This is a genomic window from Phytohabitans sp. LZ39, assembly GCF_059359075.1.
In genome coordinates this window covers 1-43,008 of sequence record NZ_JCADBM010000043.1, presented here as the reverse complement: position 1 = coordinate 43,008, position 43,008 = coordinate 1, and the positions used below count along the sequence as shown (strand labels likewise).

43 protein-coding genes and 1 pseudogene are annotated in these 43,008 nt (G+C 72.5%); 28 read left to right on the top strand and 16 right to left on the bottom strand.

From position 1 onward, the window contains the following. Positions 1-83: 83 nt before the first annotated feature. Together AC5L36_RS44340 and AC5L36_RS44335 are read left to right on the top strand one after the other, a co-directional pair. On the top strand, positions 84-1,526 hold the full coding sequence (locus AC5L36_RS44340) for a hypothetical protein (protein ID WP_441224972.1): 1,443 nt from the start codon (positions 84-86) through the stop codon (positions 1,524-1,526). Between the two features lie 106 nt (positions 1,527-1,632). Beyond that, positions 1,633-1,737: pseudogene (locus AC5L36_RS44335) on the top strand (AbfB domain-containing protein); the annotation flags it as partial. An 84-nt stretch (positions 1,738-1,821) separates the two neighbouring features. Here AC5L36_RS44335 and AC5L36_RS44330 read toward each other — a convergent pair. Next, positions 1,822-2,301 carry an SRPBCC domain-containing protein gene (locus AC5L36_RS44330; RefSeq protein WP_441224970.1) on the bottom strand — a complete coding sequence of 160 codons (480 nt, stop codon included), beginning with the start codon at positions 2,299-2,301 and terminating at the stop codon, positions 1,822-1,824. Next, entirely contained in the window at positions 2,298-2,621 is a 324-nt protein-coding gene (locus AC5L36_RS44325; protein ID WP_441224968.1) for an ArsR/SmtB family transcription factor, read from the bottom strand. Before AC5L36_RS44325 ends, AC5L36_RS44330 begins: the two co-directional genes overlap by 4 nt. 56 nt (positions 2,622-2,677) lie before the next feature. On the opposite strand from AC5L36_RS44325, the gene AC5L36_RS44320 reads away from it, so the two are divergent. The 10 genes from AC5L36_RS44320 (at position 2,678) to AC5L36_RS44275 (ending at position 12,277) form a co-directional block, all read left to right on the top strand. Beyond that, positions 2,678-3,304, top strand: a complete 627-nt coding sequence (locus AC5L36_RS44320; protein ID WP_441224966.1) for a phosphatase PAP2 family protein — start codon at positions 2,678-2,680, stop codon at positions 3,302-3,304. Positions 3,305-3,387: 83 nt separating this feature from the next. Beyond that, a complete protein-coding gene (gene argC, locus AC5L36_RS44315) occupies positions 3,388-4,389 on the top strand; it encodes an N-acetyl-gamma-glutamyl-phosphate reductase (protein ID WP_441224964.1) in 1,002 nt (333 codons plus the stop codon). Between the two features lie 43 nt (positions 4,390-4,432). After that, positions 4,433-5,584, top strand: coding sequence for a bifunctional glutamate N-acetyltransferase/amino-acid acetyltransferase ArgJ (argJ, locus tag AC5L36_RS44310; protein WP_441224963.1), 1,152 nt, complete (start codon positions 4,433-4,435; stop codon positions 5,582-5,584). Further along, the gene (argB, locus tag AC5L36_RS44305) at positions 5,581-6,462 is read left to right on the top strand and encodes an acetylglutamate kinase (RefSeq protein WP_441224961.1); all 882 of its coding nucleotides are present in this window, start codon (positions 5,581-5,583) and stop codon (positions 6,460-6,462) included. The genes argJ and argB overlap by 4 nt, the downstream gene beginning before the upstream one ends. Beyond that, positions 6,459-7,625 carry an acetylornithine transaminase gene (locus tag AC5L36_RS44300; RefSeq protein WP_441224960.1) on the top strand — a complete coding sequence of 389 codons (1,167 nt, stop codon included), beginning with the start codon at positions 6,459-6,461 and terminating at the stop codon, positions 7,623-7,625. The genes argB and AC5L36_RS44300 overlap by 4 nt, the downstream gene beginning before the upstream one ends. After that, entirely contained in the window at positions 7,622-8,542 is a 921-nt protein-coding gene (gene argF / locus AC5L36_RS44295) for an ornithine carbamoyltransferase (RefSeq protein WP_441224958.1), read from the top strand. Before AC5L36_RS44300 ends, argF begins: the two co-directional genes overlap by 4 nt. Beyond that, positions 8,539-9,054 carry an arginine repressor gene (locus AC5L36_RS44290; protein WP_441224956.1) on the top strand — a complete coding sequence of 172 codons (516 nt, stop codon included), beginning with the start codon at positions 8,539-8,541 and terminating at the stop codon, positions 9,052-9,054. The genes argF and AC5L36_RS44290 overlap by 4 nt, the downstream gene beginning before the upstream one ends. After that, positions 9,051-10,250 (top strand): argininosuccinate synthase, encoded by a 1,200-nt coding sequence (locus AC5L36_RS44285; RefSeq protein WP_441224955.1) that lies wholly within the window; start codon positions 9,051-9,053, stop codon positions 10,248-10,250. The genes AC5L36_RS44290 and AC5L36_RS44285 overlap by 4 nt, the downstream gene beginning before the upstream one ends. Before the next feature lie 6 nt (positions 10,251-10,256). Beyond that, a complete protein-coding gene (gene argH, locus AC5L36_RS44280; protein WP_441224954.1) occupies positions 10,257-11,678 on the top strand; it encodes an argininosuccinate lyase in 1,422 nt (473 codons plus the stop codon). Then, on the top strand, positions 11,648-12,277 hold the full coding sequence (locus tag AC5L36_RS44275; RefSeq protein ID WP_441224953.1) for a DNA-3-methyladenine glycosylase: 630 nt from the start codon (positions 11,648-11,650) through the stop codon (positions 12,275-12,277). The genes argH and AC5L36_RS44275 overlap by 31 nt, the downstream gene beginning before the upstream one ends. Before the next feature lie 3 nt (positions 12,278-12,280). On the opposite strand, the gene AC5L36_RS44270 is transcribed toward AC5L36_RS44275, so the two are convergent. After that, complete coding sequence (locus AC5L36_RS44270) at positions 12,281-12,835, bottom strand: hypothetical protein (protein WP_441224951.1); 555 nt, start codon at positions 12,833-12,835, stop codon at positions 12,281-12,283. Positions 12,836-12,884: 49 nt separating this feature from the next. Next, positions 12,885-14,270, bottom strand: a complete 1,386-nt coding sequence (locus AC5L36_RS44265) for an aminotransferase-like domain-containing protein (RefSeq protein ID WP_441224950.1) — start codon at positions 14,268-14,270, stop codon at positions 12,885-12,887. Here AC5L36_RS44265 and AC5L36_RS44260 point away from each other — a divergent pair. Further along, a complete protein-coding gene (locus AC5L36_RS44260) occupies positions 14,269-15,183 on the top strand; it encodes a DMT family transporter (protein WP_441224949.1) in 915 nt (304 codons plus the stop codon). The genes AC5L36_RS44265 and AC5L36_RS44260 overlap by 2 nt on opposite strands. A 513-nt stretch (positions 15,184-15,696) precedes the next feature. On the opposite strand, the gene AC5L36_RS44255 is transcribed toward AC5L36_RS44260, so the two are convergent. From AC5L36_RS44255 to AC5L36_RS44225, 7 genes are read right to left on the bottom strand one after another with little or no spacing between them, the layout of a single operon-like run. After that, entirely contained in the window at positions 15,697-16,179 is a 483-nt protein-coding gene (locus AC5L36_RS44255; RefSeq protein WP_441224948.1) for a cupin domain-containing protein, read from the bottom strand. Beyond that, the gene (locus AC5L36_RS44250; RefSeq protein ID WP_441224947.1) at positions 16,176-16,937 is read right to left on the bottom strand and encodes a class I SAM-dependent methyltransferase; all 762 of its coding nucleotides are present in this window, start codon (positions 16,935-16,937) and stop codon (positions 16,176-16,178) included. Before AC5L36_RS44250 ends, AC5L36_RS44255 begins: the two co-directional genes overlap by 4 nt. Further along, positions 16,909-17,655 (bottom strand): hypothetical protein, encoded by a 747-nt coding sequence (locus tag AC5L36_RS44245; RefSeq protein WP_441224946.1) that lies wholly within the window; start codon positions 17,653-17,655, stop codon positions 16,909-16,911. Before AC5L36_RS44245 ends, AC5L36_RS44250 begins: the two co-directional genes overlap by 29 nt. A gap of 3 nt (positions 17,656-17,658) precedes the next feature. Then, on the bottom strand, positions 17,659-17,934 hold the full coding sequence (locus AC5L36_RS44240; RefSeq protein WP_441224945.1) for a phosphopantetheine-binding protein: 276 nt from the start codon (positions 17,932-17,934) through the stop codon (positions 17,659-17,661). 20 nt (positions 17,935-17,954) lie between these two features. Then, positions 17,955-18,881, bottom strand: coding sequence for a 3-oxoacyl-[acyl-carrier-protein] synthase III C-terminal domain-containing protein (locus tag AC5L36_RS44235; protein WP_441224943.1), 927 nt, complete (start codon positions 18,879-18,881; stop codon positions 17,955-17,957). Continuing rightward, complete coding sequence (locus AC5L36_RS44230) at positions 18,878-20,212, bottom strand: condensation domain-containing protein (RefSeq protein ID WP_441224942.1); 1,335 nt, start codon at positions 20,210-20,212, stop codon at positions 18,878-18,880. Before AC5L36_RS44230 ends, AC5L36_RS44235 begins: the two co-directional genes overlap by 4 nt. Beyond that, positions 20,209-21,552 (bottom strand): condensation domain-containing protein, encoded by a 1,344-nt coding sequence (locus tag AC5L36_RS44225; protein ID WP_441224940.1) that lies wholly within the window; start codon positions 21,550-21,552, stop codon positions 20,209-20,211. The genes AC5L36_RS44230 and AC5L36_RS44225 overlap by 4 nt, the downstream gene beginning before the upstream one ends. Before the next feature lie 137 nt (positions 21,553-21,689). Here AC5L36_RS44225 and AC5L36_RS44220 point away from each other — a divergent pair, with 137 nt between their 5' ends. The 11 genes from AC5L36_RS44220 (at position 21,690) to AC5L36_RS44170 (ending at position 33,408) form a co-directional block, all read left to right on the top strand. Continuing rightward, positions 21,690-22,445 carry an ABC transporter permease gene (locus AC5L36_RS44220; protein ID WP_441224938.1) on the top strand — a complete coding sequence of 252 codons (756 nt, stop codon included), beginning with the start codon at positions 21,690-21,692 and terminating at the stop codon, positions 22,443-22,445. A gap of 140 nt (positions 22,446-22,585) precedes the next feature. Further along, positions 22,586-24,154, top strand: coding sequence for a class I adenylate-forming enzyme family protein (locus tag AC5L36_RS44215; RefSeq protein ID WP_441224936.1), 1,569 nt, complete (start codon positions 22,586-22,588; stop codon positions 24,152-24,154). 331 nt (positions 24,155-24,485) lie between these two features. Further along, entirely contained in the window at positions 24,486-25,286 is an 801-nt protein-coding gene (locus AC5L36_RS44210; RefSeq protein WP_441224935.1) for an AfsR/SARP family transcriptional regulator, read from the top strand. Positions 25,287-25,602: 316 nt separating this feature from the next. After that, entirely contained in the window at positions 25,603-27,036 is a 1,434-nt protein-coding gene (locus AC5L36_RS44205) for a class I adenylate-forming enzyme family protein (protein ID WP_441224933.1), read from the top strand. Positions 27,037-27,051: 15 nt separating this feature from the next. Beyond that, the gene (locus tag AC5L36_RS44200) at positions 27,052-27,318 is read left to right on the top strand and encodes a phosphopantetheine-binding protein (protein WP_441224931.1); all 267 of its coding nucleotides are present in this window, start codon (positions 27,052-27,054) and stop codon (positions 27,316-27,318) included. A gap of 64 nt (positions 27,319-27,382) precedes the next feature. Beyond that, complete coding sequence (locus tag AC5L36_RS44195; RefSeq protein ID WP_441224929.1) at positions 27,383-28,624, top strand: beta-ketoacyl-[acyl-carrier-protein] synthase family protein; 1,242 nt, start codon at positions 27,383-27,385, stop codon at positions 28,622-28,624. Continuing rightward, entirely contained in the window at positions 28,624-29,679 is a 1,056-nt protein-coding gene (gene hppD / locus AC5L36_RS44190; protein WP_441224927.1) for a 4-hydroxyphenylpyruvate dioxygenase, read from the top strand. Before AC5L36_RS44195 ends, hppD begins: the two co-directional genes overlap by 1 nt. A 19-nt stretch (positions 29,680-29,698) precedes the next feature. Beyond that, positions 29,699-30,598 (top strand): phytanoyl-CoA dioxygenase family protein, encoded by a 900-nt coding sequence (locus AC5L36_RS44185; protein ID WP_441224925.1) that lies wholly within the window; start codon positions 29,699-29,701, stop codon positions 30,596-30,598. 10 nt (positions 30,599-30,608) lie between these two features. Beyond that, positions 30,609-31,397 (top strand): DUF3050 domain-containing protein, encoded by a 789-nt coding sequence (locus AC5L36_RS44180; RefSeq protein ID WP_441224923.1) that lies wholly within the window; start codon positions 30,609-30,611, stop codon positions 31,395-31,397. Between the two features lie 111 nt (positions 31,398-31,508). Further along, complete coding sequence (locus tag AC5L36_RS44175; protein ID WP_441224921.1) at positions 31,509-32,447, top strand: thiamine pyrophosphate-dependent dehydrogenase E1 component subunit alpha; 939 nt, start codon at positions 31,509-31,511, stop codon at positions 32,445-32,447. Continuing rightward, a complete protein-coding gene (locus AC5L36_RS44170; protein ID WP_441224920.1) occupies positions 32,440-33,408 on the top strand; it encodes an alpha-ketoacid dehydrogenase subunit beta in 969 nt (322 codons plus the stop codon). The genes AC5L36_RS44175 and AC5L36_RS44170 overlap by 8 nt, the downstream gene beginning before the upstream one ends. Positions 33,409-33,498: 90 nt before the next feature. On the opposite strand, the gene AC5L36_RS44165 is transcribed toward AC5L36_RS44170, so the two are convergent. Together AC5L36_RS44165 and AC5L36_RS44160 are read right to left on the bottom strand one after the other, a co-directional pair. Then, positions 33,499-34,638, bottom strand: coding sequence for a glycosyltransferase (locus tag AC5L36_RS44165; protein WP_441224918.1), 1,140 nt, complete (start codon positions 34,636-34,638; stop codon positions 33,499-33,501). After that, complete coding sequence (locus AC5L36_RS44160; protein WP_441224916.1) at positions 34,635-34,886, bottom strand: hypothetical protein; 252 nt, start codon at positions 34,884-34,886, stop codon at positions 34,635-34,637. The genes AC5L36_RS44165 and AC5L36_RS44160 overlap by 4 nt, the downstream gene beginning before the upstream one ends. 94 nt (positions 34,887-34,980) lie before the next feature. Between AC5L36_RS44160 and AC5L36_RS44155 the strand changes: the two genes are divergently transcribed. Beyond that, positions 34,981-35,931: an ATP-binding cassette domain-containing protein gene (locus AC5L36_RS44155; RefSeq protein WP_441224915.1), complete on the top strand. Its 951-nt coding sequence runs from the start codon at positions 34,981-34,983 to the stop codon at positions 35,929-35,931. On the opposite strand, the gene AC5L36_RS44150 is transcribed toward AC5L36_RS44155, so the two are convergent. Next, positions 35,917-36,540 carry a 4'-phosphopantetheinyl transferase family protein gene (locus AC5L36_RS44150; RefSeq protein WP_441224913.1) on the bottom strand — a complete coding sequence of 208 codons (624 nt, stop codon included), beginning with the start codon at positions 36,538-36,540 and terminating at the stop codon, positions 35,917-35,919. The two genes, AC5L36_RS44155 and AC5L36_RS44150, sit on opposite strands and share 15 nt — an antisense overlap. A 46-nt stretch (positions 36,541-36,586) precedes the next feature. On the opposite strand from AC5L36_RS44150, the gene AC5L36_RS44145 reads away from it, so the two are divergent. Further along, entirely contained in the window at positions 36,587-37,666 is a 1,080-nt protein-coding gene (locus tag AC5L36_RS44145) for an alpha-hydroxy acid oxidase (RefSeq protein ID WP_441224912.1), read from the top strand. Here the strand turns inward: AC5L36_RS44145 and AC5L36_RS44140 are convergent. Then, entirely contained in the window at positions 37,654-38,814 is a 1,161-nt protein-coding gene (locus AC5L36_RS44140; protein WP_441224910.1) for a hypothetical protein, read from the bottom strand. The genes AC5L36_RS44145 and AC5L36_RS44140 overlap by 13 nt on opposite strands. A 77-nt stretch (positions 38,815-38,891) precedes the next feature. Next, positions 38,892-40,115 (bottom strand): aminotransferase-like domain-containing protein, encoded by a 1,224-nt coding sequence (locus AC5L36_RS44135; RefSeq protein ID WP_441224973.1) that lies wholly within the window; start codon positions 40,113-40,115, stop codon positions 38,892-38,894. A 156-nt stretch (positions 40,116-40,271) separates the two neighbouring features. Between AC5L36_RS44135 and lipP1 the strand changes: the two genes are divergently transcribed. Both lipP1 and tyrS read left to right on the top strand, forming a co-directional pair. Next, positions 40,272-41,216, top strand: a complete 945-nt coding sequence (lipP1, locus tag AC5L36_RS44130; RefSeq protein ID WP_441224908.1) for a LipP1 family hormone-sensitive lipase — start codon at positions 40,272-40,274, stop codon at positions 41,214-41,216. A 45-nt stretch (positions 41,217-41,261) separates the two neighbouring features. Beyond that, a complete protein-coding gene (gene tyrS, locus AC5L36_RS44125; protein ID WP_441224906.1) occupies positions 41,262-42,521 on the top strand; it encodes a tyrosine--tRNA ligase in 1,260 nt (419 codons plus the stop codon). Positions 42,522-43,008: the final 487 nt, after the last annotated feature.

The following is a 43,008-nucleotide window of genomic DNA, read 5'->3' as shown; positions in this document are numbered from 1 at the left end:
GGCTTCGAAGCGACCACCAGCCTGGACACGATGCTCGACGAGGTCGTCCCATGGGTGACCCAGGCCGTACACGACGGCCGGTTGTGACCACGGCCGTCGGCGCCGCGGTGCCCCAGCGGCCGGACGTGGACGGTGCACCCGTCCCCTCCGGCGAGCAGGCACCGCGGCCGCCGGCGGGCTGGCCCGGTCGGCTGCGCGACGCGCTGTTTCCCGAAGCGTCCCCCACCCCGGTAACCCCTCGCCGGATCCTCGTCACCGCCGCGCTCGTCAGCTTCGGCGTCATCTACTCCCTCGGCCGGGTACGCGGTCCGGGCGCCGGCGCGCTCGACACCGTGTGGGCCGAAGACGGCGCCAACTTCCTGCACGACGCGGCCAACATGACGCCGTACGACGCGTTCACCACGCCGCTCAACGGCTACTACCACTTCTTCCCGCGCGTCCTCGCCGAGATCACGACGCTCCTGCCGGTCTCCGCGTGGGCGGCGGCCAACGCCACGCTCGCCGCGCTCTCCACGGTCGGCCTGGCCCTGATCGTGTACGCGGCCAGCGGCGCCCACCTGCGCCACCCAGTGCTCCGCCTGCTCGTCGCCGCGCCGGTCGTGGCGCAGTGGGCCTCCAACGGCGAGATCGTCGACAACGTGGCGACGCTCCAGTTTCCCGCCCTGTACGCGCTCTTCTGGGTGCTGCTCTCCGTGCAGGTGCGCCCGCTCGGGAAGATCGCCGCGCCCGTCTTCGCGCTCGTCGTGGCGTTCTCCACCACCCTGGCGCTGACCCTGCTGCCACTGGCCCTGGTCCGCGCCGTGGTCCGCCGCGACCGCGCGGGCATCCTCATGGTGGTCGCGATGGCGCTCGGCGTCGGTGTGCAGCTGTGGACCTACGTGAGCGGTGAGGCCGAACGCGAGATCATCGGCGTGGTGCCCAACTACGATCCACTGTGGAACCTCCAGCAGTTCGCCGAGATCCAGGTGCCGGTGACCTACCTCGGTGAGGCGTGGATACGCGGCAAGGTCGTGCACACCACCGAGCACAAGGCGCTGATCCTGCTCGCCTGGGGCGTCCTCCTGGCGGCGGTCGCCCTGGCCGTGTGGCGCCGCACCCGCCCGGCGTGGCTGCTGGCCGCGGTCGCCGGGGTGCACGCGCTCGGCCTCTTCGCCGTGCAGGTCGCCCTCCGCGGCGGCGTGCCCGGCCGCTACGTGCTCCCGTCGCTGCTCCTGCTGGTCACCGCCACGGTGGCGCTGCTGATCCCCCGATCCTGGGCCGGCGGCACGTCCTGGCGCGGCCCCGAGGGCTTCGCCTACGTGCCGATCGTCGTGCTGGCCACGCTGCTCACGGTGGTCGCGATCGGCAACTACCGCCACGACCACATCTGGCGCACGACGAGCGTGCCGAGCTGGAGCAAGCAGGTGACCGCCAACACGGCCGCCTGCAAGGCCGACCCGGCGCTCAAGGCCGTGACCTTCCGCTCCGGCCCCGCGAACAAGCGCGCGTGGGGCGCCTTCGCCGTCCCTTGCAGCCGCCTGCGCTGACCGACTCCCGCATAGACAGAGACCAGAGCTACCGCGACGTCCGTCGTGGTCCCGACCGCTGCTCCCGCGGCCTCACCCGTCCGCTGTTGGTCGCGGTCTTTGCCCCGTGCGGGCCGGCCTCGCCGACGGGAGCTGCTACTCGTTCGAGTCGGTCAACTTCCCCGGACAGTTCCTGCGGCACGCCGACTCGCGGGTGCGAAACTCGGTCGACGACGGCAGCGCGCTGCCGCCGGGACGGCACGGTGGTGGGTGGGCGGCGGCCGGGGTCGCGCGGACCCGGAAGAGTGCCAGTCGGTCAGGCGTGCATGGAGTTGCCGGTTTCGAGGAGGGTCTTGAGGTCGCTGAGGACCTCGGCCCAGCCGCCGCCGGCGCCCTCGATGTCGCCGGCCGTCTGCGCCGCCGTCTGGGGCGCGCCGTCCAGCTCGTGTGTCACGGTCAGTGACGAGACGCCGGCGCTGCTCTCGCGGATCTCGTAGGTCAGGCGGGTGGGTGGCTCGTCGAGCCAGGTGGCGCGCCATGTCTGGACGAGCTTGTGTGGCGGGTCGACCTCGATCACCTCGCCCTCGACCGGGATCTCGGGCATGCCGGCCGCCTGGAGCTCCTCGCTCGCCCGTGCGCGGTAGGCGCCGCCGGGGCGCAGGTCGAACTCGGCGAAGCCCTGGTAGCCGTACTTGTTGGTCCACTCGGGCTGGGTGATCGCGTCCCAGATCGCCTGCGGCGTGGCCTTGATGTAGACGCGGTAGACCTGGGTGGTGGTGCTCGTCGTGGTGCTCATGGGGAGTCCCCCTCCAGCTCGCGTTTGAGGTCGAGTAGCGCCGCGGTGCGGTGCTCCGTGTACTTGTCGATCCAGCGGTCGTGGATCTGGCGGATCGGCACCGGGTTGAGGAAGTGCAGCTTTTCCCGGCCCTGGCGGCGCGTGATCACGAGGCCGGCGTCCGCGAGCACCCGCAGGTGCTTCATGACGCCGAAGCGGGTCATCGCCAGCTCCGACTCCAGCTCGGTGAGCGTCCGGCCGTCTCGCGTGAAGAGCAGGTCGAGCAGGAAGCGCCGGGTCGGGTCGGCGAGCGCCTTGAAGACCAGGTCGTCGTCGATCACCACCCAAAGTTACGTGACCAAAAGGTCACATGTCAAGCCGTGCCAGACTTCGATGGATGGAACGCCGCGGGGGATACGGCGAGGTCGTCTGTGCCGCCGCCTTCGCGCTGCTGACCGGGGCGCTCGCCGCCGGCGCGCTGCTCGACCTCGACCTCGCCGTGCGCAACTGGGTCGACGCCCACCGCCCCGAGCCGCTGCGGCTGGCGGCCAAGGCGCTCTACTTCCTCGGCTCGGCCAACCTCATCGCGTCCATCCTGCTCGTCGCGGCCGTGCTGCTCGGCGCCCGCGACCGCACCGTGCGGCCGGTACTCCTCGTGCTGGTCACGGCCGCGGCCAGCTACGTCGTGGTGGTGCCGCTCAAGATCCTGACCGACCGCTCCGCCCCGCACGCGCCCTGGCCCGACGCGGTCCAGCTCTTCACCCACGACGCCGGCTGGTCGTACCCCTCGGGGCACGTGGTGAACACGCTGATCTGGTACCCCGTCCTGGTGGCCCTCGCGCAGCGGGCGCTGCGCCGCCCCCTGCCGGGGCGGCTCCGTCGCGCGCTGCTCGTCGTGCCCGTGGTGACCGTCTTCGTCGCCGTGACCTACCTGGGCTACCACTGGATCACCGACTGCGCCGCGGGCGTGCTGCTGGGCCTCGCCCTGCGCCTGGGTCTGCGCCGCCTGCCGCTGGAGAGCTGACTCACTATTCACTCCGCTGCATGACCTTGCAGGCGTCGACGGCAAGCTGATACCGTGCTCTGCATAGACATGCGGAGGTTGTCATGGGGATCCGGGTTGCGGTGGCGGGGGCGAGTGGCTACGCCGGTGGCGAGCTGCTGCGCCTGATCGCCGGCCATCCGGAGCTCGACCTCGTCGCCGCGACCGCGCACAGCCAGGCGGGCTCGCCGCTCGCCGTGGTGCACCCGCACCTGACCGGCCTCGACATCACGCTCGGTGCCACCGGTCCGGAGGCGCTCGCGGACGCCGACCTGGTCTTCCTCGCGCTCCCGCATGGCGAGTCGGGCGCGCTCGCCGCCGCCCTCCCCAGTGGCGTCAAGGTGGTCGACCTCGGGGCCGACCACCGCCTGCGCGATCCTGACGCGTGGGTGCGCTACTACGGTGGCGAGCACGCCGGCGCCTGGACCTACGGGCTGCCCGAGCTGCCCGGGCAAAGGGGCGAGATCTCGACCGCCACCCGGGTGGCCGCGCCCGGCTGCTACGCCACGACGATCTCGCTGGCGCTCGCCCCGCTGATCACGGCGGGCGCGGTCTCGGCCGACGACGTCGTGGTGGTGGCCGCCTCGGGCACCTCCGGTGCGGGGCGGGGCGCCAAGGCCCACCTGCTCGGCAGCGAGGTGATGGGCGACCTGACGCCCTACAAGGTGGGCCGGCACCAGCACGTTCCGGAGATCAAGCAGGCGACCGGGGCGCGGAGCCTGTCGTTCACGCCGGTGCTCGCGCCGATGCCGCGCGGGATCCTCGCCACCGTAACCGCGACGCCGGCGTCGAAAGGCGACGCGCGCCAGGTGCTCGCCGAGGCGTACGCGGACGCGCCCTTCGTGCACGTGCTGCCCGAGGGGGCCTGGCCGCACACGGCCGCGACGCTCGGGTCCAACGCGTGCCACCTCCAGGCCACGACCGACGTCGACTCCGGCCGGGTGATCGTCAGCAGCGCGCTCGACAACCTCGGCAAGGGCGCCGCCGCCCAGGGCGTGCAGTGCGCCAACCTGATGCTCGGCCTACCCGAGACGATGGGCCTGCCGATGCACGGGGTCGCACCGTGACCGCCCGCGCGACCGACCCGGCCGTGACGAAGCGGGTCGCGCCGTGAGCGTCACCGCGCCCAAGGGCTTCCGGGCCGCGGGTGTCGCCGCCGGGCTCAAGTCGAGCGGGCTCGACGTCGCCCTCGTGGTCAACGACGGGCCGGGGTCGGCCGCCGCCGGCGTCTTCACGGCCAACCGGGTCAAGGCGGCACCGGTGCTTTGGAGCCAGCAGGTGCTCCGCGCCGGCGTGGTCCGGGCCGTCGTGCTCAACTCCGGCGGGGCCAACGCCTGCACCGGGCCGCAGGGCTTCCAGGACACCCACACCACGGCCGAGCACGCCGCCGCGGCCCTCGGCGGCATCGGCGCGGGCGACGTCGCGGTCTGCTCCACCGGGCTGATCGGCGAGCTGCTGCCGATGGACAAGCTGCTCCTCGGTGTCGACGCCGCCGCCGGCGCGCTGGCCTTCGACGGCGGGCCGGCCGCGGCGGAGGCGATCATGACGACCGACACCCGGCCGAAGACGGTCGTGGTGGAGAAGGGCGGCTGGAGCGTCGGCGGCATGGCCAAGGGCGCCGGCATGCTCGCCCCCGGCATGGCCACCATGCTGTGCGTGCTCACCACCGACGCGGTCGCCGGCCCGGAGGTGCTCGACGCGGCGCTGCGGGCGGCCACCCGGGTCTCGTTCGACCGGGTCGACTCCGACGGCTGCATGTCGACGAACGACACCGTGCTGCTCCTGGCCAGCGGCGCCTCCGGCGTCGAGCCGGCGCCGGGGGAGCTGGCCGCCGCGGTCGCCGCGGCCTGCCACGACCTGGCCCAGCAGCTGCTCTCCGACGCCGAGGGCGCCACCAAGGACGTCGCCATCGAGGTGGTCGGCGCGGCCAGCGAGGACGACGCGGTCGAGGTGGGCCGCTCGGTCGCCCGCAACAACCTTGTCAAGACCGCCCTCTTCGGCAACGACCCCAACTGGGGCCGCATCCTCGCCGCGGTCGGCACCACCGCCGCCGCCTTCGAGCCGGACGCGCTCGACGTCGCGGTCAACGGCGTGTGGGTGTGCAAGGGCGGCGCGGCGGCCGATGACCGCTCCACTGTGGACCTCTCCGGCCGGGCGGTGACGATCCGGATCGACCTGCACGCCGGCGCCGACGAGGCCACCATTTGGACCAACGACCTCTCCCACGCGTACGTGCACGAGAACTCGGCCTACTCCACATGACCGACACACTCATCACCGCGCAGGAGAAGGCCGCCACTCTCATCGAGGCGCTGCCGTGGCTGGCCCGCTTCCACGGCGCCACGGTCGTGGTCAAGTACGGCGGCAACGCGATGATCGACCCCGAGCTCAAGAAGGCGTTCGCGGCCGACATGGTCTTCCTGCGGTACGCGGGGCTCAAGCCGGTCGTCGTGCACGGCGGCGGCCCGCAGATCTCGGCGATGCTGGGGCGGCTGGGCATCGCGAGCGAGTTCCGCGGCGGCCTGCGGGTCACCACGCCGGAGGCGATGGACGTCGTGCGGATGGTGCTCGTCGGCCAGGTCGGGCGCGAGCTTGTCGGGCTCGTCAACGAGTACGGCCCGTTCGCCGTCGGACTGTCCGGTGAGGACGCCCGCCTCTTCACCGCCGTGCGGCGTCCGGCCTATGTGGACGGCCAGGCGGTCGACGTGGGGCAGGTGGGCGACGTCGAGCACGTCAACGTCTCCTCGGTCACCGACCTCATCGCCGCCGGCCGCATCCCGGTCATCTCCTCCGTCGCGCCGGACGCCGACGGCGTGCTGCACAACCTCAACGCCGACACCGCCGCCTCCGCCCTCGCCGTGGCGCTCGGCGCGCGCAAGCTGGTCGTGCTCACCGACGTGGCCGGCCTCTACACCGACTGGCCGGACACGACGAGCCTGGTCCGACAGATCACCACGACCGACCTCGCCGCGCTGCTGCCGCGGCTGGAGTCCGGCATGGTGCCGAAGATGGAGGCCTGCCTGCGGGCGGTGCGGGGTGGCGTGCCGGCCGCCCACGTCGTCGACGGGCGGATGGCCCACTCCATCCTGCTGGAAGTCTTCACCTCGGAAGGTTTCGGAACGATGGTGATCCCCTCATGACGAGTCTCGTCGACCGCTGGTCACAGTCCATGATGGACAACTACGGCACGCCGCCGCTGGCGCTGGTGCGCGGCGAGGGCGCCGTGGTGTGGGACGAGACAGGTCGCTCCTACGTGGACCTGCTCGGCGGCATCGCGGTCAACGTGCTCGGCCACGCCCACCCGGCCGTCGTGGCCGCCGTCTCCAAGCAGATCGGCACGCTCGGCCACGTCTCCAACCTCTTCGTCGCCGAGCCGCCGGTGGCCCTGGCCGAGCTGCTGCTGGCCCTCGCCGGGCGGCAGGGCCGGGTGTTCTTCGGCAACTCCGGCGCGGAGGCGGTCGAGGCGGCGTTCAAGCTCTCCCGGCTGACCGGGCGCACCGGCGCGGTCGCCACCAAGGGCGGCTTCCACGGCCGCACGATGGGCAGCCTCGCGCTGACCGGGCAGCCGGCCAAGGCCGACCCGTTCCGCCCGCTGCCCGGCGACGTCACCCACGTGCCGTACGGCGACGTGGCCGCCCTCGACGCCGCCGTCACCACCGACACCGCGCTGGTGATCCTCGAGCCGATCCAGGGCGAGGGCGGCGTCGTGGTGCCCCCGGCCGGCTACCTCGCCGCGGCCCGCGAGATCACCGCGGCCCGGGGCGCGCTGCTGGCGCTCGACGAGGTGCAGACCGGCGTCGGGCGCACCGGGCACTGGTTCGCCCACCAGGCCGAGGGCATCGAGCCCGACGTCGTCACGCTCGCCAAGGGGCTCGGGGGAGGGCTGCCGATCGGCGCCTGCCTGGCGTTCGGCGGCGCGGCAGACCTGTTCGGGCCGGGCAGCCACGGCAGTACGTTCGGCGGCAACCCGATCAGCTGCGCCGCCGCGCTCGCGGTCATCTCGACGATCGCCAACGAGGGCCTGCTCGACCACGTCAAGCGGGTGGGGGAGCGGATCCGGCGGGGTGTGGAGGCGCTCGGCCACCCACTGGTGCGCGAGGTGCGCGGTGCCGGCCTGCTCCTCGGCGTGGTGCTCAACGCGCCCGCCTCCGGCGCCGTCGCCGGCGTGCTGCGCGACCACGGCTTCCTGACCAACCCGGTGCAGGCCGACGTCATCCGGCTCGCGCCGCCGCTGATCCTCACCGCCGACCAGGTCGACGCGTTCCTCGCCGCCCTGCCGACCGCACTGGACGCGGCGTCATGACGCGCCATTTCCTTCGGGATGACGACCTCACGCCGGCCGAGCAGTCCACCGTGCTCGACCTGGCCGCCGCGATGAAGGCGGACCGCTTCGCCTACACCCCGCTCGCCGGTCCGAAGTCGGTGGCGGTGCTCTTCGACAAGCAGAGCCTGCGCACCCGCTTCTCGTTCGACGTCGGCATCGCGGACCTGGGCGGCAACCCGATCGTCGTCGACACGCAGGGCACGCACTTCGGCCGGGGCGAGACGCTCGGCGACGCCGCGAAGGTGCTCTCCCGGTACGTCTCCGCGATCGTCATGCGCACGTTCGGCGACGACCGGATCGCCGAGGTCGCGGCCGGCGCCACCGTGCCCGTGGTCAACGCGCTCACCGACGGCTTCCACCCTTGCCAGCTCCTCGCCGACCTGCTCACCGTCCGGGAGCGGTGCGGTGGCACGGCCGGCCGCACGCTCGCGTACGTCGGCGACGCCGCTAACAACATGGCCCACTCGTACCTGCTCGCCGGGGCCACCGCCGGCATGCACGTGCGGGTCGCCGGCCCACCAGGGCACGACCCGTCACCCGTGGTCGTCGCGCGGGCCGACGAGATCGCCGCGTGGACCGGCGGCTCGACCCAGGTGCTGCGCGACCCGCGGGAGGCGGTCGACGGCGCTGACGTGGTGGCCACCGACACGTGGACCTCGATGGGGCAGGAGGCGGACGGCCGCGACCGGCGTACCCCCTTCTGGCCGTACCAGATCAACAAGGACCTCCTCGCGGCGGCCGCGCCCGGCGCGGTCGTGCTGCACTGCCTGCCCGCGCACCGCGGCGAGGAGATCACCGACGACGTGCTCGACGGCGCGCAGAGCGCCGTCTTCGACCAGGCCGAAAACCGCCTGCACGCCCAGAAAGCGCTCCTGACATGGTTGCTGGACCAATGACCGGCCCGGGCACACGCACCGCGCGCCACGCGCGGATCGTCGACCTCATCCGGGAACGCGGCGTGCGCTCGCAGACCGAGCTTGCCGAGCTGCTCGGCGCGGACGGCGTGCAGGTCACCCAGGCCACGCTCTCCCGCGACCTGGAGGAGCTGGGCGCGTACAAGGTGCGCGGCGGCGACGGCGGCCCCGGCGTCTACGTGATCCCGGAGGACGGGCTGCCCCGTCCCCGCCCGGCCGAGCAGGCGCCGGCCCGCCTCGTGCGGCTGCTGCGCGAGCTGCTCACCGGCACCGACGCGAGCGGCAACCTGGCCGTGCTGCGCACCCCGCCGGGTGCCGCGCAGTTTCTGGCCAGCGCGCTCGACCGGGCCGGCCTGCCGGAGGTCGTCGGCACGATCGCCGGTGACGACACCATCTTCGTGGTGGCCCGCGAGCCACTGACCGGCGCTGACCTCGCCGAAAAGCTGAGCGCCTGGGCTGGGCGCGACGAGAACAACCAAGGAGATCACTCATGACTGAGCGCGTCGTTCTGGCGTACTCCGGCGGCCTGGACACGTCGGTCGCCATCCCGTACTTGGCGGACAAGGTGGGCGCCGAGGTGATCGCGGTGGCGGTCGACCTCGGGCAGGGCGGCGAGGACATGGCCGTCATCCGCCAGCGCGCGCTCGACTGCGGCGCCGTCGAGTCCGAGGTCATCGACGCGAAGGACGAGTTCGCCGCCGAGTACTGCCTGCCGGCGGTGAAGTCCAACGCGCTCTACATGGACCGCTACCCGCTGCTCTCGTCGCTCAGCCGCCCGCTGATCGTCAAGCACCTCGTCGAGGCCGCGAAGCGGCACGGCGGCACGGTCGTCTCGCACGGCTGCACCGGCAAGGGCAACGACCAGGTGCGGTTCGAGGTCGGCATCGGCGCGCTCGCGCCCGACCTGAAGATCGTCGCGCCGGCCCGCGACTTCGCGTGGACGCGGGACAAGGCCATCGCCCTCGCCGAGGAGAAGGGCCTGCCGATCGACGTCAGCCACAAGTCGCCGTACTCGATCGACCAGAACCTGTGGGGCCGCGCGGTCGAGACCGGCTTCCTCGAGGACATCTGGAACGCGCCGATCGAGGACCTGTACGAGTACACCGCCGACCCGGCCGAGCCGCGCGACGCCGACGAGGTCGTGATCACGTTCGAGGCGGGCGTGCCGGTGGCGATCGACGGCGAGACCGTCACGCCGTTCCAGGCCATCGCCGAGCTCAACCGGCGGGCCGGGGCACAGGGCGTCGGCCGGCTCGACATGGTCGAGGACCGGCTCGTCGGCATCAAGAGCCGCGAGGTGTACGAGGCGCCCGGCGCGATCGCGCTGATCACCGCCCACCAGGAGCTGGAGGCGGTGACCGTCGAGCGCGACGTGGCCCGGTTCAAGAAGGGCGTCGACCAGCGGTGGGCCGAGCTCGTCTACGACGGCCTGTGGTTCTCGCCGCTCAAGTACGCGCTCGACGCGTTCGTGGCCGACACCCAGAAGTACGTCTCCGGCGACATCCGGCTGACGCTGCACGGCGGCCGCGCGGTGGTCACCGGCCGGCGCTCCGAGGCCAGCCTGTACGACTTCAACCTCGCCACCTACGACACGGGCGACACGTTCGACCAGTCGCTGGCCAAGGGCTTCGTGCAGCTGTGGGGCCTGCCAAGCCGGATCGCGGCGGCTCGGGACGCCCGGCTACGGTAGCTGGTTGTGTCTTCTCGTACCTCTCTCTGGGGCGGCCGCTTCGCCGGCGGCCCCGCCGAGGCTCTGGCCCGGCTCTCCGTCAGCGTCCAGTTCGACTGGCGCCTCGCGCCGTACGACATAGCCGCCTCCCGCGCGCACGCCCGCGTGCTGTCCGGGGCGGGGCTGCTCGACGCCGACGAGCTGGGCCAGATGCTCGCCGCCCTCGACGACCTGGAGGCCGCCTGCGCCTCCGGGGCGTTCCGTCCGACGGTCGACGACGAGGACGTGCACACCGCGCTCGAACGCGGCCTGCTCGAACGGCTCGGCACCCTCGGCGGCAAGCTGCGCGCCGGCCGTTCCCGCAACGACCAGGTCGCCACCGACCTGCGGCTCTACCTGCGCGACCACGCGCGCGGCGTGGCCACCAACCTGGTGCAGCTCGCCGACGCGCTGGTCGAGCAGGCCGAGCGGCACGTCGACACGCCCGCCCCGGGCATGACGCACGTGCAGCACGCGCAGCCGGTGACGTTCGGGCACTGGCTGCTCGCGCACGTACAGCCGCTGTTGCGCGACCTAGAGCGGCTGCGCGACTGGGACGCCCGCGCGGCGATCAGCCCGCTCGGCGCCGGCGCGCTGGCCGGCTCGTCGCTGCCGCTCGACCCGGCCGGCGTGGCCAAGGAGCTCGGCTTTACCGCCCCCGCCGCCAACTCGATGGACGCGGTCGCCGACCGCGACTTCGTGGCCGAGTTCCTCTTCGTCACCGCGCTGGTCGGCGTGCACCTCTCCCGGCTGGGCGAGGAGGTGGTGCTGTGGACGTCGCAGGAGTTCGGCTGGGTCGAGCTCGACGACGGCTTCGCCACCGGGTCGTCCATCATGCCGCAGAAGAAGAACGCGGACATCGCCGAGCTGGCCCGCGGCAAGGCCGGCCGTCTGATCGGCGGCCTCGTCACGGTGCTCACCATGCTCAAGGGCCTGCCGCTCACCTACGACCGCGACATGCAGGAGGACAAAGAGCCCGTCTTCGACGCGGTGGACACCCTGGAGCTGGTGCTGCCGGCCCTCGCCGGCATGATCTCCACGATGACGGTACGGGTCGACCGCCTCGTCGCCGCCGCACCCGTGGGGTACACGCTGGCCACCGAGGTCGCCGACTGGCTGGTGCGCAAGGGCGTGCCGTTCCGCGAGGCGCACGAGGTGACCGGCCGCCTGGTGGCACTCTGCGTGGCCCGCGAGTGCGCGCTCGACGAGGTCAGCGACGAAGACCTGGCGCTGGTCAGCTCCTATTTGGACCCCAGCGTGCGCGACGTGCTGTCGGTGCGCTCCGCGCTCGCCGCGCGGATCACGCCCGGCTCCACCGGTCCCGGCCCGGTCGCCGACCAGCTGGCGTCCGCTGTGGACAAGCTGGACGGATGGCGGGAATGGGCGACCGCGCACGTCGTACCCCGCTGAACCCGCTGCGCGACCTGCTCGCCGGCCCGGTGCTCCCGGCGGCGCGCGGCCTGCTGGGGTGCGAGCTGACCGCCGGCGGCGTCACGGTCCGCGTCACCGAGGTCGAGGCCTACGCGGGCACCGCCGGCGACCCGGCCTCGCACGCCCACCGCGGCCGCACACCGCGCAACGCCGTCATGTTCGGCCCGGCGGGCTTCCTCTACGTGTACTTCACCTACGGCATGCACTGGTGCGCCAACGTGGTCACCGGCGTCGAGGGTGAGGCCTCGGCGGTGCTGCTGCGCGCCGGTGCCGTCGTCGCCGGGCTGGACGAGGCCGCCGTGCGGCGCCGATCCACAGTGGAGCGCGACCTGGCCCGCGGCCCGGCGAGGCTGTGCCAGGCACTCGGCATCGACGGCACCGCCTACGGCGCCGACCTGCTCGCCGCCGACTCCCCGGTCCGGCTCCGCCCGCCGCGCACCCCGGTGCCCGAGTCGCGGATCGCCGCCGGCCCGCGCGTCGGCGTGACCGGCGCCCACGACCGCGAGTGGCGCTTCTGGATCGCCGACGACCCGACGGTCAGCGCCTACCGCCGCCACGTACCCCGCAAGCGAGGCTGAGCGTCAGTAGAAGCGCTCGATCGTGACCGGGATCAGCCCGTTGCGCCGCATCGCGTCGCGCGCCTCCCGCAGCGGCCGCCCCATGTTGGCACCCTCGGGCGCGGAGATGTCGACACACCACGCCAACCCGTTGCCGATCCGCCGCAGGCCTGGATGCGCGGCGTCGTCTCTCGGCTCCCCCGCGAAGAGGATGCGGTAGTACGGCGCGTCGGTGAGGCCCAGCCGGAGCGGCGGCGCGGTGTTCAACGGCTCGTAGTCACGCAGCTGGCGTCGCAACTCAGCCTCGCCCGGCAGCTCACCCCCACCCAGCACCCGAAACGCCTCCGCCGCCCCGGCACGCGAGGCGAACGTCACCCGCGCCCGCAGGCCCGCGTCCGACCGCATCCGCATGCTCAACGACGGCCGCCAGCCGGCCGCCGTCCAGGTGGCGCTCGCCAGCCCGGCGGCGGTGTGGTCGCCGGCCAGGACGAACTCCTCCACCACCACGGCCGCGGCCCGCCCGCCGCCCTCCATGACCACGTAGTAGTCGAGGTCGGCCACCGTCACGATCTCGCCCATCCCGACAGTCTGCCGCCGATCCCACCCCGATCCCGTCACCGCCGCGCGGTCATAAACAGCGGGCCAGGCGGCCGACGGCCTCGTCCATGAGGTCGGGTGGGGCGGCGGCGTAGGTGAGGCGGAGGTGGGGGCCCGCGGGTTCGGCGGCGTACCAGGGACGGCCGGGGAAGACGATGACGCCCTCGGCGGCCGCGGCGGTGGCCACCGCGACGTCGTCCGTGCCATCGGGGAGGCGGATCCACAGGTGTAGGCCGCCGCGCGGGACGGCCTGCTGGGCCAGCTCCGGCAGGTGGCGGCGCAGGGCGGTCAGCAGTGCCGCGCGCCGGTCGCGGAGCGCGGTGCGCAGGGCGCGGCGGTGGCGGGACCAGCCCGGTGCGGTGACGACTTCCAGCGTGGCCTGCTGGAGCGGTCCCGAGACGAAGAGGTCGTCGAGCAGGCGGGCGGCCCGCAGCCGCGCGCCGGCCGGGCCGCGGGCGCCGATGGCGGCGACGCGCAGGCCGGGGGCGGCCGACTTGGTCAGGGAGCGCAGGTAGATGACGTGGCCGTCGGGGTCGTCGGCGGCCAGCGGGGGTGGGGGTTCGCCGTCGATGGTGAGGTCGCGGGCGTAGTCGTCTTCGATCAGGAAGGCGCCGGCCTCGCGTACCGCACCGGCGACCTGCTCCCGGCGGTGGCCCGCCAGCGTGGCGCCGTGCGGGTTGGCGTGGAGCGGCTGGCAGTAGAAGAGACGGGCGCCGGTGCGGGCGAACGCGGCGGCGAGCTGGTCGGGCCGCACCCCGTCGGCGTCGGCCGGCACCGGCACCACCCGCAGGCCGGACGCCCGTGCCGCGGCGAGCGCGCCCAGGTAGGTGGGCGACTCGACGAGCAGGGTGTCGCCGGGCGTGGTGAGCGCGCGCAGCGCGGACGAGAGGCCGGCCTGGCCGCCCGGGCAGATCACCATGTCGTCGGCGCGGAGGCCGCCGCCGGCCTCGCGGGCGAACCACGCGCGCAGGTCCGCGCGCCCCTCGACCGGTCCGCGCTGCCACGAGGCGGGCTGCCGGGCGGCGCGGGCGAGCGCGGCGCCGAGTGCGGCGGTGGGCTGAAGGTCCGCGTCGAGGTAACCACCGGAGAGCGGGATGGCACCCGCCGGCGGTAACGCCAGTAACGCCTGCATCTCGTCCTCGCCCGGCCGGCGGGGGCCGAGCGCGACGGTCTGCCACGACAGGTCGGGCGCGCGCCGCTCGTCCGGCGGGGTGGCCACGAACGTGCCCTTGCCCGGCCGTGCCTCGATCAGGCCCTGCGCCACCAGCTGCCGGATCGCCTCGGCGACGGTCACCGGCGAGGCCTGGTGGCGCGCGGTCAGCTCGCGGACCGACGGCAGCCGGGTGCCGGGCGCCGCGGCGGCGACCAGCTTGCGCAGATCTTGGATAACGCGAGCGGCTGCGTTACCGTCACTCATGACGGCCAAGAGTAGCGCTACTGCCGCGACCACGGTAACGGCGGACCGGGTCACCGGCCTCGCCCTCGGCGCGCTGGGCGTGCTCGCCTTCAGCATGTCGCTGCCCGCCACCCGCGTCGCCGTGCAGCAGCTCGACCCGTGGTTCGTGGCCTTCGGGCGTGCGGTCGGCGCGGGCCTGCTGGCCTGGGCGTACCTGCGCCTCACCGGCGCCCCGCGACCCACGCCCGAGCAGTGGCGGCGGCTGTGGATCGTGGCGGCCGGGGTGGTCGTGGGGTTCCCGCTGTTCACGTCGCTGGCGCTGACCACGCAGACCTCCGCGCACGGCGCGGTCGTCATCACCGTGCTGCCCGCGATGACCGCCGTGTTCGCGGTGCTGCGGGCCGGTGAGCGCCCACCGCCGCTCTTTTGGGTGGCGAGCGCGGGCGGGCTGCTGGCGGTGCTCGCCTTCCTCGGCGCCAGCGGTGCGGTGCGCGGCGCCCTGACCGTGGCGGACCTGTTCCTCCTCGCCGCGGTCGTGCTCTGCGGCCTCGGGTACGCCGAGGGCGGTGCGCTCGCCCGCGCGCTGGGTGGTGCCCGCACGATCTGCTGGGCGTTGCTGCTCTCGCTGCCCGTCACGGTGCCCGTGACTGCCGTCGCCGCCGCGGCCCATCCGCCGCGGGCGGACGTCGACGCGTGGTCCGCGTTCGGCTACGTCACCGCGGTCTCCATGTTTCTGGGCTTCTTCGCCTGGTACGCGGGCCTCGCGCGCGGCGGCATCGCGCAGGTCGGCCAGATCCAGCTCGCCCAGCCGGTGCTCACCCTCGCCTGGTCCGCGCTGCTGCTCGGCGAGGCCGTAACCCCCGCCTCCATCGCGGCCGCGGTGGTGGTGCTGGCGTGCGTCGTGCTCACCCAGCGCGCCCGCGAACGCGCCTGAAACCGCGGCGGGTCACCTGGTACGACGCTCGGCTACTCCAACAGCCATGACCCGATCCATTAGAGCAATTTTGAGCTACCGCGACGTCCGTCGTGGTCCGTGCCGTTGCTCCCGCGGCCTCACCCTTCCGCCGCTGGTCACGCTCACCCCGGCGGCTGCGCCGGGCCTTACAGCCCCCGGCTGGGTAGGGGCGCGCGGGATGCATTTGCTCTGCTTCCCTGGAGTGGCCACCCCCTCCGCAGGACAAGCCCGCAGGCTAACCAGCCGGGGTCGGGACCGCCGCCTGGCGCGAGTTCCATCACCCCGCTCCCTTTCCTCCCCGCCGGTTGGCCGCGGGGGTGAGCGCGACCAAAGGCGGACGGGTGAGGCCGCGGGAAATGCACCCCAAGAAAACGCTCCGCTGCGCTCCACGTTTCCCCGGGGGCCCCGCGCAGCGGTCTGGACCACGACGTCCGTCGCGGTAGCTCAAATCTCTGTCAAATAAGGGATTCAGGGGTCGAAGCAGCGCGACGCTCAGAGCCAGTGGTTGTCGTGTTCGAGGTAGAAGGCGGCCTTCTCCTCGTCGGACTTCGAGGCGAGGTCGAGCAGCCCCTCGAAGTAGCCCTCGCGCGGCGCGCCCGGCGCGAAGTGCAGCAGCATCGACGCCGGCTCGCCCGACTCGTTGCGGAATCCGTGTACGCCCCCCGCGGGCACGTGCACGAAGTCTCCGGGCGTGCAGTCGATCCACCTGTTGCCGTCGTAGATGCGGATCGTGCCGGTGAGAACGTAGAAGGACTCGGAGATGGACCGGTGGAAGTGCGGGTCCGGGCCGCTCGGCGTCGGGCCCATCTCCCAGCGGTACAGGCCGAACAGCCCGCCGGTCGACTTGTGCGTCGCCAGGTAGTGCACGGTGTTGCCGGTCTTCGGGTAGGTGAGGTCGGGCTCGTGGCCGTCCGGGCGGTAACTGGCGGTGATTTCGCCGTTCTCGCCCGTGTACAGAGGTGGTGGATAGGTCATGTGTCCTGTTTTACCACCTCGACGTACAGGCTTTCGTCGTTGCGCAGGACTCGGTCGAGGTCCGCGACGTCCGGCCGCTCGCCCTCGCGGAAGGAGCACCGCCGCACGCCGTCCGCCGGAAAGCCCGCGGAGACGAGCGCGTGGCGTAGCTCGTCGAAGTCGTACAGCCAGCGGTGGCCGTACAGGTAGAAGAGCTGGTTGAACATGAACGCCCGGCGCGACGGCATCGGCGGGCCGAGGCCGGCGGCGCGCATCCGGCCGCGGTGGCGGGAGAAGAACGGGTTGCCCGCACGGTAACCGTCCACATAGGTCGCCAGGTCTGGCGTGGTGAGCCGGAGCACCCCGCCGGGCGCGAGGATCCGCCGCACCTCGGCTAGCCAGCCGATGCCCGCGCCGAGCGAGACGTGCTCGACGAGGTGCTCGGCGTACACCCAGTCGACGGCGCCGTCTGTGAAGGGAAGTGGCTCGCAGATGTCGAGCGCCGCGAAGAGGGCCTCGCCGTCGACCCGGTAGATGTGTCCGGGTGCCGCCGTCGAGTCCGGGGCGCGCAGCGGCACCACGTCGGAGGCGAGCGCGGCCGGGTGCCGGCTGCGCCAAGCGGCGAACTCGACGCCCGTGACGCCCAGGTCGCGCAGCAGTGGCCGGTCGAAGACGGGCCGCGCCACCTCCTCCAGCTTGTCGCAGGTCGCGCTCTCCTCGAGGAACCCGTCCATGCGCGCGGACAGCTCCTCAGGCCGCCCCCAGTCCCACTCGGACACCGGTGCCACCCCCGTCCCGTGCCGGTGATCCGAAGTCCACAGTGGATGAGCAGGCGTAGCCGAGCACCGGGTCGTGGTCGGCCACCACCACCCGCCGCGGCGTGGTGTCGGCGAGCGCGCCGGCGAGCGCCCACCAGACGCCGGTGTGCGGCTGCCCGGGTGGTGGGTCCAGGTCGCCGGCCACCGGCTCGCCCCGCCCGACCACGACGGACGAGACCCGCGCCACCCCTGAGTCGCCGCACAGCAGGGCCACGCCGGCGTGCCGGGTCGGCAGGGGCGCGGGTGCCGGCAGGTCGTAGTGGAGCGTGGCCTGCTCGACGACGATGACGAGCGAGCGCCGGCAGTCGGGATAGGACTGTGCGATCCGCAGGGCGGTGAACCCGGCCGCGACGCCCTGGTCGCACACCGCGAACGCCAGCGGCGAGCCGGGGCACACGTGGCTCAGGTAGGTGGCCGCGGCGCGGCCGGGACGCACGTCCGGCACGGCGAACGCGAGCACCAGCAGGTCGACCGGCTCGTCCGGCCGCACCACGTCGGCGATCAGCGCGGCGGCCATCTCACCGTACGACTGGCCGCCGGCCGGCGGGTGCGGTGTGAGCCCGTACGGCTCCACGAGGTCGGCCAGATAGCCGGCGAAACGCGCCTCGTGCTCGGGGTGCGCCGTCCGGGCGGCGGGCTCGTCGAACACCCGCCGGGCGGCACGCGCCAACCACAGCATCGCTCACTCTTCCGGTATCAGGTGCCGCACGACGAAGTCGGCGAGCGTGCCGACCGTCGCGAAGTCGTCGCGGTCGATGTCTTCGACGTCGATTTGCAGCGCGAGGTCCTCCTCCAGCTCCAGCATCAGCTCCAGCGTGCTGGAGGAGCTCATGCCGAGGTCTTCCATGAGCCGGCTCTGCTCGGTCGGCTCGGGCATCTCCTTGCGCAGCACCCGCGGCAGCAACATGCGGATGCTGTCGACCACCCGCGGCCGCAGGTCGGTGTCGAGCTGCTCCATGGCTGTATCACCCCATCGATTCAGTGCTGGAAGACCATCGCCGAGAACGTCGCGCCCCGCCCGGCCCCGGCGGCGACGACCAGGTAGCGGTCACCGGGCCGCAGCAGCCCGCGCGCGCGGGCGGTCCGGTAGTTGACGAACGCGTCGGCGCAGAAGACGTGCGCGGTGAGCGGTACGTTGTCGAGCAGCACCCGGTCGACCCGATAGCCGATCCGCCGGCACAGCCGCTGCCAGGCCACGATGTTGACGTTGTGCGGCAGCACCAGGGTGATGTCGTCCAGGGCTAGCCCGGCCCGCTCGACCGCGGACCGCACCGCGGCCATCAGCGACGCCTGAAACTCCTCCTGGAACCGCCCGATGTCCGTGGTGACCTCGTCGTCGAAGTCGCCGCGCTGGTGGGCCGCGTACGCGAGCAGCCGGTCGCGGGGGCCGTCGTGCCGCACGAGGCAGGCGGAGGCGCCCTCGCCGAAGACGGAGGTCTCCGGCACCACCCGCGCGTCGTACGTGAACGCCTTTTCCCCGGCCATCACCAGGGCCAGCGAGTCCGGGGGCGACCCGGCCAGGAGCCGCCCGGCCACGTCGATCGCGAGCAGCCCGGTGGCGCAGGCGTGGTGGGTGACCGTGAACGCGGCCGCGTTGTCCAGGCCCAGCAGCCGGCACATCGTGTCCAGCGGGTTGAGCGGGTAGGGCACCACGACCGGAAACGTGCGGGCCCACACCACGTAGCGCACCCGGTGCCGCACGGCAGGCAGCTCGTCCAGGTTGGACGCCGCGGCGAGCAGCAGGTCGAGCGGCGTGGCGCCGGGCGCCCGGCACACGTCGGAGAGCTTGTGGAAGCGGCGGAACAGGCGCACCTGCATGGGCGTCAGGTCGAGCTCGCCGGCCAGCTCTTCGAGCGGCACCCGGTGGTCCGGTAGGTACGTCGCGACGGCCTCCAGCGCGGTCATGAGGATATCCCGGTGCGCGCCGCCGGGTCGAGCGCCGCCTCGACCGCGACCGCTTCCATCCCGCGTACCACGGCCTCCAGCTCACCCGGCGACATGTAGTGGGTGTCGCCGGCGATGGTGATCGTCATCGCGTCTGGCACGTTTTCCACGTGGGTGAACATCCGCTCGAACGAGGTGTCCCGCCGCCTGCCCCAGGTGAACGTGGTGTGTGGCAGGGCCGCGCGTACCTCCTCGGGTGTGGGCGGCGGTCCGTCGTCCTGCTCCCGCGCGTCGATGCGGCGGTCGTTGAAGAAGCAGGCGAGGTCGAACTCCTCACCACGCTCCTCGCCCAGCCGCGCGACCAGCTCGTCCACATCGGACGGGTTGTAGTACGCGTGCTTGTACGCGGCGATCGCCTGCCGGGCGGTGAGCCGCACCGCGTCGTCGACGCTCAGGCCGGCGAGGTCGATGGAGCAGATGCCAGTCTGGCTGAGCGGGCTCATCGAGCGGGCGAGGCCGGGCCGGAAGCGGTTGTTGACGACCACCTGGACGGCGACCGGGTTGACGCCGGTCACCCGCGCCATCGCGATGGCCCAGGTGGCGAGCAGCAGCGGTGAGGCGTCCACTTTGGTGCGTGCGGCGAGCACGCGCAGCGCGAGCTGGGCGGCGGGGGAGCGGAACTGGCCCTCCCAGTGCCGCGGCGAGCGCGGCTCGTGGCGGTGCGGAAAGCGCCGGGACGGTATGGTCCGGAGAACCTTTTCCCAGTGGCGCAGGGCAGCCGTGTTCTGCCGCTGGCCAGCGGGGGACGACTGCCACCGCACCTGCTCCACGGGAGGCATGGCGGTGGGCTCGGCGGGTCGCGACGCGGCCTCCTCCAGCATCACCATGCCGCCGAACGCGTCGAGCACCAGGTGGGTCATGACGGTCACCAGGTGGCTTGGCGCGCCCCGGTGCCGGACGATGCCGATCCAGACCGGCCAGCCGTGCACGAGGTCGTAGTCGCCGTCCCAGTAGCGCTGGCGGACCCGGTCGGCGACCTCGGCCGGGTCTTCGTCGTCGGCGGCGTCGACGATCTCGACGTCGATCTCGCCGGAGCCGGCGACGACCTGCCGGACCTCGCCGGCCGCGTCGTGGCGCAGCGTCGTGCGGAGCGTGGGGTAGCGGCTCATCATGAACCGCACCTCGTCCGCCAGATCCTCCACTGTGGTGCCTGGTGGCACGGCGCGGGCGTATCCGATCGGCAACCACCACTCCTGGCGCACCATCGCGGTCCAGATCTCCCGCTGGCCCCAGGCAAGCTCGGCGACGGTGTCGTCCGCGGGCGGATCCGCCTTGAAGGAGACGCTTATCATGCTGCCACCCCCTGAAAAACCCGTACCGAAGGATCGAAAGCCGCTGTCACCGCGAGTGCCTCCATGCCGCGGACGCACGCCTCCATGTCGGCGGGTGCCACGTGGTGGGTGTCCGCGAAGACCTCGTAGTCGAGCGTGTCCGGCTCGTCGTTGATGGTGGCGAAGAGCCGCTCGACCGGCTTGTCCTGCTGGCTCCACCGCAGCCGGCTGCGGCCAAGCGCGGCTGTGATCTCGTCCGGCGCCGGTGGCGGCGCCTCGGTGAGGTCGCGGGTGGCGAGCCGGCGGTCGTTGAAGAAGCAGGACAGGTCGATCTCCTCGCCCCGCTCGGCGGCCACCCGCGCGACGAGCGCGTCGAGGTCGCGCGGGTCGTAGTACGCGTACCGGTAAGCGGCCATCGCCCGGCGGTGCACCATGGCCAGCGCCTCGTCGAAAGTGGTGTCGCCCAAGGGGATGACGCACAGACCGGTGTGTGTGACCGGGCTGACCGTCTCGGCGAGCCCGCGCCGGAAACGGTTGTGCGCGATCACCCGGGTCACGAGCGGGTCGGCGCCGGTCACCCGGGCGAGCGCGATGGCGAAGAGCGCGAGGAGGATCGACGAGCTGTCCACTGTGGTGCGCGCGCGGATCACCCGCACGGCGAGCAGCGTCGCGGGGGAGTCGAGCCGCACCTGCCAATGCCGCGGCTCGCGCGGGTCGGCCGGGCCGGGAAAGCGGCGCGCCGGGATGGTGCGCAGCAACCCTTCCCAGCGCCGGAGCACGGCGGCCAGTTCGCGCCGCCCGGCCGGCGAGGCCTCCCACCGGGCTTGCGCCATCGGCTCCGTCGCGGTGACCGGCGGCACGGGCCTGCGGCCGTGTACCAGGTCGCGGTCTTCGATCTCGCGGATGACGACCATCGCGCCGAAGCCGTCGGTCACCAGGTGGCAGACGATGACGACCTGGTGGGTGACGACGCCGTGGTGGCGCACGACCGCCATCCGCACCGGCCAGTCGCGGGCGAAGTCGTGGTCGGCGTCGCAGAACCGCTGCCGCACCGCCTCGGCGACGGCCGCGGGATCCTCGTCGGGCGAGGCGTCCACGATTTCCAGGTCGATCTCGCCGGACGCGGCGACCACCTGGCGGTCGTGGCCGTCCGGGTCGCGCCGCACCCGGGTGCGCATCGACTGGTAGCGGCCCATCATGAACCGCAGCTGCGCGACCATGTCGTCCACTGTGGTCCCTGGCGGCACCGGCAGCGCGTATCCCATCGGCATCCACGTGAACTGGCGGCGCATCGCCTCCCACAGCTCACGCTGGCCCCACGACAGCTCCTCGACGCCGCTGCCGTCGCCCTCGAACCTCACCGGAACACGATGGGTCATCATCGGCAGGAGTCTAAGTAGACGGAGCTTGACTCCCGGTCGAAGTACGAGCGGTGGTGGGCTTGACGTCCGGTCAAGGCGCTTGTTGCGCATCGAGGAAAGGCCATACCGTCCCACCCGTGAAACTCGCCCGCGACACGTGGCTGGTCTGGCAGCGCCAGATGTCCCTGATGCTGCGCAGCCGGACCTGGCTCGTCTTCGGCCTCGCTCAGCCGATCACCTACCTCGTGCTCTTCGCGCCGATGCTCAAGCCGGCGCTGGGCGCGGACAGCTACGGCGACGCCTACCGCGTCTACGTGCCCGGCCTGCTCGTCGTGATGTGCCTGTACGGCGGCCTCTTCACCGGCTTCGGCCTGCTCGCCGAGCTGCGCGCCGGCATCATCGAGCGGGCCCGGGTGACGCCGGTGAGCCGCTCCGCGCTGCTGCTCGGCCGGGCGCTGCGCGACGTGGCCTCGCTGCTCGTGCAGGCGCTCATCATCACCGTCATCGCGGTGCCGTTCGGGCTCTCCGTCGGCGTGCTCAACCTGTTGCTGGCGTACCTGCTGCTGGCCGTCATCGCGCTGATGACGACCTCGCTGTCGTACGCGGTGACGCTGCTCGTGCGCAAGGAGGGCGCGCTGGGCCCGGTGATGAACACCGTGGCGCAGCCGGTCGCGCTCCTCGCCGGCGTGCTGTTGCCGATCGCGTTGGCGCCCGCGTGGATCCAGGCGATCGCCGACTGGAACCCGTTCTACTGGGTCACCAACGGCATGCGCTCCCTCTTCGAGGGCCGGGCCGGCGACGTCGAGATCTGGCAGGGGCTCGTCGGCGTCACCGTGCTGGCGGCCATCGCGATCACCTGGTCTACCAGGCTCTTCCAGCGCACCATCCGCTAAAGGGGACAGCTATGAGCGAGCTTGCGAGCGAATCATCAAACTCAGCGTTCTCGCGTACCGCGGGCCGCAAGCAACGCGGGGATCGTTCAGCGAGAATCCGTGCCGCCCTCGTCGCCGACCCGGAGCTGGGTGCCGGCAATGTGCTGCCGAAGCTTCGGGAGCACGGCGCCGACCCGGACGGGCCGGGCATCACGTTCGATACCCCGGTCGACGGGCGCCCGGCGTACGAGCCGCTGACCCTCGGCACGCTCGAGGAGCGGGCCGCCGCGCGGGCCGCCTGGCTGCACGCGCACGGCGTCCGCCCGCGCGACCCGGTGGCCGTGTACGTCACGTCCGCCGCCGACGTGTTCCTCAACTTCTTCGCGCTGGCCCGGATCGGCGCGATCCCCGCGCTGATGAACGGCAACATGCCCGCCGAGGTCGCGCCGGGCTTCGTGGAGCGGCTGCGCGCGTCGCACGTGATCGCGGACGAGGCGCACCGCCAGGCGTTGGCGGGGACGGCCACCATCGACCCCGCGGAGACCGGCACCGGCGACCCGGCACAGGCGCCGCCGTACTACCGGCACCACGCCGACGACCCGGTCGCCATCACGCACTCCTCGGGCACCACCCGGGTGCCGGCGGCGGTCGTGCACTCGCACGCCAGCCTTTTCGCCGCGATCCGCCGGGTGCGCCTGGTCGAGCCGCGGCCGAGCCACGCGGTCCGCGAGCTGTCGGTCATGCCGGCCGCGCACGCCGCCGGCCTCATCACCGTCAACCAGGCGCTCTGCAACCGGTACGAGCTGCTGTACCTCTCCGCCCAAGGTGGACACTTCGCCTCCAGCGGAGCCGCCGTGCTGGACGCGATCGAGCGGTGGCGGCCGACCGGCGTGTTCGGCTTCGCGGTGACGTGGGCCGAGCTGGCCCGCCACGACCTCGGCGCGCGCGACCTCGACTCGGTCAAGGTGTGGTTCAACACCGGCGACTCGGCGCACGAGGCGCACATCCGGCGGCTCGTCGCGGTCGGCAGTCACCAGCGGTACACACCGGACGGTCCACTTAGTGTGCCCGGTTCGCGGTTCATCGACGGCATTGGATCGACCGAGATGGGCCATTCGGCGTTCCACATCACCCACACGGCCGAGAGCAACCGTTACGGGCGCTGCGTCGGCCGGCCGTACCCGTTCGCCGAAGTGGCCCTCCTCGACCTGGAGACCGGCGCGGAGGTGCCGGTCGGCGCGGTCGGGCACGTGGGTCTCAAGTCGCCCACGCTCGCGCCCGGCTACTGGAACGACTCGGTGACCACCTACCGCACCCGCTTCCAGGGCTACTACCTGACCGGTGACCTCATGTACCGGGACGCCGAGGGCTTCTACTATCACGTGGACCGGGCCGTGGACGCGGTCGACCTCGGCGGCGGCGACTGGCTCTACACCGCGCAGTCGGAGGAGCGGATCCTCGTGCGGTGCCCGGACGTGCGCGACTGCACGGTCGTGGCCGGGCGGGAGGGCGGGCGGGTCGTCACCGACGTGCTGCTGATGCTGGACGCCGGCGCGGACCCGGACACCGACCGGACCGCCGCGGTGCGCCAGGCGCTCGGCCCGGCGGCCGGCGCGACATTGCGCAGGGTCGTGGCCGTGCCGGACGACCAGATCGTGGTCGGACCGACCGGCAAGGTGCGCAAGTTCCTCATGCGGCAGCGTCATCTCGCAGGCAGCACGGCCGGGTAAGCGCTTGCCCTGGAAGCATTCCACAATGCACGTGCAGATGCCGTCTCTCATAGGCCTCCATCACTGGTGATCGAGGGCTAAATCCGGATATTCGTGGCGCTCACCAATTGGTGATCGATGCCCGTCACTGCCGGGTTAGGCACAAGTTCCTCGATCAGTCAAACAAATCCGCCCACTCTCCGGGATGGAGGGGTCACTACTCTGGCAGAAACGTGCCCGCACTCGGGTAGATTGCTGATCACCCCAAGCGCGCGCACGTTTCCCCCGGAGGTCCATGTCAATGTCTTATGTCATGGGAAGGGGCCTTGAAATACGGGTCCTTGGACCATTGATGCTCAACTGTGGCGATTCCTCTGCTACCCCCACCGCACCCAAGCCGCGCTCCGTACTCGCGCTGCTGCTGCTGCAAGCCAACCAGACCGTGCCGGTCACCGCCCTGATCCAGGAGCTGTGGGGTCACGAGCCCCCGGCCAGCGCCCTGACCACGCTCCAGACGTACGTGCTGCACCTGCGCAAGCTGTTCAGCGCCGCCCTGGCCACCCCCGCGTCCGAGGTCGCCAAGAGCGTCCTCGTGACCACCCCCGGCGGATACCTGTTCCGCGGCATCTCCGACGACTTCGACCTGGCGCGCTACGAGCGGCTCTCCAGCGAGGGCCGCCAGGCGCTCGCCACCGGCCAGAATGCCCTCGCGGCCGAGCGGCTCACCCAGGCGCAGGCGCTCTGGCGCGGTCCGGCACTCACCGACGTGCGGGCCGGCCCTCTCCTGCAACCGCAGGTCAAACGGCTGGAGGAGTCCCGGCTCACGACCGTCGAGCAGGGCATCGAGGCCCGGCTGCGGCTGGGCCGCCACCAAGAGGTGCTCTCCGACCTCGCCGGCATGATGGCGGAGCACCGGCTCCACGAAAACCTGCACGCCCAGTTCATGGTGGCCCTGCACCGCAGTGGCCGCAGGCAGGAGGCGCTGCGGGTCTTCCAGCAGCTCCGCAACACCATGACCGAAGAGCTCGGTCTGGAGCCTTCCAAGCGGCTGCACCTGCTTCAACAGGCCATCCTCAGTGACGACCCCGCACTCGAGGTCGCCCCCCGCACCGACGGGCTCGCGCAGCTACTCGACCAGATCACCGTCAGGTAAGTCGCCGCGCACCCGTCAATCGCCGTCTCGCGACCACGTCGACTATCGCTAGAACCTGGGAAGATCCCCTCTCGCGGTTTGCCTGGCGGTCGCCTCGCGAATGGATCGCTAATACGAACAGTAAGCAGGCCGCCGATGATGTCGGCCACGTTTTCGCAGCTTGGGAGAGTTTCCGGAAGGCCGCTTAGGTCGGCGATCGCGAAGAGTCGCCGCCGGGCGGCCTTTCGGCATGGTTGACCCCCCTGGAAAGGCGCTGTTAGCGTTCGGCCCGATCGCCGCCAAAACCCTTCGCAAAAGCGCGGCGTGAATACTTTCTATGGGGGCCATTGTGTTTCCTGGCGTGCCGGCCGGCATCGGTATCGACCCATTCGACGGGGAATGGGTGGGCGCCTATCTGCTCGCCGGGCGCGACGACGAGGAGTGCCTCCGCCTCGGCGCGCCGATCACCCGCCGCGAGCTGCGGCGGCGCGTCGCCGCAAGGGCCACCGACCTCCGCGCGGCGGGCCTGCGCGCGGGCGGCACGGTGGCACTCCGGCTGCCACCCGGCATCGTGTACGCGGAAAGCCTGCTCGCCGCCTGGACGGTCGGCGCGCAGGTGGCGTTGCTCGACCACCGGCTCACCCAGCACGAGGTCGACGGTGCCCTGGCCCGGATCGCGCCGCAGCTGGTCGTGTCCATGTCGGACGGTGCGCCCGTCGTCGCCGAGCACCCGGGCCAGCCCGCGCGCACGCCGCACGCGCTGCTCCAGCTCAGCTCCGGCTCCACCGGACCGTCCAAAGTGATCGGCCGCACCTCCGCCAGTCTCGTCTCCGAGGTCGAGCGCTACCGGCTCGTCGAGGGCGTACCCGAGCCGGGCGAGCGGATCGTGCTGCTCGCCTCGACGGTGCACGTGCTCGGCCTGGTCGGCGGCCTACTCTACGGGCTGCACACCGGCGCCACGCTCGTCGTGCCGAGCTTCCTGTCCACCGACGCGATCCTCGACGCGGTGGCGTCCGGCCCGGAGCCGGCCACGGTGCTCGGCGTGCCGTTCCACATCGAGTTCCTCGCCGCGGCCGACCGGTCCCGGCGGCTGCCGCAGCTCAAGCGGATGACGGTCGGCGGCGAGCTGGTCCGCCCCTCCATCCGCGAGGCGTTCGCCGCCCGCTGGCCCGTACCCCTGGGAAACATGTACGGGATGACCGAGGCCGGCGTCATCGCGACCGACCTCTTTGGACAGCACCGGCCGGCGCTCGCGCCCGCACCCGGCATGGCGCTGCGCGCGGAGGGCGGCGAGATCCTGCTCGCCGCCGGCGCCAGCCCGTACGTGGGGCTGAGCGACCCGACCCGCTGGGTCGACGGCTGGCTGCACACCCGCGACGCCGGCGACGTCGACCCGGAGACCGGGCTCGTCACCATCCGCGGCCGGCTCGACTCGCAGGTGTCGGTCGGCGGGCTCAAGGTCGACCTGACCGAGGTCGAGCAGGCCATCGCCGGGCTGCCCGGGGTCGTCGAGGTCGTGGTCGCGTGGGACGGCGCGATCGAGGCGTTCGTCGTGCACGACACCGGCACGGCCGGGCTGCCGGCGCTGAAGGAGGCGCTCGCCGGGCGGCTGGCCGGATACAAGCGGCCGCGCCGGCTCACCTTGGTGCCGCGGCTGCCCCGCACCGCCACCGGCAAGCTCGTCCGCGCCGTACCGGCCCTGCGCGCGGCGGCGTTCCCAACCCCGCCGCTTCGACCGGCAATACCCGTACACGAGTCACCTACCGCGTGAAAGGAGGCGCCGCCGATGTCCGCTGACGTGGTCGCGTTCACCATCGAGTCCCTGCGCCAGATGAACTTCGACGTCGACGGTGCCGGCGCTGACACGGTCTTCGGGCCGGCCGGCGTCGACCTCGACTCCCTCGCCGTCGCCGAGCTGGCCCTGCGCGTCGAGGACGCGTACGGCGTGAAGTTCGGCGAGGAGGACATGGAACGGCTGGCCATCATGACGCTCGGCGAGTTCGCGGCCGACGTCTCGGCCCGCGCGTCCTCGTTGGACGGTGCGGTTAAGTGAGTGAGCGAGTTGGCGCGGCGGCGTCCGGACCGAGCCGTCCCGCCGACGACGTCGGGGTGGCGCGGTGAGACGCCGTGCGGTGATCACCGGGATCGGGCTGCTCACGCCGCTCGGTGCCGACGCCGCCGGGTTCTTCGACGGGGTGTGCGCCGGCCGGTCCGGGCTTCGCCGGCCGGCGGACACCCACCCGCTCGCCGGGATCCTCGAGGCGGCCGGGTTCGCGCCGGACGTCGACCCGGCCACCGTGCTCCCGCCCGCCGAGGCGCGGCGGGTGGACCGGTTCGTGGTGCTCGCCATGGCCGCCGCCGACACCGCCCTCGCCGACGCGGGCATCGCCGTCGGGCGGGACGCCGACCCGGCACGCACCGCCGTGGTGCTGGCGAACGCGTTCGGCGGCCTGGGCATGTTCGAGGCGGAGGCACTGGCCCGGGAGGCGAGCGGCCACACCGCGGTCAGCCCGTACCTGCTGGCCGGGATGCTGCCCAACATGGCCACCGCCCGGATCGCCATCAAGCACGGCGTGCGCGGCTACAGCTCGACCATCTCCACGGCGTGCGCCTCCGGGGCGTACGCGGTCGCCGAGGCGCTGCGCCTCGTCCGGGACGGGCTCGCCGACGTGGTGGTCTGCGGCGGCGCCGAGGCACCCCTGCTGCCCACCGCCGCCACGACGTTTCGCAACTCGCGGGCGCTCGCCGGCGGCTGGGCCGCACCGGCCGAGGCGAGCCGCCCGTTCGACCGGCGGCGCAACGGCTTCGTGCTCGGCGAAGGCGCGGGCGTGCTCGTCGTGGAGCGCGCCGAGCACGCCGCCGCCCGCGGCCGCCCCGCGTACGCGGAGGTCGCCGGCTGGGGTGTGGCCACCGACGCGTACCACCCGACCGCGCCGCGGGCCGACGGCACCGGAGCCGTGACCGCCATGCGGCTGGCCCTCACCGACGCCGGGCTGGCACCGGCCGACGTCGGCTACGTGAACGCCCACGGCACCGGCACCAAGCGCGGCGACGCCGCCGAGGCCCGCGCGATCCGGGCCGTCTTCGGCGCGCACACGCCCGCGGTCAGCTCGGTCAAGGGCGTCACCGGCCACCTGCTCGCCGCCGCCGGCGCCGTGGAAGCCGCCGCGACGGCGCTCGCGCTGCGCCGCGGCGTGCTGCCGCCGACGCACAACCTCGACGACCCCGATCCCGAGTGCGACCTCGACCACGTCCGCAAGGCACCCCGCGAGGCGGCCGCCGGCGTCGCGCTCTCCAACTCGTTCGCGTTCGGCGGGCACAACGTCAGCCTCGCGCTCGCCCACCCCGGAGGTCCATGATGGACGTGACGATTGTCGACCACGTCGAGTTCTACGTAACCGACGCGGAGGAGACGGCCCGGCCACTCGTCGAGGCGTACGGCTTCCGCCGCCTCGGCGAGAGCGGGCCGGGCCTGCCCGGCCAGCGCACCATCCTGCTCGGGCAGGGCGGCATCCGCCTGCTCGTCACCGCCGCCACCGACCCGGCACACCCGGTCGCCGCCCACGTGGAGCGGCACGGCGACGGGGTGGCCCGGATAGCCCTGCGCGTGGCCGACGCCGCCGAGGCCTACGAGGAGGCGCTGAGCCGGGGCGCTACATCGGTCGCCGAGCCGCGGTCCTGGGGACCGGACGTGGTGACCGCAGACGTCTCCGGCCCCGGCGCGCTCGCGCACCGGTTCGTCGAGCGGCGCGGCGAGGAGTTCCTGCCGGGCGCCATCGAGCCGCTGCCAGCCGGGGCGCCATCCGATGTGGACATGCTGGAGATCCTCGACCACACGGCGCTGTGCGTGGCCGGCGGCGCGCTCGACGAGACCGTCCGCTTCTACACCGAGGTCTTCGGCTTCAAGGAGATCTTCGAGGAGCGGGTCGAGGTCGGCGACCAGGCGATGGACTCCAAGGTGGTGCAGAGCGCCTCGGGCGAGGTCACGTTCACGATCGTGTCGCCCGACCCGGCGCGCAAGCCGGGCCAGCTCGACGACTTCCTGCGCGCCAACGGCGGCGCCGGCGTGCAGCACCTGGCGCTCAGCACGCGCGACATCGCCGGTGCGGTCGCCGCGCTCGGCGCCCGCGGCGTGCGCTTCCTCAGGACGCCCGGCAGCTACTACGACGCGATCGAGCGGCGGCTCGGCGAGGTCAGCCTCTCCGTCGCGGCGCTGCGCGCCGGCAACATCCTCGTCGACCGCGACCACTGGGGCGAGATGTTCCAGATCTTCACCGAGTCCACGGTGGAACGCCGCACGTTCTTCTTCGAGCTCATCGAGCGGCACGGGGCGCTCACGTTCGGAAGCAACAACATCAGGGCCCTGTACGAGGCCAAGGAGCGGGCGCGGGCCGCCGCGGAGACGCGGGTTTGACCGTCCGGAAGGGACCGAAATGACTACCACGATCCCGGTGGAGGAGGACCTCCTACCGTCCGAGGCCGATGTGCGGTCGTACGAGGAGCACGGCTGGTACCTGTCCAAGAAGCTCTTCACCGACGCGGAGGTCGACGCGCTGGTCGCGGAGAGCGAGGCGTTCTACGCCGGCGCCCGCAGCCGGCGGCTCGGCAAGCGACCGTCCACACTGGCCTACTGGGAGCCGTCCAATGGGGCGGTGCAGCGGCACAACGACTACATCCACTACGAGAGCGACCCGATCGCGGCGATCCTGCGCAAGCCGATCGTGGGCGCGGTGGCCGCGCGGCTGGCCCGCGCCGACGAGATCCGCCTCTTCCAGGCCACGCTCATCTACAAGCCGCCGCGGCCGGAGGAGCCAAGCAACCTCGTGCCCTGGCACTTCGACCGGCACTACTGGCAGACCTGCACGTCCGACCGGATGCTGACCGCCTTCATCCCGTTTCACGACTGCGGCGAGGAGATGGGCACCATCACGATGGTCGACGGCAGCCACCGGTGGAAGGAGTTCGGCGGCGGCGACAGCACCGCCCGGCACTTCGCCGATCGCGACGCGGCCGAGCTCGACGAGCTGGTCCGGGAGAACGCCCGCTACAACGGCACCGAGATGCGCACCGTGCCGATGGTGATCCCCAAGGGACACATGAGCTTCCACCACTGCCGGACGTACCACGGCAGCGGTGCCAACCGGTCCGGCCAGCCGCGCCGCGCGATCTCGCTGCACCTACAGGACGGCGACAACCGCCACCGCTACCACACCCTGTCGGACGGCACGCCGGTGCTGTACAACCACGACCACTTCGTCCGCCGGACGGCCGAGGGCGCGCCCGACTACAGCGATCCCGAGTTCTGCCCGGTGCTCTTCCGGTCTCAGGTCTAGGAGGTCCCGCATGTCCCGATACGACTGGGGTCAGACGCACCCTGGCATCAGCCGCCTGGAGAGCGCCGTCGACGACGCCCGCGCCCGGGTCGTCACCCACCCGCTCTACGCCAACCTCGACAGCCAGGCGGCGATCGTCACGTTCATGGAGCACCACGTCTTCGCGGTGTGGGACTTCATGTCGCTGCTCAAGTCGCTCCAGCGCAACCTCACCTGTGTACGCGTGCCGTGGGTGCCCACCGGCCCGCCCGGCAGCCGCCGGCTCATCAACGACATCGTGCTGGTCGAGGAGAGCGACGAACTGCACGGCGGGTTCATCAGCCACTTCGAGCTCTACGTCGAGGGCATGGTCGAGTCGGGTGCGGACACTTCGGTGGTGGGCGCGTTCATCGACCTGATCCGCTCGGGGGTACACGTGAAGGCGGCCCTCGACAGCGCGGGCGTGCCGGCCCCGGCGGCCGAGTTCGTGCGGGCGACGTGGGGTTTTATCGAGGACGCGCCGGTGCACTGCCAGGCGGCGGCGTTCGCGTTCGGCCGGGAGGACCTGATCCCGGACATGTTCACCCAGGTGGTGGCGGTCAAGGAGCGCGGCGCGAAGCTGGACACGTTCGTCGACTACCTGGAGCGCCACATCGAGGTCGACGGCGAGGAGCACACGCCGATGGCCATGCAGATGGTCACCGACCTCTGCGGCGACGACGAGGCGAAGTGGCGGGAGGCCGCCGACACGGTCAACCACGCCCTCACCGCCCGGTACGCCTTCTGGGACGGCATCCTCGCCGCCATCAAGGCGGTCTGACGGGTGAGCGGGAGCCGCGAGGCCACGGGCCTTGACCACGACGGCGGACGAGCGCCGAGCGGCGGAGCGTGGAAGGCTCAGCGCCCGGCTCCGGAGGCTTTGTACGGCACGATGCGGCTGATCCGCCGCTTCGAGGAGCGGTGTATCGACCTGGTCCGCTCCGGCGACATCGGCAGCGGCATCCACCCCTGCATCGGGCAGGAGGGTGTCGCGGCCGGCGTGTGCGCCGCGCTGCGCCCCGACGACGCCCTGCTGAGCAACCACCGCGGCCACGGCCACTTCCTGGCCCGGGGGAGCGACCCGGGCCGGTTTCTCGCCGAGCTGACCGGCCGGGTCGGCGGCATCGACCGCGGGCGGGCCGGCTCGTTCCACCCGTCCGACCTGTCCGCCGGCATCTGGGGCGCGAGCGGAACGGTCGGCCACGGCGCGGCGATCGCGACCGGTCTGGGCTGGGCGCTGGCCCGCGACGGCGACCGGATCGCGGTGAGCGTCTTCGGCGACGGTGCGGTGACCCAGGGCGCGCTGCTGGAGTCGTTCAACCTCGCCTCGCTGTGGCGGGTGCCGGTCGTGTTCGTGTGCGAGAACAACGGGTACGCCACGACCCTGCCGGCCGGTGCCGCGATCGCCGGCTCGGTCGTCGGGCGGGCCGAGGCGTTCGGCATCCCGGCGTCTACTGTCGACGGACAGGACGCCGAGGTGGTGTACGACGCGATGGCCGCCGCGGTGGACCGGGCCCGGAGCGGCGGCGGGCCGTCGCTGGTGGAGTTCACCACCTACCGGTACGAGGGACACCACACCTTCGAGCGGCGGATGCGCCTGGCCTACCGGGAAGAGGCCGAGGTGGCCCGGTGGCGGGAGCGCGACCCGCTCGCCATCCAGTCCGCCCGCGTGCCACTGCCCCTCCGCGAGGCGATCGACGCGGAGATCGAGGAGGTGCTCGACGCGGCGGTGCGCTTCGCGCTGGAGAGCCCGCGGCCGGACCCGGCGGACGCGTTCGACTACCTCTACGCCACGCCGGTACGCCTCCGCGCGGGAGTTTCGCATGCCTAAGCTGTCGTACGCCAAGGCCCTCAACCGGGCGCTCACCGACGAGATGGAGCGCGATCCCGACGTCTTCGTGCTCGGTGAGGACATCAAGTTCGCGCTCAACAACGTCACCACCGGCCTGCTCGACAGGTTTCCCGACCGGGTGCTCGAGACGCCCCTGTCCGAGCAGGGTTTCACCAACTTCGCCACCGGCGCGGCGATGGGTGGCAAGCGGCCGGTGGTGGAGTACCAGATTCCGTTCCTGCTGCTGCTCGTGCTGGAACAGATCGCCAACCAGGCCAACAAGTTTCGGCTGATGAGCGCCGGCCAGGTGACGGTGCCGGTGACGTACCTGCTGCCGGGCACCGGCTGGCGCCCGGGCTGGGGCGCACAGCACTCCGACCAGCCGTACGGGGTCTTCGCCCACCTCGGCGTGAAGACGGTGATCCCGGCGACCCCGACGGACGCGTACGGCCTCTTCCTGTCCGCGATCCGCGACGACGACCCGGTCGTCGTCTTCTGCCCGATGCCGGCCCTCGCCCTGCGCGAGGACGTGTCCTACGTGGACCTCGCGCCGATCCCGCTCGGCGTGGGGCGGGTCTGCCGTTCCGGCACCGACGTGACCGTCCTCGCGGTCGGCCACCTGGTGCACGAGGCGCTCGCGGTCGCCGGCGAGCTGGCCGAGGACGTGTCGGTGGAGGTGTTCGACCCGCGCTCGCTGCATCCGTTCGACTGGGCCGGCCTGGCCGCGTCGGTGGAGCGCACCGGCCGGCTCGTCGTGTTCGACGACGGCAACCGGTTCTGCGGCGTGGGCGCCGAGGTGCTCGCCACCGCGGCCGAGGAGATGCGGCTGGTGGCCCCGCCCAAGCGGGTCACCCGCCCGGACGCGGCGGTGGTGGTGGGTTGTGCTCCCGAGCTCGACCTCGCGGTGCAGCCCAGCCGCGCTCAGCTGGTCGCGGCGATCCAGGCGGTCGTCAAGAGCTGACCCCTGGGAGTCGCGACCGATGGGCCGCCCGCCAGCGTCCTCGTGGCGGGCGGTCCACCCTGGGCGGCCGGCGTGCGCGCGCGGCCGCTGTCACGAGCTAGCGGCAAGCCGTTCCAGGTGTGACGCCGCGGCCGGGGCACCCCCGGCCGCGGCGAACGAATCCCGCACCCGCCCGGCCGCGGCCGCGTAGCCGGGCTCGTCGAGCACCGCCGTGAGCGCGGCCGCGAGCTCGTCCGCGCCGGAACGGCCGAACCGCACCCGGAGCCCCGCGCCGGCCGCGACCACCTGGGCGGCGGTGACCGGCTGGTCGTGCTTGATGGGCGCGACGACGAGGGGCACGCCGTGGGCGAGCGCCTCGCAGACCGTGTTGAGCCCGGCGTGGCAGACGACCGCGGCGAGGCGGGGCAGCAGCGCCAGCACGGGCACCTGGGGCAGCACGATCGTGCCGGGCGGCGGGTCGGGCACGGCGCCCGGCGGCGCGGCGACGACCGCCTGGACGCGGCCCTCCAGCGCCCGCAGCGCCCCGACCATCCGGGGGTAGAAGTCGCGGGCCACGTCTTCGGCGAGCGTGCCCATCGTGACGAGCACCGCCCGCCGGGCCGGGTCGAGGGCGTCCCACGGGAAGTCCGGCGCGGCCGCACGGGTGCCGAGCGCCGGCCCGACGAGCGCGTAGTGCGGCGGGAAGTCGTGCGCTCCGGTCAGTGCCCGACTGGTGAACGCCAGCACCAGGTGCGGCGAAAAGCGCGGGTCGGCGCCGTCTCCGATGGACAGACCGGCGTTGTCGATGCCGCGCCGGATCCATTCCTCCACTTTGGGCAGTGCGTGGAAGGGGCGGGTCAGCTCCATCGACTGCGGCGCGAGGCTGGCCCAGCGCACGCCGTGCCGGTGCGCGGCCACGGCGCCGGCGAGCGCGTGCTGGTCGGCGGCCACCACGTCCGGGCCGAAGGCAGCGAGTGCCTTCTCCACGGCCGGCAGCGTGAACGTCGCGTATGGCAGCACGAAGCCCTCCCACAGCGAGCGCACCGCCCGGAAGCCGCGGTCGCGCTGCCCCCGGTACGGGCGCATGCCGGTGGAGTACACGGTCATGCCGTCGCCGAGCATGCGGCGCAGCGTGGTCTCCGGGCCGGCCCAGGCCACGTCGTGTCCCCGCTCGGCGAGCGCGCTCGCGACGGCACCGGCCGCGTACACGTGGCCGGCCAGCGGCGGCGCGACGAAGAGGAAACGGCTCACGCGCGCACCAGCCTCGCGAGGTCGCCGACCTTCAGGTCGACCAGCTGGTCGAGGTCGAGGTCGGCGAGGTACGCCGGCAGGTCGACGCCCCACCGCGCGTGCAGCGCCTCGCCCAGCGCGGCCACTTCCACGCTCTCCAGCCGCAGGTCGTCTTCGAGCCGGCTCTCCGGTGTGACCGCCGCGGCCCACCGCTCGTCCTCGCCGGTGACATCGCGCAGCATGCCGGCGATCTCTCGCAGGGTGTCCATAGTGGTCTCACGGTATCCCGTTGCGGAACAAGGCGGGAGCGGCCTTTAGCCCACTTCCACGGGACTTCGAGAGCCGGCACATAAAGTGAGGGCCATGATTGTGACCAGAGGCCTGCGCAAGTCCTACCGGTCCGGTCGGGGTCGCAAGGCCACGGTCGTCGAGGCGGTGCGCGGCGTCGACCTCGACGTCAAAGAGGGCGAGATCTTCGGCTTCCTCGGGCCGAATGGCGCTGGCAAGACCACCACGCTCCAGATGCTCACCACGCTCATCCAGCCCGACGGCGGTGAGGCGACGATCGCCGGCGTCGACCTGCTCGGCGACCCGGCGCAGGTGCGCGTGCGGGTGGGATACGTGGCGCAGGGCGGCAGCACGTGGGAGGACTCCACCGCCCGCGAGGAGCTCGTCCTGCACGCGCGCATGCACGGCTTCAGCAAGGCGGAGGCGCGGCGGCGGGCGGCCGACGCGCTGGAGGCGTTCCAGCTGACCGAGTACGCCGACCGTCCCTGCCGCACGTACTCCGGCGGGCAGCGGCGCCGCGTCGACATCGCGCTCGGCATCATCCACCGGCCGCGGCTGGTGTTTCTCGACGAGCCGACCACCGGGCTCGACCCGCAGAGCCGGGCGCACATGTGGGACGAGATCCGGCGGCTGCGCGACGGCGGGATGACCGTCTTCCTCACCACGCACTACCTCGACGAGGCCGACGCGCTCTGCGACCGGATCGCCATCATCGACAACGGCGAGATCGTCACCGAAGGGTCACCGGAGCAGCTCAAGCGGGAGATCACCGGCGACGTGCTCGTGGTCGGCCTCAACGGGGCCACCCCCAAGGCGGCGGAGTTGCTCGACGGCGCGACGTACGTGCGCAAGCTGGAGACCGACGCCGCCGGCCTCCGGTTGTACGTGGACGACGGCGCCACCGCGATCCCGCAGGTCATGCGCGCGCTCGACGGTGCCCACCTCGACCTCGACTCGATCCAGCTGCACCGGCCCAGCCTCGACGACGTCTTCCTGGCCAAGACCGGCCGCTCACTCCGTGACTGACCACCACGCGGTGCTGACCCGCAGGGGCTCCGGCCCGTGGAGCGCGACCGCGCCGGCGAAGCCGTCCGGCACCGGCAGGTCCACGACGTGGTACGCGCCGCGGACCACCGGGCCGGCGGCCACCGGGAGCGCGAGCCCCTGGGTGAGCCGCCCACCGGTCGCCTTGACGCACGCCTCCTTGCGCGCCCACAGCGTGGCGAAGACCGCGGCGCCGGTGACGAGGCGGGCTTCGTCGGCCGGAAAATACCGCACCGCCATGGCACGCGTGTCGAGGCCCGGCGTGTGCCGCTGCACGTCGACACCGACCGCCCGCGCGGGGGTGAGCGCCACCGCGGCCAGGTCGCCGGAGTGGGAGAGGCTCATCCGCACGCCGTCGACCTCGGGCTTGCCGTGCGGCCCGTACTCCCACCGCACGTCCCGCGGCGCGGTGCCGACCCGCTCGGCGACGAGCACCCGCGCGGCGCCGTGCGCGGCGACGAACCGCCGCCGCCCCACCGGGTCGAGCGCGGCGGCGCGGTCGCGCTCGCGCGGGTCGAGCAGGCCGGCCAGGCGGTCGAGCACGGCGTCCGGCAGCGGTGAACGCACCAGCCACACGCACACCTCGTCCACACCCATATCCTTTCCGTCCGCGCTCGAGACCGGCTAGGAGACCACCGTGGACACCCTGCTGAGCGTGGCCGAGTACGAGGCGGCCGCCCGCGAGCGCCTGCCCGAGGGGATCTGGGACTACATCTGCGGCGGGAGCGGAGAGGAGCGGACGCTCGCCGCCAACCGGGAGGCCTTCGCCCGGCTCGCCCTGCGCCCCCGGTTCTTCGTGGACGTGTCGCGGCCGGACACGTCGACGGAGCTTTTCGGCGCCCCGCTGCGCGCGCCGATCGGTGTCGCTCCCGTCGCGTACCACCAACTGGCCCACCCGGAGGGCGAGGTGGCGACGGCGCGCGCCGCCGGGCTGCTCGTGGTAAGCGTCTTCGCCAGCCGCACGCTGGAGGAGATCGCGGCCGCCGCGTCGGGTCCACTGTGGCTACAGCTGTACTGGTTCCGCCGCCGCGAGGTCGTGACCGGTCTCGTCCGGCGGGCCGAGGCGGCCGGCTACCGCGCGCTGGTGCTTACCGTTGACACGCCCCGCGTCGGGCGGCGCCTGCGCGACGTGCGGCGCGGCTTCGCCGTACCGGCGGGGATCGTCGCGGCCAATGTGGACGCCGCCGTGATGGCGCGGTCGCACGAGGCGGTCGAGGGGGAGTCGGCGCTGGTGCGGCACTCCCGGGAGCAGTTCGACCCGGCGCTCGGCTGGGCCGACCTGTCCTGGCTGTGCGCTCAGACAGACCTGCCGGTGCTGGTCAAGGGCGTGCTGACCGGCGCGGACGCGGCCCTCGCGATGGCGCACGGCGCGGCCGGTGTGGTGGTCTCCAACCACGGCGGCCGCCAGCTCGACGGCGCCGTCGCGAGCGTCGACGCGCTCGCCGAGGTGGCCGCCGCGGTGGGCGGGCGCGGCCCGGTGCTGCTCGACGGCGGCGTACGCACCGGCACCGACGTGCTGCGCGCCCTCGCGCTCGGGGCGAGCGCCGTGCTGGTCGGCCGGCCGGCGCTGTGGGGCCTGGCCGTCGACGGGGAGTCGGGGGCCCGGGCGGTGCTCGACATCCTCGCCGCCGAGCTCGAGGAGGCGATGGTCCTCTCCGGACGCCCCCGACTCTCCGATGTGGATTCCGCGCTACTCGCCGGTGCTCAGCACCAGTAGAGGTTGGAGCTGTTGCGGGTCACGTTGCGGACCACGTTGTTGCTGCCGGTGCAGGGGCTCCACCGGATGTTCGTGTTGCTCACGGTCAGGTTCTGGAACGTGATGTTGGACGACGGCGCGAACTCCGTCCGCGCCGCGATCCGCACCTCGCCACCGCCGCTGATCGTGCCGCTCTGCGCCGCTACCGTCACGTTGTAGCAGTTTTCCACCAGGATCGAGTTGTTGCCGTTGTTGCTCAGCGTGATCCGGTCGATGACCGCGCCGCCGCTCTCCGAGACGCAGAAGATGCCACGCCCGCCACCACGCGCGATGACGTTGCCGACCCGGATGTTGGTCGGGTAGCTGCTGCCGATCCGCCCGTTGCGGTTGGCCATCCGGAACGCCGCGTATCCGGTGCCGGCTGCCACGTTGTCCGCGTCGACCGTACCGATGGTGGCGTTGATGGTGTCGTTGAGCAGCAGCCCGGAGTAGCCGACGCGGCGGGCGGTGACTGTGCCGACGGTCAGCCCGTCGACGCCGTACGTCTCCACGCCCTGGTTCGTCGCGCCCTCGACGTACACGTTGTCGATCCGGATGTTGCGCACCTTGACCGCGCGGTCGCCGCCGTGGTTGTCGATGCGCACCGCGAGCCCGCCGGACAGGCGCATGTCGATCTGGCCGAGCACGAGGTTGTTCACGTTGCGCATGAAGATCCCGTAGAGCGGCGCGCCGCGCACCTGGAGGTGGCGCACCTCGATGTCGCGGGTGCCGCGGGAGTAGATGGGCGCCTGGTCGCCGGAGCCCGAGCCGTTTACGGTGATGGCGCCGCAGACGTCGAGGATCGTGTAGCTGGGCACGGAGATGCGCGAGCCGGCGCTCATCGTGCCGGAGCCGCGCACGACCACCGACTGCTTGGAAGTGCGGCCGGCGGTGAGGCTGTCCAGCGCGGCCTGTACGGCGGCGCGCATGTCGGAGCCGGTGTAGACGGTGCGGCTGCCGTTGCGCGAGGTCCAGGTGCTGCCGCTGAGCACGGCCTCGGCGTTGAACGACCCGTCACCGCACGCGGCCAGGGTGGTGACCGGCGGCGCTTCCGGCGCCGTCGCGGCGTAGGCGGCGCCGGGGACGGCCAGCGCGGCCGTGGTGAGGAGGACCAGCCATCGTGGTTTCACGGTGCCCGCCTTTCAGGAAGGGAAAGGGCTTTCCGGACGTGCCGGCACCGTATCGAACCGTTTCAATCCAGTCAAGCTTATCTATGCGCTCTGGTGAACTCCCGCAGCCTGCGCACCCCGTCGTCGATCTCCGCCACCTCCAGGTAGCTGCACGAGAGGCGGATCTGCCGCTCGCCGCCCGCGCCGGCGTAGAAGTAGCTCATCGGCGTCCACAGCACCCCGTGGTCGCGCGCCGAGCGGGTGAGCGCCGCCTCGTCCGCCACGAAGGGCAGGCTCACCACGAGGAAGAACCCGCCGTCCGGCACGTTCCAGCTGACCGCGCCGTCGTCACCGAAGTGCCGGCGCAGGGCCGCGAGCAGCGCGACGAGCCGCTCGCGGTAGCGCCGGATCCGCTCCTCGTTGAGCGCCCGCAGCCGGCAGCCGTAGGTGACGAGCATCCCGCCGATCGCCGCCTGTGCCAGCGGCGACGTATTCACGGTGGTCATGCTCTTGATCTTGGAGAGCTGGTCGGCGAGGAGCGTGACGCCGCCGTCGGGGCCGACCACCGGCTGGTCCGCGATCGCGTATCCCACCCGCGCCCCGGGAAAGCACGTCTTCGCGAACGAGCCGAGGTAGATGGTGCGGCGGTGCTCGTCGAGCTGCTTGAGCGTGGGTGTGCGGGCGCCGGTGCGGGAGAAGAGCCCGTACGGGTTGTCCTCCAACACGTAGAGGTCTTCCTCGACCGCCGTCGCGAGGAGCTCCCGGCGCGCGCCTTCCGGCATGCTCGTGCCGGACGGGTTGGCGAAGTCGGGCACCGCGTAGAGCGCGCGGGGCCGGCGCCCGCTCGCGCGCACCCGGGCCGCGGCGGCGCCCACCGCGGCGGCGTCCACACCGGACGGTCCCTCCGGCACCGGCTCGACGGCGATGTCGAGGAGGCGGGCGGCGCCGGTGATGCCGACGTAGCAAGGGGAGGCGACGAGCAGGACGTCGGCTGAGTCGCGAAACAGGGCCCGGAGCGCGAGCAGCATGCCCTCCTGCGCGCCGACGGTGACCACGATGGACTCGGGTGACACCTCGATGCCCTCGTCGTTGGCCACGGTGGCGGCGACCAGCTCGTGGATCTGCCCCTTCGTCCGTCCATACTGGAACAACAGGCCGCCGACCTGCCGCTGTGACAGGCCGCGGTCGCGCTCCAGGTACTTCGCGTACGCGTCGAGGTAACCCGCCACGACGCTCGGGTCGAAGGGCTCGTCGTACGGCCGGCCGGGCGCGAAGGAGACCGCGTCGGGGAAACGGGCGGTCACCTCGTTGAGAAAGTTCATCGTGTCGAGCAGCGGGTCACTCAACGAGCCATGCAGGTCGGTGAGTTGCACGGGCGGGACCTCTGTAGGAGTATGCGTTGCGGGGATTGGGTTTCGGTTTTCTCACCGTATCGACGGCACCTCCAGGAGCCGTCGAAAGTGGCTAGGAGGACACCGATGCCCCTGCATCCGCAGCTCGCGTTGATGCGCGCACACCGCGCCGCTTCCGGCGCCCGCCCGCTCTACGAGATGTCCATCGCCGAGGCCCGCGCGGCCGACCTCGCGTCCATCAAGGCCGATCGCGGCGCCGCCCATCCGGTCGGCGACGTGGTCCCGCTGCGCATCCCCGGCCCCGACAGCGACCTCGACGCCCGCCTGTACCGTCCGGCCGGCGCTCCCGACGGCCCGCTGCCGCTCCTCGCGTACTTCTTCGGCGGCGGCTGGGTCCTGGGCAGCCTCGAGACGAGCGACGGCATCTGCCGGCGGCTCTGCGCCGACGCGGGTTGCCTGGTCGTCTCGGTGGCCTACCGACTCGCCCCCGAGCACCCGTTTCCGGCCGCGCCGCGCGACTGCCACGCCGCGGTGACGTGGCTGGCGGCGCACGCGGCCGAGCTCGGTGGCGACCCGGCCCGCCTCGCGGTGGCCGGCGACAGCGCGGGTGGCAACCTCGCCGCCGCCGTCACCCTCCAGGCGCGCGACGCCGGCCCGGCGCTCGCCGCCCAGGTGCTGGTCTACCCCAACGTGGCCTACGGCGCCGACACCCCGTCGATGCGCGACAACACCGACCCGTTCTTCTTCAACCGCACCTCCGTCGACTGGTACTGGGGCCACTACCTCGCCGACCCGGCCGACGCCGGCGACCCGCTCGCCTCCCCGCTGCGCGCGGACTCGTTGAGCGGCCTTCCGCCGGCCCTGGTGGTCACCGCCGAGTACGACCCGCTCCGCGACGAGGGCGAGCAGTACGCCGAGCGCCTGCGCGCCGCCGGGGTGCCGGTCGAGCTGGCCCGCTACGACGGCATGACCCACGGCTTCTTCACGATGACCGGCACGCTCGCGGCGGCCCGGGAGGCGACCGCGCGGGTGGCGGAGTACCTGCGGAAGGCCTTCGGCGTGCCGGCGTGAAACCGGGTGGCGGACCCGTCCGGGCGATGGGGGACAATACCGACCGTGACGGATCTGATCGACGACCTGCATTGGCGAGGCCTCATCCAGGATTCCACCGACCTCGACGAGCTGCGTGCCCGAGTGGCCGCCGGGCCGGTGACGTTCTATGTCGGCTTCGACCCCACCGCGGCCAGCTTGCACGCCGGTTCCCTGATGCAGGTGCTGACCGCGCGGCGGTGGCAGCTGGCCGGGCACCGCCCGCTGCTGCTCGTCGGGGGCGCGACCGGCCAGGTCGGCGATCCCAAGGAGAGCAGCGAGCGCACGCTCAACCCGCCCGAGGTGGTCGCAGGCTGGGTCGAGCGGATCCGCGACCAGCTCGCGCCCTTCGTCACGTACACCGGCGACAACGCCGCCACCCTGGTCAACAACCTCGACTGGACCGGGCCGATGTCGGTGGTCGAGTTCCTCCGCGACGTGGGCAAGCACTTCCCGGTCAACCGCATGCTCGCTCGAGAAGTGGTCAAGGCGCGGCTGGAGTCGGGGATCAGCTACACCGAGTTCAGTTACCAGCTGCTCCAGGCGCACGACTACTTCCAGCTGCACGAGCGGCACGGATGCGAGCTCCAGTTCGGCGGGTCCGACCAGTGGGGCAACATCACCGCCGGCGTCGACTTCATCCGCCGCCGGGGGGCGGGGCCGGTGCACGCGTTCACCACGCCGCTGGTGACCAAGAGTGACGGCACCAAGTTCGGCAAGAGCGAGGGTGGGGCGATCTGGCTCGACCCCGAGATGACCAGCCCGTACGCGTTCTACCAGTTCTGGTTCAACACCGACGACCGCGACATCGGCCGGTACCTGCGGTACTTCTCCTTCAAATCGCAGGAGGAACTGCTCGCGCTGGAGAAGGAGATCGCCGAACGCCCGGCCGCCCGTGCGGGGCAGCGTGCGCTGGCGGCCGAGCTCACCGCGCTGGTACACGGGGCCGACGTGGCGGACGACGTGATCGCCGCGAGCCACGCACTCTTCGGGCGGGGCGCGCTCGACTCGCTCATGCCCGCGACCCTCCAGGCCGCGCTGGCGGAGGCGGGGTTGCATCGGGTACAGGGTGAGCTGCCTCCGGTCGCCGTCCTCTTCCGCGACGCGGGGCTGGTGGCGAGCCTCAACGAGGCCCGGAGGGCGATCGCCGAGGGGGGTGCGTACGTCAACAACGAGCGGGTCACCGACGCCGAGGCGCCCGTGTCGCCGGACGCGCTGCTGCACGGGCGCTTCCTGGTGCTGCGGCGGGGCAAGCGCACGTTCGCCGGTGTCGAGGTCACGGCCTGAGTACACGGAACGCGGCGTCCTTCCGCGGGGCGCCGCGTTCGTGTTTCCGGGATGGCGCGATGACGCTCTGTTGTGTGACGTGGAACAAGGCGCGCCGATTTGACGTTGTCCCCTCCGCACACGTAACTTTCTCCCTGCCCACGGGCGGTGCGGAGCCGATTTGGCGACGCGAGACCGACCGGGTAAGGTTGACGACCGGCAGGGCACCGGGCGAGCCGCGGGATCACCGCGAGCGGCCGGTTCTGCCAAACCCCGAGGATCATGGTCAGCAGCTTCTTGCTGTCCGTAACTTCGGGACAAACCTGTCGTTAGCTCCACAGATCGGGTCACACCGGTTTGACGGGAACGAAGCGGTCAGGTAATGTAAAACAAGTGCCCCACGGCGGGGAGCTCCTCGGAGGAGATCCAAGTCGCGGTGTGTGTTTGTTCTTTGAGAACTCAACAGGGTGTTTGTATAAGCCAGTGCCAAGTTTGGTTTATTTTTCCC

Bases quoted from the DNA above. Each gene is read 5' to 3' on its own strand.
- AC5L36_RS44330 (WP_441224970.1), bottom strand. From the start codon at position 2,301: ATGAGCACCACGACGAGCACCACCACCCAGGTCTACCGCGTCTACATC.
- AC5L36_RS44320 (WP_441224966.1), top strand. From the start codon at position 2,678: ATGGAACGCCGCGGGGGATACGGCGAGGTCGTCTGTGCCGCCGCCTTC.
- argC (WP_441224964.1), top strand. From the start codon at position 3,388: ATGGGGATCCGGGTTGCGGTGGCGGGGGCGAGTGGCTACGCCGGTGGC.
- argB (WP_441224961.1), top strand. From the start codon at position 5,581: ATGACCGACACACTCATCACCGCGCAGGAGAAGGCCGCCACTCTCATC.
- AC5L36_RS44300 (WP_441224960.1), top strand. From the start codon at position 6,459: ATGACGAGTCTCGTCGACCGCTGGTCACAGTCCATGATGGACAACTAC.
- argF (WP_441224958.1), top strand. From the start codon at position 7,622: ATGACGCGCCATTTCCTTCGGGATGACGACCTCACGCCGGCCGAGCAG.
- AC5L36_RS44290 (WP_441224956.1), top strand. From the start codon at position 8,539: ATGACCGGCCCGGGCACACGCACCGCGCGCCACGCGCGGATCGTCGAC.
- AC5L36_RS44285 (WP_441224955.1), top strand. From the start codon at position 9,051: ATGACTGAGCGCGTCGTTCTGGCGTACTCCGGCGGCCTGGACACGTCG.
- AC5L36_RS44275 (WP_441224953.1), top strand. From the start codon at position 11,648: ATGGGCGACCGCGCACGTCGTACCCCGCTGAACCCGCTGCGCGACCTG.
- AC5L36_RS44270 (WP_441224951.1), bottom strand. From the start codon at position 12,835: ATGGGCGAGATCGTGACGGTGGCCGACCTCGACTACTACGTGGTCATG.
- AC5L36_RS44260 (WP_441224949.1), top strand. From the start codon at position 14,269: ATGACGGCCAAGAGTAGCGCTACTGCCGCGACCACGGTAACGGCGGAC.
- AC5L36_RS44265 (WP_441224950.1), bottom strand. From the start codon at position 14,270: ATGAGTGACGGTAACGCAGCCGCTCGCGTTATCCAAGATCTGCGCAAG.
- AC5L36_RS44255 (WP_441224948.1), bottom strand. From the start codon at position 16,179: ATGACCTATCCACCACCTCTGTACACGGGCGAGAACGGCGAAATCACC.
- AC5L36_RS44245 (WP_441224946.1), bottom strand. From the start codon at position 17,655: ATGCTGTGGTTGGCGCGTGCCGCCCGGCGGGTGTTCGACGAGCCCGCC.
- AC5L36_RS44240 (WP_441224945.1), bottom strand. From the start codon at position 17,934: ATGGAGCAGCTCGACACCGACCTGCGGCCGCGGGTGGTCGACAGCATC.
- AC5L36_RS44235 (WP_441224943.1), bottom strand. From the start codon at position 18,881: ATGACCGCGCTGGAGGCCGTCGCGACGTACCTACCGGACCACCGGGTG.
- AC5L36_RS44230 (WP_441224942.1), bottom strand. From the start codon at position 20,212: ATGATAAGCGTCTCCTTCAAGGCGGATCCGCCCGCGGACGACACCGTC.
- AC5L36_RS44210 (WP_441224935.1), top strand. From the start codon at position 24,486: ATGCTCAACTGTGGCGATTCCTCTGCTACCCCCACCGCACCCAAGCCG.
- AC5L36_RS44205 (WP_441224933.1), top strand. From the start codon at position 25,603: ATGGGGGCCATTGTGTTTCCTGGCGTGCCGGCCGGCATCGGTATCGAC.
- AC5L36_RS44200 (WP_441224931.1), top strand. From the start codon at position 27,052: ATGTCCGCTGACGTGGTCGCGTTCACCATCGAGTCCCTGCGCCAGATG.
- hppD (WP_441224927.1), top strand. From the start codon at position 28,624: ATGGACGTGACGATTGTCGACCACGTCGAGTTCTACGTAACCGACGCG.
- AC5L36_RS44185 (WP_441224925.1), top strand. From the start codon at position 29,699: ATGACTACCACGATCCCGGTGGAGGAGGACCTCCTACCGTCCGAGGCC.
- AC5L36_RS44180 (WP_441224923.1), top strand. From the start codon at position 30,609: ATGTCCCGATACGACTGGGGTCAGACGCACCCTGGCATCAGCCGCCTG.
- AC5L36_RS44175 (WP_441224921.1), top strand. From the start codon at position 31,509: ATGCGGCTGATCCGCCGCTTCGAGGAGCGGTGTATCGACCTGGTCCGC.
- AC5L36_RS44170 (WP_441224920.1), top strand. From the start codon at position 32,440: ATGCCTAAGCTGTCGTACGCCAAGGCCCTCAACCGGGCGCTCACCGAC.
- AC5L36_RS44160 (WP_441224916.1), bottom strand. From the start codon at position 34,886: ATGGACACCCTGCGAGAGATCGCCGGCATGCTGCGCGATGTCACCGGC.
- AC5L36_RS44155 (WP_441224915.1), top strand. From the start codon at position 34,981: ATGATTGTGACCAGAGGCCTGCGCAAGTCCTACCGGTCCGGTCGGGGT.
- AC5L36_RS44135 (WP_441224973.1), bottom strand. From the start codon at position 40,115: ATGAACTTTCTCAACGAGGTGACCGCCCGTTTCCCCGACGCGGTCTCC.
- lipP1 (WP_441224908.1), top strand. From the start codon at position 40,272: ATGCCCCTGCATCCGCAGCTCGCGTTGATGCGCGCACACCGCGCCGCT.